Below are 57,671 nucleotides of genomic sequence, written 5' to 3'. Positions count from 1 at the left end.
CGAACCTCTTTGTTGTATGTTAAGCAATATTGAACCAGTTCTTTTATTCCTTCAGGTGTGTTTTTAAACAATTTGTATGGAACCACGTTAAACCCTTGTTCTTTTAAAAATTCCAATTGCTCAGTATCCTTTTCAAAGGTAATTCCCTCGGCTTTAACTAAATCAAAAGCAATAATACTTAAGCCACGTTCTTTAGCAATATTCGCATTTAATGTACGTACAGAACCAGAAACTAAGTTGCGAGGAGATTTATATTTACCATCTACATTAATTCGTTCAAACTCAGAGAAAGGAATAACGGATTCAGCACGAACCTCAAGATACCCTTTAAATGAGATTTTCTTAGGAAGGTTAGTAATAGTTCTTACAGTGTGTGTTACATCTTCACCAATATAACCATCGCCTCTTGTTGAAGCCTCATAGTAGATACCGTTATTGTACTTTAATACAATCGTTAATCCGTCTTCTTTATCTCCCACAATAATTTCATCATCAGATTTGTTTGCAAATTTCACAATATCTTCTTCTGTATGACCTTTATCTTGTGACAACATAGGGGTAGAGTGTTTTACTTTTTTCAAACTATCAACTACAACTGAATAAATCCGTTTGGTAGGAGAATTTTCATTAGCAAATTCAGGGTGTTTTTCTTCCAATGAAACCAATTCATAATACATTTGGTCATATTCGCTATCAGTAATAATAGGAGTACCTTCATCATATAACAAATCATGTTTCATAACTTCTTCACGTAATAGTTTAATTTTTTGTTCAATCATTAGTTTTGCTCCTCTTTTAATATCATTGGTTTTACTTTCCATCGTTTAATCCATTCTTTATCTGCTAAATCTTTAGCTAATTTTCTGCGTTCAGTTAAAGATAACTCTTCATTTTGATAATAACCTTCTTCATATTCATAAAAACGATTTGCTTCAGCAGTACAAGCACTTTTTGCAATTTGAATAGCTTTTCCCTCATCATAATATACCTTAGCAAATGTTTCTTGAGAAGCACCAGACCATGGTTTTCCGTCCTTTAATATGATATGCATTTCTTTATTCATGCTGTCACCACCTTTTATTGTCAATAACTCACTATAATATTTACTATAGTCTATATAAACGATAAAGTAAATAAAAAATATTTTACTTAAAAACGAAGTAGGGAGAGGCTAAATTATGTGATTTATTTTCATGTATAAATAAAGTAATGTATTTCTTCGATTTCTTAAAACATTAATAAAAAGAATGATAACTACACAGTTAGATTTATGATAAACTTGAGGTAAATATTGAATGGTATGGATTGGGGATGTAATAGATGACGACAGATACATATAAAGGTTTTTTAACAACTGAAATAGAAGGGGAGGATGTACAATTACCTCCTGTTATTTTGAGAAATGATGAGGAAATTATTCGTTTTTGCTATCGAAATAGACAAAAAATGAAAGAAGTCATTGTCCAAGATAAAGATGAATTTTGTTTATTTCATATAAAAAATAACAAAACGATTTTTCCATTAGAAGCTGTTGAAAATGAAAAACAATTAGCAAAGCAGTGGGGAGTAGAGGTTGCCGAAATAAATTGGGAGCAGTTATCTCGCATGTAAAGTTATGAACACAACATAGAAAAAGTCGCAGAGAAATTGATTTTCTTTGCGACTTTTTTATTAAATGAGATATAAACTTTCTAAACGCTCTTTTAGAGTGGTGTTACGCTCTCTTGACTTGTACGTTTTAATTGCGTGTTTAATTGCTCTTTCTTCACCAATTACCACATTAAATTCTTGAGCTCGTGTGAATCCAGTATAGAACAAGCTATTATCAAGCATTCTGTAGTGAAGCATAGAAATTGGCATGATACAAGCTCTCCATTGTGAACCCTGAGACTTGTGAATAGAGAATGCGTATGCATGGTCTAAATCTTCTTTTTCCTTGTTATCATAGAAGATATAACCATCATCGTATTTTACAATTATACGAATGATTTCCTTCGTTTTTGCAGGCACAGCACCCTTTATAGTCTCCTTATTATCAACTGGTTCTTTGATTTTTCGGATTGCTTCAATTACACCAGTTTCACCGTTTGCAATGCCACCTTTAGCATCTTTATTCGGTGTATATTGGGTAAGAAGAACGTTACTGTCTTCAGTTGAAACGTAACTTTTTTTGTACCAAACTTTTAAGTCGTTATTACGCATGTTAATGACTTTATCGCCTTCTTTAAAGTACAGAGAAAAACGTTCATTATCTACAGTGAATTCTTTATTTAAAGAAGTAACAGTAGATTCAGTTTCGTTAAAAGCTTCTTGCATTAACAGGTTAATCATATATGTTCCTAAAATACCTGTTTTTTGAGGTGATAGAACTTGGATATCATCCAGTGTATAATCAGGGAACGTAAGGACACGTTTAACAGATTCGAGAATGTTCTTCAAAATAACCTTAGGTGAATCACGAAATACAGCATAGGAATCCTTTGTATCCTCACAAGTTTCAATCATTTCACCATCAATGATTTTTTTAGCATTTTTTGCAATACCTGATTGTTTTCCTTGACGCTTCACTACATCTAATGTAACAACTGGAAGAACTCCACTTTCAATGATATCTTTTAGAACACTACCTGGACCAATACTTGGCAACTGTTTAATATCGCCCATCCATATAACTGTAGCACCACGTTTAATTGCTTGTAGTAAATCTTTAGATAATTCCACATCTAAAAACGAGCTTTCATCTAAAACGATAATGTTCCCTGGTAAAGGATTGGATGCATTGAAGGTAAATCCTTCTCCTCCACGGAATTCTAATCCTCTATGTACAGTAAGACATATTTCATTTGTTGATTTCTTAGCAACTTTAGCGGCCTTTCCAGTTGGAGCCAATAATTGAAGGTAGGGAGTAATGCCATTTGATTTACATACAATATTGAAGATTTTCAATATGATTTTTAAAACGAATGTTTTCCCACAACCTGCGGAACCATTTAGTACATAAAAACCGCCACGTCTTTTCGTGAATGTTAAAATGGCTTCTTCTTGTTTCTCTTCTAATTCAATACCTTCAGCAGATAGGTACTTGTCTAATTCAGCCTTAATATCTATTTGATTCTTCCATTCTTGCGTATCTGAAAGACGATAAAGCTCTTCTGCCACACGGACTTCAGCACTATGGATGTATTCTAAATACACACGGTCTTGTTCTATGACAATTCTCTCAAAAGTAAGCAGATTCTCAATTTCTTCCTCAATCAGTTCATATGGAATATCAAATAAAGGATATAAACACTTTTCTTTTTCATTTTTATAACGAGCTGATTTCCAACGTTCATAATAAGCGTTTAGTTCATCCCTTGGAATCATAACTTGGATTGTACCAAAGTAATAAGAGATTTTTTCATCTATTGTTTCTTTTAATAAACGTTCGCTTTCTTTATAAGGAAGTGTAACTCTCAATATCTCTCTTGTTTTTTCAATTAAATCATCTTTATGTAAGAAGCAGTGACCTTCTTTTGTTGCCTCATCAAGTCCATGAATAATCCCTTCTTGAATACGTTCATCACTTAGCATGTCAAAGTGAATATCTTTAGCGATTTTGTCACATTTTTTAAATCCGTATCCTGGAATTTTTCTTGCTAAAAGATAAGGATTTTCTGAAATTAAACGAATGATATCATCTTTATATTCGCTGTATAAGCTTTTTGATTGCTCAAACGACAAACCAATATCTAATAAATAAGACAATGTATACTGTGAATTTGTTAGACTTTCAAGTTGTTTTTTCCAAGCTTCCACACTTTTTTTACCAATCCCTTTAATTCGACTAACAACTTCTTCAGGGTTTTCTATCAACATATCAATAGATTTATCACCGAAAACGCTATAAATATCCTCTGCTCTATTTTTCAGACCTTTTAAAGTTCGTAAGTAACGAACGATGCCTCTTTTCCCAATTGGCTTTATAGGTGAAACCCGATTCATTTTTACTTGTTTTTCACCTTTATAAAATGCAATAACTCCATTTACCTGATAGTGAATATTCGGATTAAGTGGCATGATGAATTTTCCGTTCATTTTAAATGACTGACCTTCTTCACTTTGACAAGCATAAACACGATAACCCGATTCTGAATTTTCGTAAATTGTATCAAGTGGAAGGGTGACAATGGTAATTTCATCATCGACTTCGAAATCATCTAAAGCTGACTTTGGTTCACTAAGATAATTTTCTAAATTAAATACAGACAAGTGTTTCACCTCTCCTTTTCTAACTAATTCGTACATATTTCTTTATATTTGTATACATACATTTTAACTTATTTTATTAACTATAGTCAATAAAATAAAATGAACTCATAAAAAAATAGAGGGAGTTTTCCCTCTATGCATTTTCTTTCTTATTTCTTTTTGCCTGATTCTCTGTGAGTTTTTTCAATAGAATTTCATGTTCTTTTTCTTCAATAAAAGTAACGATAAAACATTCATCACACAACTCGCTAATATTTTTGACTTCAGAACGATAACGAGTGCCTTGAACGGTAGCTAATCGGTAGTAGTATTTGTTTTTCTGGTCTATATACATCTGGAAGAAGTGGTCATGATTTTTCTGATAGAAGTGACAAACATAAATGAGTAGTTCTTCTAAATGAGAGATGTATTTTTCTTCTTCTGTATTTTTGAATTCGTAAAAATCATATTTTGTTCTTCTCGCCATAATCTCAAATGGCATAGAGTCTTTTATATAAAAAGAAGTGTATTTCAATTTAGATATAGATTTAACAAGAGAAGCAAGGGATAAAAATCCGATTTGTTCATATTCTGCGAATGCTCCATAGTGTTCAGTTTTCTGTAACTCTAAGAATCTATCAAAGTTATGTTGATAACAATCACTTACAAATATTAACCAATTCTCCAACGATTCAATATAGTCAGAAGGAGAGATAGTAAGTTTTTCTGCACCGTAAAACAAACTTTCAAATTCGGATTCAGATACAACAATAATGGAATCAAGAATAATAGATTTTTTTGTATTTGGTTCAATTGCACCTACTGTAAAATATACACCCGTATCGTCTCGTTTTTCTAAATCGTCACACTTCATCCAATCATGATACATAAATGTTTCTATCGCCTTTTTGTTTGTTACTTTTGTACTTTTAAAGAAATGATATATTGCTGAGATTTGCACTTGAAATCTGTTTTTCATGCGTTAAAACTCCTTTTTTAACGAAAATAACTTCATGAAATATTCTTTAGATAGAACCATAGCTGAAACAGGGATGATTCGATTATCTTTATCGACTGATTGTACTAAATAAGTAGTCGTGTCGTTAGGATAGGGAATAGGCATTGCTGTAAGATACCAAGTGTTTTGTTTTCTATTTAACATAAATGACTCTGCTAATTCTAATAGCTCTTTTTCCTCTAAAGTATCTACAAATGTTTTAGCTAAATACAATGGTGTATGGAGAGCTTGCACTCTATCAAATTCTAATTCTGTCATTTTTGAGACTCCTTTTTATCAACGCCTTCTAAAGCACCTGTAGAAAATAGGTTGAACCACATTTTAATATTCATTCTTCTTGTTAATGCTTTTTCTACAGACACTTTATCTCTAACTAAAGCTAAAGCTTCTCCATAAAAATAGGAGCAATTATTAATTTGGTTATATCTTTTACAAGCATCTAATTTATTTTCTGCTTTAATAATTTGAAAATCATTATATGAGATATCGGGGTCTCCCATCTCTCCACCTGTACGTAATGCAACTAAATAATTATTCATTTTTTAATCTCCGTTTCGTTAAATTGAAAATATTTAATATATTTTTAGCTTGTAGTTAAAACATCGAATGTCTTCATTAATTGTTCTTTAGTGAAAATAATAGATTCTAAACCACTCACACCTTCATCTGTACCATTAGAAATTAATGGTGATACTAAAAAATGAATTTCATCATTGGAATACAGAAGGGGCATGGAAGTAGCAACCCAATTGCGGTTAGAACTTAAGAATAATTTATTCTCTGAAAAACTTAATCCCTCTGCGACTTCTAACTCTTTTTTCACCTGTTCGCTTACCTTTAATTTTGTTTCCCACAGCCTAAATTCACGAAACTCTTGCTCAGTCATTTTTCCACGTCCTCAATTATTTGTTTTATAAATAAATCATAACATTTTATTCACTATAGTCAATAAAATATATTATAATTCAAATGAAATGTTGTGAAAGGGTGAATCTGAATGACATATAAAGAAGCTTGAAACGAACAAAAGGAATGGCTTATAAATAGCATGAATTATTTAAAGGGAAGCATAGCAAACACAAATGGTAAAGAGAAAAAAGACTGCAAGCGAAATTAGATGGATTGATGTAGCTTATCAGCTCATGGTTGAATCAGATAAGATGTATCAATTTGAGAGCGAATGAGGGAGAAAGGGGATATTCAACTACAGAAGTAAAATAGTCCTTAGAAAGATAAAAATGAAGAATATAAGAAACGCAATATAAAAACGCAGGGACATAAATCTCTGCGTTTTTCTGTATTATGAGTTTGAGCTGAAAAGAAGTATTGTGTTGAACTATGAATTCTTAATTGCATGACATAAGTAATCGCAAACATCTTCTCGAACTTCTCCTACGACTATAGGTTTTGGAGGATTGTTCTTAATAGCTTCTTTAATCATTCTTTGCATCTCTTTAATGGAAACCTTCATTGTAAATACACGCTTCTTTTTCTTCTTAACGTGCTTATTGAATTGATTTATTATATAGTCGAACAAATCATTTATATCTTCGTCCATATAACACCAATCTCGTTGATTCTTAGGGTCTTCTTTTTCCCAGTAGGCATTAACCCATTCTGATATATTCTCCTTTTCAAGAACTTGATAAAAGCCATTGGTTAATGGAACAAGCAAGAATATATGTGTATGCCCTCCGCACATCAAATAATTATCAACAAAGAAGTATAGATTTGAAATCATTTCTTCTTTTTTAGATGTATAGGTAGCAGAATATGTTTCTTCGGGGTCTAATTTTATATGTTGAGAGAAAGTTGATAATTCGTCTTCTATTAAAACACTACCTTTATGATGAATATCTGCTTGAGAAAATGAAATGATAGGACTTCTTTTACTCATTCTTTTTAGGTGTTTTTTATATCTGCTTTTCATAAAACTTCTCCTTCTGTAAGTTAATATTTATTTTTGTTTTATAATAGCATTTGCTATCAATAGATGAGATAATTCCAAATCAAAGGCATCGCTTTTCATCCAATTTAAGTTGTTGTAATAGCTTAATAAATCGTGCAACTCATATTTTTCACAAGTTGTTTTTACAGCTTCCCACCAACCAATCGTGCATTCAAGATGAATATAGGTGTTCTCATAGGTAAGTAGAGAATCAGTGTTATTTATTTTAAAAGTAGTGTCTATATTTTTCTTGAAATCTTTCAAAAAATCTACGGTAATTTGTTTTTGATATTTTTTAAGAATTACATTTTTAGATTTCTTTTTTACATCCTTTGTAGGGTGCATATCATCACCTCCTCAATTTCAAAAGGTAAGTAGTAACTTTTCACTTCAAAATAAAAAACAGGCAAATACCTGTTTCAAAATGCTCCATGAAGGATTCGAACCTTCGACCACCCGTTTAGGAAACGGATACTCTATCCTGCTGAGTTAATGGAGCGTATATAAGATTGATATTTTATAAACCTATAATTCAGTCTGTGTTTTACACAGTCCCTTATTCCAAATCGGAATCAATTAGGGTCCCTGTAACAGGGCTGAAAGAAACTTAAATATCACAAAAGGAGGAAGTTGTACTTACCAAACATTGCTTCTCTTATATTTTCCTTCTGAAGTTTTTCATTTGCTTTTATCATGTAATTGGGTAAGTCCAATCAATTCACATGACTACTGTAAAAAGGGAATACGCCCCGTACAGGACTCGAACCTGTAGCCTACGCATTAGAAGTGCGTTGCTCTATCCTATTGAGCTAACGGGGCAAAATGTAAAATAAGGAGCAGAAGGGATTCGAACCCTCGCATGATGTAAACATCACCTATCTGATTAGCAATCAGACCTCTTTACCAGTTTGAGTACCGCTCCGTAATAGAAACTCCCTCGACAGGAATCGAACCTGCAACCTATTGGTTAACAGCCAACCGCTCTACCATTGAGCTACGAGGGAATAATTTAAATCATGTCAACAACTGCTAATACAAATAGTAGAGCAACTAAAACAAAGGGGTCATTCATTAGATAAGCTAATGTAGAAATTGAAATAACGCCTACACAAGCAGTCAGAGCCTTCGCCCAATAACGCCCATTATTGTTTTTCTTTAAATCCATAAGTAACCACCGACTTTATAAAAATGAATTGGAGCGGATTAACGGAATCGAACCGTTCCTTCTATCGGCATATATGTACACTCGTCCAATAGCTGTTCTGCCTTATACTATTCCGCATAGGAAAGCTTTATCTATATAGATAAAGCGAATTACTCAGCATGAGCATATTTGAAGTATACATTTAATACTTCGGAATGCTTATGTAACTCTAATTTACGAAGGTCTTGTGGATGTCGATTAATGCCTTTTTCTTTTAAGGCTTTAATGCATTGACCCTTTGTAGTTGGATACGTTGCTCCCATGGTAAACACCACCTTATTGTTAATTAAAATCGTAAATGTAATACTTTTAAATCTGTAAATCAACAGCCCCAAACTGTCGAAACAGTAAAACCAGTTAATAACACTATCCAAAAGTGATATTCCATGAATAAACAAAAGCGATTATTTCTACAAAATATAGTGGAAATCGCTCAAAACCTCAAAGTGGTTTGAGTTGGAATCGAACCAACCTCCTCAGTGCTTCAAACTGATGCTAATCCATCTCAGCTATCAAACCATATAAAATGCTGAAGGGAGGAATCGAGCCTCCTACAAATTTGCATGTCTTTTATAACAATGGCAAAGATGTAATCCAATCAACAGCAATTGTTGTGACTGTTGGTGGGGTGGTCATCCCACATCTCTTAGCAATTAAGCTCTTTTTTAAGACTCGAACTGTTCAAAACATATTCAAGCGTGTAGCTACCTGTTCTACCTCAACAGTCTTAGATTCCTTATAAACTCCCAACTTAGAAATCTTTCGTTATAAGAAGAAGTTCCACCTACTGAAGAGAGCTTCTTCAAGTCTGCTATTATAACTACAAGTTTTTCCTACTGATAGCGGTAGGTTAGCAACGTGGTATCAGTAGTATTGAAGAAAGTTCAAGTTTTGAAACTAATTAAATAGATGATTTTTCAGGTTCTCGCCATAATTCGAAAGACTTTAATAATGAACATGTATTTTCCATAACAAAATCGAAATCTTCTTCGGTTAAAATATTTTTTAATTCTTCAATAGAATTGGCTAATATTACAACTTTTACGTTTGATGAACGACCAAAAGCTAAAAAGTTCTTGGTAACTGATAAAACCAATTCTTTATTCAGTTCTTTTACAGGAACAATGAAAACTGATTCATCTTCTTTAAATCCAAACGTGTTACTTGCAACAACATGAGGTGTCATAAAAACAACTCCTTCATCATTATTAATTACAAAAGTAAAATTCACTTATTAAAAACGGTAAGTAGAAGTCTTGAACTTCTCCAAAAGGATAAATAGACACGCAAGCGTTGGGCTTATTTATAATTCCTTCTTGCACTCCATACGTGCACAAACCGATAATAAAATTGGCAACGCATAGGGGATTCGAACCCCTGAATGCTCGATAGAAAGTCGAGTGTGTTAGCCAGTTTCACCAATGCGTCATAATAAGGAGAGGTATAGGAGAATTGAGCTCTCTATTTTCAACTGTTTCATGTTCTGCGCTGAACCATACAGAATTACGCTGTTTTACCCTTAAACTAATACCCCGTATTGCTAAAAGGTTCATTTGGTTTTTTAATCGAACACCTTTTGAAGATAAAACTCTCACTGGAATATTTGGATTAGGGCATTATCCGTGCCTTCCGATAGAAAGAAACTCTTTAAGTTCTAATGCCAACTGTAGGAGTCGAACCTACGACCTATTGATTACAAGTCAATCGCTCTACCTACTGAGCTAAGTTGGCGAATGGAGTGCCATCGAAGATTCGAACTCCGACCTCACGACTGTTTTATGCTCTAATGAGTCATATACAGAATTACGTGGCTCTACCAATTAAGCTAAAGGCACATATGGTGGCAGAAGAGGGATTTGAACCCCCGAACTCCGAAGAGAACGGATTTACAGTCCGTTGCGTTTAACCACTTTGCTATCCTGCCATAAATGTTACATTAATTTATAATGTTTTATAAATATTAAGAAGAGGTTAGGGACACAATCCACGAATAGTATGGTTGCAACCTAAAGTGCTACTATTCTTTACCTCTTCTTAATGAATACCGACTAATGGATTCGAACCATTGACCTACGCCTTATCAAGACGGTGCTCTACCACTGAGCTAAATCGGTGAAATAAAAATCATAGGAGGGTCGGCATATCCCTCATCTCTGGTAACTTAGTTATTACTAAGCGTGTAGAGAACCTTGTCTACCTCTATGAGATTCTGTGACGGATTAGAAAGGAATCTCTAATCTGGATAGATAATAGTATTTATCAACCGCCCTATTCGGCAAAATGTGTCACACTACATTCATAGGTTAATGCTAAAGAACGGTGACGGATTCGAACCGTCCATTACGGTTTTGCAGACCGCACTCCCGCACCACCAAGATTACCGTCCATGATAGGGAGCAAGAATGATTTTATCATTCAAAACTCCAAAAATGTGCAATTTGCACTGGCTCAAAAGGCCTAAAAAAAATGCCTGGTCTCTAAACCTCTAAACTTAACCTGGAGGGTAGAATTGCATGTGAGAACAATTCAAGTTTTTAAAACGGTAAGGACTCACTCACATTAAAATTGTCCTTAAAAGGAATCTCTATAGGTCACATTTACGGTAGTGAAACACCGATTTTTAGAGCTTACAAACTAATTTTGTAAGAATATATCCTTGTGAACAAAAGGCGCCCATATATAAATACGTAACCCTTTGCTAACTGGTCTGCAATATTTGCTGATTTGGATACTTCTTATAAAGCGACCAACGGGATTCGAACCCGTGACAACAGATTGGAAGTCTGTTATGTTACCACTACACTATGACCGCATGTGGTTACTGAGGTGAGTATCGAACTCACTCCCGTCAAAGTTAATAACTTTTAAGGTCCCATATGCTCAGTAATATTAAGTTTAAAAAGCCGAATGTAGGAATCGAACCTACGTCCAATAGTCATGTTAATGAGTACTCCTAATCGCTTTACCACTAAGCTAAATCGGCATGATAAGAAGGTGGTAGGGAATTGACCCTACGGTATCTGCTTTACACGCAGTCTCCAATTTCCAGTTCACCTTATAAGCTTCCATTTATTTAACGTGTTAGGATTCACCGCATTTCGCTAAGATGTTTTCACCTTAGACCGTCTGCTTGACTAAATAGATAACCTACTAAATCATGAAAATAATTGAGAGTCATCTTATGCCATTTGTTATGGCTCTAAAACTAAGCGAGAATAACGGGATTTGAACCCGTGCTACCTGGTAGACAGCCAGGCGTGTTTACCACTACACTATATTCCCATATAAGCTCCCTATTTGACGTGTTAGGGTTCACGGGTACATACCAGTTCATTTTTTCTAAGATGTTTCACCTTAGACCGCCTGATTACTCAGCGTAGACTTTATCCTAAAAAGGAAACACGCCCAAGTGGAACATCGCATACAGGATTCGAACCTGCGAATGCTCGGTAGAAAGCCGAGTGTGTTAGCCAATTTCACCAATGCGACATGGTTACAAGGGTTATTTTCGTTTTTTTAGGTCGGACACCCAAGCAACATAAAACTTTCTATAATTAGTGACACTTACAAGTTATTACACTTCATATGTGCTTAATTAGAAAGAAACGTATTAAGTCCTAAACGAGGATAACGGGATTTGAACCCGTGCTACTTGGTAGACAGCCAAGCGTGTTAAACCGCTACACTATATCCCCATGAATGGTAGGGTATAGGGGACTTGAACCCCTGAATCTCCGATAGAAAGTCGGATGTGTTAACCATCTTCACCAATACCCCATAAGCAGTGAGGGAGCTACCCTCACACCCTAATATCGCACAAAAGATAGCGAGTCCTTTGCCGTATTGTGGCGAGACTTAGGAATCTAACCCAAGTTCGATTCAGGAACCGAAAAAACAATTCTCGCATGTTATAAAGCGGAAGGAGAGGGACTTGAACCCCCACAACGCTCCTCACGTCCACGCCTGTTTTCAAGACAGGTCTCTTACCAATTAGAGTATCCTTCCGTAATGGTCCGAGCAGTAGGATTTGAACCTACGAATTCTCCCTTCCAAAGGGAGTGGTGAACCAAGCCCACGTCTACTCAGATAAAGAATGGCTTCTGGAGAAGGCTTCGAACCTCCAATGTCAATACTGACGCCTGTGTCAAAGACAGGTGACTTTACCAATTTGTCCATCCAGAAATAATATGGCTGTGCATACGGGATTTGAACCCGTGACCTCTTGCGTGACAGGCAAGCGAGCACTCCAACTGCTCCAATGCACCATAGCCTAAAAATGTAGTAAGGAGAGTGAGTTGAGATTCAACCGGGCTATCAACTCAACCCCAAAGTTTTTTGCGACTCTGTTAACAAACGTATCTCTCCGTTCTTTGTTAATGGTCGAATTGTCAAAGGTGGTAATGATGGGATTTGAACCCACAATTACCATATATGGCTCACCAGGTAGGACTTGAACCTACGACCTTTCGCTTAACAGGCGACTGCTCTAACCAACTGAGCTACAGGTGAATAATAAGATGGTTCAGGGTGGACTCGAACCACCGACCTAACGCCTATGAAACGCTCTCTCTACCAACTGAGATACTGAACCACAATAGAGAAAGTGTAAGTTTCTCTATTAAAAAGGAGAGACAGAACAAGTTTAGTTTACACACTACTAATCGCAGGTAAATAGCATGTAGATTTTGTTCTGAATCTTTAACAACTTATATTAGTATATTAACATTTTTATTAACTATAGTCAATAAAAATTATTAAAAAGTTTGTTCTACTAATTATGTTTGTTATCGGGATAACCCGCCCTTGATAATTGGATGATACTTTTCGGAAGATAGGACTCGAACCTACAACCCTGCCTACCTCGTTTCCTTCATGGGTCTTTCACCAAACGGTTGGCTCCTCTACCAATTGAGATACTTCCGCATAAAAGGGTGAATGACAGGAGTTGAACCTGCAAAGGATTTCTCCCACCTAATCCACAGTTAGGCGTGTCTACCAATTCCACCACAAACACCATAAAATAATTGAGACTAAATGTACTCACACAGACTGCCCCACGCTATAGAAAAAAATATGATTCTTCTAATTTTAGGATTCGAACCCCACATCCATGGACTAAATTATTGCAAGTAGAACCAACTCTTTTAGGTACAACCTTCTCTCTCGAATCGAACGAGCACTCACGCATTAGCCTGTGTCAATACACTTATTTTTTTGGGGACGCTTGGATGGAATCGAACCACCGACTTATCTACACAATTGGGTGTAGCTTCTACCACTGAAGTTACAAGCGTCATGAATATCAGGATAGCAGGACTCGAACCTACATGAACCACATCCCAAATGTGGTGGGTGACCAAATTACCCTATATCCTGTTAATAAAAAGGGCTATATCGGAATTGAACCGATGTTTCCTGCTTGGAAGGCAGGGGTGATAACCGCTACACTAATAGCCCGTAATGTAAATAAATAGTATTCTTTTTGATAGAAATATATTCAATAATGTTTGTTCTACCTGTTTTCTTTAACCTCTTCATAACCAGATTCAATAAACATTTGTTCTATTTCTTTTTGAGAGAATAAATTCTCTGCATTTTGTATTAACTCGTTTAGCTTTATGCTCATTCTCGATACACCTCGCTACAAAAAGTAATATTATAGATTTAAAAAAGCGACTAACGGGAGTTGAACCCGTACTAACAGATTGGCAACCTGCCGTGCTACATTGAACACTATAATCGCACAATGGAAGGGCGTATGGGATTCGAACCCACGAATAATTGATAGAAAGTCAATTGGCTTAAACCGCTTGCCTAACGCCCCATGATAGTTAGTGATTATTCTAAATAGTAAGAAATAGAAAGTGAAAGAAACCTCAGGACAACCCAAACCTCATAAATGTCCATAGCTAAAAATTGTTTTGTAGACGGATGGTCAACTGATTAAAGGTTGTGCACATTAGGTCCCTTAATCAAGCTATGAGAATACACTCATATCACAATTTCGCTACTTCACTTTTCTTTAACAAATCCGTCCCCTTGTGGTCCTCGTTAAAAGATGGTTTTAGTGTTGTTTCTTCATTCTCTATGATACGGATAGTAGGAGTCGAACCTACACGCCACGCATGGCAACTGCTCCTAAGGCAATCGTGTCTACCAGTTCCACCATACCCGCATGTTTAAATCCGATATTTTAGCCGTATATCGGAAACGCAATTCTCTAAATCAATGTTTAATATGTACATTGAGAAACATTGAAGTGCGGATAGCAGGACTTGAACCTGCACGTCACAAGGACATCGGATTTTAAGTCCGATATGTCTGCCAATTCCATCATATCCACAAGATAATTTGGTTCGCCCGATAGGATTTGAACCTATGACCTCTCGATTAAAAGTCGATTGCTCTACCAACTGAGCTACGAGCGAATAATAGTTATAATATTATGTTCGGAATAAACCCACTCACCGAACTATGTCTGCTCCTCGTCATATATATCCATGCAGACTTACCTAATCGCTTGGTTGAGCTAATCACAGCTCTTTCATGTGTGTGAAATAATACTACTGCACTCTGTCGTGTGGAGGCGTAAAGCCTAAAGTAATTAAAGAGGAGGTATGTGGAATCGAACCACATCGGTCTCAAATACACCTTATAGATGCAATCAGGAATTAAACCTGAATCCGTGCTTCGTCAAGCGTAGCCCCATGCTACCTCCATAATATTGGCGAGGGCAATAGGACTCGAACCTATATTCCTGGTTTTGGAGACCAGTGTCCTACCTAATTAAACGATACCCCCATAACATTTATAAACTAATATATATAATAGATAACTTTATATTTTTTATAACAAATTTTTTAAAAAAACTTGTCGAACCTATGTTTTTTTGTTCTATAAGCTGAATTAGTCAAAACAACTTATAGAACAATTAGGAGTTAAACAATTATGTTACAGTCATCACACTGCTGAATTTAATCCCCTCCAATTAAATTCTTGTTGTAAGTTCAGGGGAATGGTATCCCTATCATTACTCCCAACTACGATACTTGTCACAACGACTAAGCATCAAGAATTCTCACAACAGTAATCCCACTTACATAGAGAATAGGACTCTCTATGTATAGCACTTACCTAAAATATAAATATTAGTTGTACAAAAGTTACTTAATGGAGCCTACAGGTTTCGAACCTGTGACCGTTCGGTTATGAGCCGAATGCTCTACCAACTGAGCTAAGGCTCCGTGATATGAATAAAGGAGGAACTTCCTCCTTTATAAACAAGAGAAATACAACTAATAATAGAAAATCGTTTTTTAAAAGGTATTAATTACCTTACACTTATAATAACATTTTTATTCACTATAGTCAATAAAAAATAAAAGAAAAAGTGTCGAACCTAAGAAACATTATATATAAAGATATTTTCTTCTAATATATAGGAAGAAAACCTATAAGGAGATGATACCTTTGTTACAAGAACTGAATGAATTATTAAATGGGAGTGTAATTCAAATAGAAGAGTGTAAAAAAATATTAAATAAAATAGAGGAAACACCTTTTTGCATTATGACAGAATTATTTAATGGAGATGAAAGTCTATTACCGTATTTATTATTACCATATGGTGAGGATGCGTTATTGTCTTTTCAAAACATGTTATATGAATATCTTATCCCTGAATTAGAAAAATTCATTGCTTTAGAAAAAGTAGAATTAAGTTATGATGCCAACATTTATCCTTCACCTATTATTATTTCAATAGATGGGATAGAAATGGGCTATATCAGTATTCAAGAACGAAAAATACATTGTATTGAAAATGAACAAGAAACCATTATTCAAATACAAATTAATGAGGCGTATTTAAAGTTAGAGCAATTAAGGGAAAGTAGAAAAGAAATAGACCTATACAAGCAGAATCCGTTAGCAATTGGTGGAGGAAATCCATTCAAATTAGCAAAAATAGCATTACAAAAAAAGAAATACATAAAGAATTTAGATAAAGATTTGTTAAATATAGATAATGAAGCTTTTGAAATAACAAAACAAATACAAACATTAGAAAACAAATTACAAGCTATTCAAGATGATTTTATTGAACATGGATACTTTCTTGAACGAATTGTACGTAAGATTAAAAACAAATTTAATTACATAGTCGAAAAAGAAGAAAACTTGTAATGTTAATAATAAACAGGGGATGAAGGTATATCTTCTGTTTTTTTGTAAATGATAATTTTTTATTAAATTTATTAGAATTAAAAAATTATGTATATAGGTTTATGTTTCGGAGGGGTTTTGTGGATGTTGAAAGTCTCTAAAACAAGTGTTAATATATTGACTATAGTAAATAAAAAGGGGTGTTTGATTTGGGAAAAGAGAATCTTGAAGAAAAACAAAATTATGGATTGATTTTTTGGGAGTATTTCAAATACATGGCGGTTGCGGTAATTATCGCTATTGTTATTACTTGTTTTGTTGCTCCTGCCAAAGTTGTAGGTCATTCCATGGATAATACATTAGCAGATGGAGATTATTTGTTTGTTAATAAAACAGCATATAAAGTAGGAGAGCCACATTACAATGACATTGTTGTGTTGAAAGCTCCAAAATTGAATGGTCGCATTTTGATTAAACGGGTAATTGGTTTGCCAGGTGATGAAATTGAAATTAAAGACAATCATGTATATCGAAATGGAAAAGAGTTAAAAGAATCATATATCAAAGAAGATATGAAAAATAATGCAGATGCAAAAATAAAAGTAGCTAAAGAAAATGTATTTGTGATGGGGGATAACCGAAATAATAGTATGGATTCTCGTAGTCCTTTTGTAGGAACAGTTTCTATAAAAGAAGATGTAATTGGAAAGGTATTTGTTAGACTGTTACCTTTTGGGGATATTAAATCGTTCTAAACAATATAAAATTATGTTTCTCGTTTTATTTGAATATGATAAGTCATTAGAATAAAAGGGGGAATGCCTATATGAATAAATATAACGTATTTGGAATGGAATTAATTAGCTATAAAACAGAGATTTTAAAAGATTATCCTGATATCGTAAAACGTTCGTTACATGATACATTTGATAAATTGTTAGAACATAATGCAATTGATGAAGATATTCATTTTTCATTAAAAGATGATGGGATGGATACTGATAGATTTAAGAGTTTCATTTTAACAAAAATAAAATGTATTAAATCAAATGAAGAATTATTAGTAGAATATGAAGTGATTAGAGAAAGATTAGAATCTCACATTCAAGAACTTATTCAGTCACAAGAATTAGAGACAGAAAGTTTTGTTGAAAAAGAAAATATCTCTATTATCAAGAAGTTTGTGATTGATACAGAATTTGCACAAGAGTATTTTGGTATAGAGGAAAAAGATTTGGAAAAATCAATGAAACCAAAAGGGTTTGTGGAGAAATTTGCAGTATTACGTTTACCAAAAATTTTAAAGGATTTTGTCCAGATAGATGGAGTTCAATCAGAATACTTTAACTATGAAGCAATTAATTCTTTCTTGGTATATCGTGAAGAAGAAACAACTAACTACTGCATTGACTTATGCCTATCAATTCCTATTGATATTGCAGAAGATGAAACAAAAACGGTAGCTATTATGGAGGACGTTTCAAATGTCGTAAGTAAAGCGGAAGAGTATTTCGGTGAAAGATTAACAATTTAAGTTAGTGACTCCCTTTGAAAGGGAGTTTTTTATTGACTAAAGTAAATAAAATAATTAGTATATTACATATATAGTAAATGCGGGGGGTTGTTAAGATGCAATATATAATTGCGGTAGGTGTTTGTTTTTTCTGCTCTCTTCCTTTTGTTTTCTCAAAAAGTAAAAAGAGTCGTATGTTTAGTATCATTCTTTTAGTGATTGGTGCTTTAAGTGCCATCGTAATAGGTACTTCTACGTGTGAATCCTATTATAGAGATTTTAAAGTAGTAGGAAACTATTATATAACGAATTATTCTTTTGATGATAAGAATAATTCTTATACGATTGAAGCATTAGATGAGAACGGAAAAGAAATCAAAAAACGTGTTATCAAAAAGGTAGATGCAAACATTATGAATAATGGTGTTCAAGATACATTAGTAGAAAAAGAAATTGATAAAACTTTTGAAATTAAACTATTCAATACGTATACGATATTTACTACTACAAAGAAAGAACCATATGTACCTGACTTAATTTTTGCGAATCAGCCTGAAATGTAAAAAAGCACCTAATAAGGTGCTTTTTTTATTTACTATATTAAATAAAATATTATAGTATAGACACATAAATAAAAGGTGGTGTTGGTATGAAAAGCTTAATACCTATGTTCACAGCCATTGCTCTTACTACAGGAGCAGTAGGTGATGTTTCAATTGCGAACGTAAACAAAACAGAGAGTTATTATAACGAAAGAAAAGTAGTAGATATAGATTTTGATAAAGAACGAATTGAAAATAAGATAAATAAAAAAACATATGATTCTTCGAATCAAAATGAGGTGTACGTACCTGGAAGTAAAAACAAAGGAATTCAATTGAATTCTGGAAAAGTTACAATTCCGTCTTCGGATTTAAAAATAGACAAAGAAGAAACAATCACAGTATCTCTTTGGATGAAATGGGATGGAAATGATAATGATTTTATACCATTTGCTTTTGGGGAATATACACTATGGTTTCACAATGGGAACTTTGGTTTTAATACAGGTGAAAATGATATTTATGGTATGGGGAAAGGCTTGAAAGCAGGACAAATGACGCATGTGTTAGCTGAATTTCACAAGAATGATGTTATGAAAAACAAGCTATTTATTAATGGAAAAAAACAAGAACTTTCACAATTGGAAGGAAGTCCTGATAATAAAAAAGCTACATTTGATGACTCGCTTCAAATAGGTGGATGGAAATATGATAACTATCACGATATGGATGAGGGTATCATACTTGATGAATTTAATGTTTTAAAAGATTCAATACAAGACGGAGAAGAGAAAGATTTATATCTTTTATCTAAAGTTCCAGAATTGAATGTGTATCAAAATGAATTATATGCGAAATCAGAATGGGCAATTGATATTTTAGATAGTGACTTGCTGTATCAAACGGATTTTGAAACGAATGATTTTATACCGAATTTTAAATGGGGATATGATGAGTTTTATGGTGATGGAGGTCAGTCTATTACAACAGAGGATAAATTCTCTGGCAAGCAATCTATTAGAACAGAAGATACGTTTAAAAATGGGAACTGGATTCAATGGCCGAATAGAAATAGAGAGCGTTCTATAAATGTATGGGAGAGGTTTAAATTTAAGAATGGAATACCATTAAGTGTTACTTACTATGCAAAGAATAATGGTGGAACGAAGTCGTTAATTATGGCAAATGGAGATGGTGGATGGGCAGAAAGTTTTTATGACCACGATTTACCACCAGTAAAGTTAACGAAATCTATGAAAAGGGGAGCTAAAGTTGCACATATTGACAATCCAGATGCTTTCAAAGTAGGAAAGCATGGATATACACTTGACCAAGATGAATTGAAAATTGGTGCGGTGATGCAAGTGGAAAGTGTAGATACAGAAAATAAGACGGTTACATTTCGTAATTCTGATGGTGTAGATAGAGATGTAGAAGAAGGAACGCCATTTCATTTTCGCCAATGGAGAGGAGCTTGGTCGTTCCCTGCTCGTAATGTAGCAAACGAGGAAGGGTGGAAAAAAGTAAGTGTTAATACCTATGTTACTGATTATAAAGATTATGATGTGAGTAAACGAGGGGGTTCCTATTACATGGCTTCCTCAACTGACAAGGTTGTGTATTTGGATAATGTAAAATTTGGATATGCAACGGAAGTAGAATTATATCGTGATGGTAAAAAGGTATATAAAGGTTTAATGTCTGATTTTGCAGATAGAGAAGCAATTGATAAAGGAAAACCAGACATGGTTAGGAAGATAACTTTTAATGGAAATAAAGATGATTTATCTATTTCCTTTGAGAAACCAAAAGATGTAGGCACTAAATATACCTACAGTATTAGGGGGTTATCAAAAAATGGGGAAACTCCAGTGTCAAAAAATAAGGAAGTAGAAATTACAGCAGGAATTAAAGGTTATAGCTATTTGATTGATAAAAATCCAACTACAATTCCTTCTAATAAGGTGAATTTAACAACAGAATCATTAAAAACATCCTTGAAAGACCAAGAACAATATTATTTGCATGTTAAATCAATAGATAATCAAGGAAATACAAGTGATACAAAACATATTCCGATTGAGATTCCTACATTAGAGGCAAAGGCAAATCATAAAGATAATTTAATTGAGTTGAAGTGGAGTGGTGGTAAAACTGAGCCTTATACTTATAAAGTGTTTAAAAAGAAAGAAGGAGAAAAACAATTTCAAAGTGTGTCAGCAACGGATTATAAGAAAAAAGTAAAAGTTTTAAACTTGTATCCATATACCGCTTCTCTTATGAAAGACATTACTTTTCAAAACTGGAAAGGAGAGAATATCACTCTTCCTCAATCAGCATTGCTTAAGCAATGGATGGAAGAACCGAATATTGAGGATGCAAAAGGATATGGAAAGGGATTAATAGATGTTGACGCAGTAGAATTAAATCAGTTTAATAAAAATCCTAATGAATACCTTAAAAGCCCAGATGGTTCTTGGCGATATGATGTAGTTTATGCAGGGGCTTGGGATACAAATAGGCAACAAGATTTAAGCATTCAAGGAGAGCAAGTCATAGAGGATTTTATTAATTCTGGAAGAGGGTTCTTAGCAGGGCATGATACAATTACGCAATATCACAACTTAAAAAACTTTGTGAAATTGAGTGATTTCCTTAGAATAAAAACGTATCCGTTTAATGGAAATGTCTATGAAGCGAGAGCTTCAGCGATTCAAATGCCTTGGATTGGTAGTCAGAACATTGAGGTTAAGAAAAAAGGGTTGTTAACAAATTTCCCTTGGGCGATAGGTGATATAGGCTCTAAGTTATCTGTTCCAATTTCGCATACGAATTCACAAGTAACTTTAGGGGATGTGTGGATGAATTATTCAGATTGGAAATCGCCATTTGTGGACAAGGAAGTTGGAGTGGGACCAGAGGTTTCAGACTCCGAAACAGGATTAGGAACAAATAATTTCTATCTGACCACATGGAGTAATACAGCGATGATTCAAACTGGTCATTCTAATGGAAAAGCAACACCAGACGAACAAAAGGTATTAGCGAATACCTTGTTCTACTTAGCTCAATTGACTTCAGATACAAAGTTAGCTGATAGAAGTGGTCAAGATGTAGACGCACCTACAAAGCCTAATATTAATAAGGCTGTGATGAATGAAAATGGTACAGTAGATGTTTCGTATAATGAGTCTGTTGATAAAGGGACTTCCTATGAGTATTATGTTGAATCAAAAGGTAGTGACACACAAAGTGTTGTAAAGTCTAACATTGCAAAAGCTGAAGTAAAAACAGGTCTAAAAGGATATTCTATTGCTATTGATGAAAGCCCATATACTATACCCGATGAAAAAACGGAAACAATAACTGCTTCTTATCAGTTAACTGTTCCGAATACCAAAGATTTCTATATCCATGTAGCAAGCGTGGATAATGCAGGTAATATCTCGGAAGTATCTCACTATCACTATCAAGATAAATCTTCTCCTGAATTAACAATTACTGCAAGTACGAAGGATTGGACGAACAAAGCGATAACATTACATGTAGTTGCTACAGATAAAGATAGTAGGGTGAAGAAAATAGGATTACCAAATGGACAATGGATAAATGGAAGTAAGGCTGAATTCATTGTAAATGAAAATGGTATCTATTACTTTAAAGCGGTGGATGAAGGTGGTAATGAAACGATTCAATATATTATCCTTTCGAACATTGATAAAAAGAATCCAACTGTACAAATCAATGCTCCAGATAACTGGGTAAATACAGATGTAAAAGTTGAGATAATAGGAAATGATGAGTAGCACCTTTCAAGGTGCTATTTTTCATTGACTTTAGTCGATGTTTTTAGTCTATAATAGGTATAATGTTTTTTAGGGAGGCGAGTATATGAAAAAAAGTATTGCAGTATTATCAACCGTAGCAATGATGATAGGAATGATAGCGTCAACTCAATATGCCCATGCTTCCAGTTATGGAAGTGTAGATTCATATAATCAAAGAAAAGTATTTGAAATGAATTTTGATAATGAAAAAACGATAGATTCAGTCAGTGGTAACGAGTATAAAACAACATCAAATAAAGAAACGTTCGTCCCAGGTAGTAAGAATAAGGGGTTACAAATAAATGGGGATGATATAAAAGTTCCGATTAAAGATTTGTCTATAGAGCAAGACGATACGATTACCCTTTCGTTTTGGTTTAAATGGGATGGAGATTTAAAAGGGAATTCAAATCGAGATGGAATCATTCCGATTGGTTTTGGTAAATATGGCCTTTGGTTAAATAATGGTGATTTTGGATTTAATACAGGAAATGATGATATATATGGTGTGAAAGATAAGATAAAAGTAAATCAATTTTCGCATGTCATTGCTGTGTTTCATAAAAACGATGTTGAAAAGAACGAATTGTATATAAATGGGGAAGAACAGGATATTAAGCAGATAAGAGGGACGGTCAATAATAAGAATGCAGTATTTAATACGAATTACTTTCAAATAAGTGGTTGGAATGGACAAGAGATTCATAAGGTCACAGGGAATTCTGTAATAGATGAAGTGAACTTATATAAAGGAAGTACAGATGAGAAGCAAGCAAAAGAAATGTTTCTACTTTCGCGGGTGCCTGATTTATCAGTAAGACAGAATAATTTACATGCACGAGTGGATTGGGCAACTGAAATTTTAGACACAGACTTATTTTATAAAACGTCTTTTGAAAATGGAGAAGAAAAACCTACGTTTCCTCCAAGGTCAAATACACCTGATGGCTCACAGAGTTTTACGAATGAAGAATCGTATGATGGAGAGACTTCTGTGAAAATTGGGTCAACAGTAAATGGTAAGGGGAATAATTGGTTTAATGAAAGTGAGGATAAGTCACAACATAAGTCTGAAACGAGCTATATGAATTTTAGTAGAAGACAAACCGCTCCAAATGGCTCTCACTTTAGTATGAGTGTAAAAGTGAAACCAAAAGGACATTCCACTATTACTTCAACTGCTATTGGGGGACCTATCAATAAAACTTTTACTTTAGCTTCTATATATGGGTATAGCAAACCGCTTACTTTATTAGAAGGTGCAAAAGCGGGTAGTAAACGTTTAAAGGTAGATAATTTAGAACAATTCCCTATAGATGTAGTGAATAATCGAATGAGAAATTATTATTATGCCGATAAAATTATTCCTGAAGCTAACCCAGATAGATTTTATGATTACGGATATATTACTCACATTGATTTAGAAACAAAAACAATGGAGTTGAGTCGCCCTATTGCAGAAGATTTCCCTAAAGGGGCTGATGTACCAGGACATACACATTTTAACCCTGCATATTTTCCTACAAAAGAACTCTTTAACTCTGACACATGGAAAACGATTAATCTAAATACAACGGTTGATAACAAGGATTATTATGATACTGCGAAAAGAGGATTTACTTATTTTATTACCTCATGGGTTTTGAATGAAATGTATATAGATGATGTTCGAATGGGGTATGCAACAGAAGTTGAATTATATCGAGATGGAAATAAGGTATATAGAGGGTATAATTCTGAATTTGAAGATAAGGGAGCAACGGATAAAGAAAAACCAGACATGGTTAGGAAGATAACTTTTAACGGGGATAAAGATGATTTATCTATCAATTTCGAGAAACCTAAAGATTTAGGTACAAAATATGTTTATAACATAAAAGGGTTATCCAAAACAGGTGAAACACCACTTTCTAAAGAGAAAGAAGTCACAGTTACGTCAGGCGTAAAAGGATATAGTTATGTCATTGATAAAAATAAGAATACGATTCCTTCAGATAAGATTAATTTAACAACAGAAGCATTAAAAACATCTTTAAAGGAGAAAGGACAACATTATTTACATTTAAAGGCGATTGATGGTCAAGGGAATGCAAGTGAAGTAAAACATATTCCGATTGAAATTCCTGATTTAGTAACAAAAGCAAATAATGAAGAGAACTTTGTGCATCTGGAATGGACAAAAGGTAGTGTTGAACCATATACCTATAAAGTATTTAAGAAACAGGAAGGAAGTAAAGAATTCCAAACAACATCAACAAGTAGTTATAAAGATGGGATACATGTATTAGAGATTTATCCAGAAACAAGAAGTCAAGATAATACAAATAAAGATTATATTCCAATGATAGATTTTTCTAATTGGAAAGGCGAGGCATTTACACTTCCAAAATCTGCTTCGCTAAAAAAATGGATGGAAGAGCCTAACAAGGAGAATGAGAAAGGTTATGGGAAAGGGTTAATTCATGTGGATGCTGTTTCTATCACTGAATTCAATAAAGACCCGTCAATGATACATAAATATGATGAGCTTGTGTTTGGCTTGTGGAACAACAATAACTGGCAAGATATTTCAAATGATTCTGTATCGGAAGTGAATACATTTGTCGCTTCAGGAAAGGGTCTTCTTTTTGGTCATGATACCATTCATAATTTACGACCTAATTTTATTAAAATTGGTGAGGGTAATGGTATAGAGTATGTAAATGAAAATGTGTCCATTTACAATGGGAATAATGATAAAAAGCAATTCGTAACAGGTAATTCTACTGTAGAAATTAATAAAAAGGGATTATTAACAAATTATCCTTGGGCAATTGGAGATATTGGAACAAAATTAAAAATTCCTTTTGCACACACCTATAAACAAAAAACAGCAGGAGATATATGGTTACGATTTAATTATGAGAACATAGGTATGGATGACCCATTAAACTTCTATTTAACAACTCGTAATAACATAGCGATGATACAAACAGGTCATTCGAATGGAGAGGCTACATCTGATGAGCAGAAGATATTATCAAACACACTGTTCTATTTGGCTCAGTTGACTTCTGCAACAGAGTTAGATGATAGGAGTAGCCAAGATGTTACATCGCCTACACTTCCATCTATAACGTCTATGAATTTAGGTTCAGATGGAAATGTGTCTATTGACTATAAAGGTGCAGTAGATAAAGGGACGGATTATGAATATTATGTAGAAGCAACTGGTGGAAATAGTAACAGTAAATTAAAGTCTAACATTTCTAAAGCAACTATAACTTCTGGATTGAAAGGATATTCAATTGTAGTTGATGAAAAGTCAGATACAGTTCCTGATGCTGAGATTGAAACAAAAGGCACATCTTATACCGTTTCGCCTCCTAATACAAAAGACTTTTATGTTCATGTAGCAAGTGTGGATAAGGTAGGGAATGTTTCAGCGGTTTCTCACTATCATTACGAGGATAAACAGGCTCCTGTATTAATGATTGAACCAAATGTAAAAGAATGGACCAATAAGGAAATTGTATTACACGTTACAGCTACAGATAAAGATAGTAGAGTGATGAAACTACAAATGCCGAATGGTGATTGGGTACATGGCAACAAAGCAACTTACATTGTAAAAGAGAATGGTATCTATTTCTTTCAAGTAGTGGACCAAGGAGAAAGTGAAACAGTACAATCTATCGTTGTATCAAATATAGATAAAAAGAATCCAAAAGCTGATATAAGTGCTCCTGAAAATTGGATGAATAGGGATGTTGAAGTGAAAATTGTAGGAAATGATGAATAACACCTTTTTAGGTGTTATTTTTTATTGACTTTAGTTGATGTAATAAGTCTATAATAGTAAGGTGGAATGAGTAAAGGAGGCGATAAATATGAGAAAATACACATCTATCATATCAGTAATTACAATGCTAACAGCTATGGTAAGTTCACCTCAAGTTGTTCAAGCTTCCAGTTATGGGGATATTGAATATTACAATCAAAGAAAAATACTTGAAATGAATTTTGATAAAGAAAAGATAGAAAATACAGTGACTGGAAAAGTTTATAAAACAAATGAAGGAAAAGAGAACTTTGAACCAGGTAGTAGGAATAAGGGATTAAAACCAAATGGTGACAAAGTAGAAATTCCTTTATCAGATTTAGATATAAAAAAACAGGATGAATTAACATTCTCATTTTGGATGAAATGGGATGGGAAGAAAGATATGTTTATGCCTATTGGTTTTGAAGAATATTCATTATATTTCATAGAAGGCTCTTTTGGTTTTAATACAAACAATGATGACGTATTTGGTGTTCAAGACAAGATAAAACCAAATGAATTAACCCATGTTGTGGCAGTATTTAATAGAAATGATATAAATAAAAACAAACTCTATTTAAATGGAGTAAAGCAAAATTTATCTCAAGTAAGAGGGAAACAATTCTCTGAAAAAGTTGGTTGGAACAACAAGTTAGTAATTAGCGGATATAGCTACGATAATCAGTATGGATTAGATGGAGAAAGTATTTTAGATGAGATTAACATATTTAACGGTGGAACAGATGACGAGGAAATAAAAGATTTATATTTAATGTCCAGAATTCCAGAATTAAGTGTTTCTCAAAATGGTTTACATGCAAGGGCAGATTGGGCTACTGAAATTTTAGATAGTGATGTACTATGGACAGTTGGATATGAAGAAAATGAAAAACCTAAACCAGAATTAGTCTATGATGGAAATAATGGTTTAGGTGATGGTGGACAAAAGATTGTTCATGAAAAAGAAAATGTTTATGCGGGTACAGGAGCATATATGACTCCGAATACATTCCCTGATAAAGGGAATTCAGTATGGTGGCCATACGATATGACTTCAAGTTGGAATCATACTTGGTTATACAACCCTTTAGCTTTGCCGAATGGAAAACCTGTTTCTGCTTCTGTGAAAGTAAAAACAGATGATGAAGGAACAGTTTCTCTGTTTACCTCTTGGGCATATAGGAATTCTTTCACTCATAGAAATATTTATTTTGCTGAAGATGTACCACCAGGAACAAAAACATTTAAAGTGAATACAACTGTAGGACTTGGATTAGCTTCATATATTACGTCAGATACTGACCCATATGACCATAAAGAGAATCTATCTGTTAGAGAAATTGATAGGGATACAAACACTGTTACGTTAAATGCACCTATCAAAGGTAGCTTTAAAAAAGGAGAACAGTGGCGGTCAAGAAATACGGGTGAAGCTATTAGATTTGCGACAAAAACAGTAAAACATAGTGATGGTTGGCAAATTATTAATATGAATAGCAAAGTAACTGAATATCCTGATATAGATTGGTTGAAAAACCCAAGACAATTGAGACAACAAGTAGAATCTAAAAATGGAAATACTTACGTGGATGATATCAAGGTAGGTTATGCTACAAAAGTTCAGTTGCAAAGAGATGGTTCGAAGATATATGAAGGATATGGTTCCGAGTTTGAGGATATGAATGCGATTGATAAAGAAAAACCGAATAAAGTTATGAAGGCAACCGTAGTGAAAGAAGACAAAAACTTAAATGTAAAATTCGATAAGCCTAAAGATAAAGGTACGAACTACAAATACAAGATAAAAGGTATATCTGAAAATGGAGAAACACCTTTTTCAACAGAAAAATCAGTAGAAGTAATATCGGGGATAAAAGGCTATAGTTATGTATTAGATAAAAATCCAAAAACCGAACCAGGAAATACAATAAACACAACGGATGAGAATATTTCATTTAGAAATATCAAAGACGAAAAACAATTTCTACATATAAAGGCTATAGATAATCAAGGGAATGTAAGTGAAACAGCTCATATTCCGATTGAAATCCCAATATTAGAAGCGAAAGCGAATCATAAAGAGAATATGGTTCAATTAACTTGGGAAGGTGGAAAATCGGAGCCATATACGTATAAAGTATTTAAGAAAAAAGATGGAGAAAAAGAATTTCAAAGTGTTTCTGCTACTGATTATAAAAAGAAAGTAAAAGTATTAAACATCTACCCTACTAAATGGAAAGATACAACCCTTTCTACAATTGATTTTATAGATAGAGATGGCAAACGAAACGTAATGCCTGTATCAGCCAGTTTAAAGAAATGGATGGAAGAATCTAACTCCGAAAATAGCAAAGGTTATGGGATGGGCGTTATTGAGGTAGATGCAGTAACGCAAGAAGAATTCAATTCATCACCCAATTCTTACATATATGATGAAAAAGGAAAAGACAAATATGATGTAATGATGATAGGTACATATGATGCTAACGGATGGAGTCCTTTAGGAAAAGAAAGTATACAAGCAATAAAGGATTTTGAGCGGAGAGGAAAAGGGGTGCTCGCAGGTCATGATGTAATGACAAAAATTTCATCCTCAGTTGATTTCTTTGATGCCGTAAAAGATGATTTTAATGTGTCAGACCCTACAAAATTCAGGGGGATTGGTAGTGAAAAAATAGCAATCACTAAAAAAGGATTGCTACTGGAGTATCCATGGAAAATAGGTAATGTAGGAACAGAATTAAAAATTCCGATGGCCCATACAATGAGTATTCATTTTAACGGTGATACATGGATGAAATTCGTGGGAAACAGTTGGGGTAATCCTGTTACGGGAAGTGCAGTTGATGATTCCTTAAATAGTAATACAAATGCTTATTTACACACATGGAATAACACAGCTATTATTCAAACTGGTCATTCTAATGGGCAAGCAACACCTGATGAACAAAAGGTGTTAGCGAATACGCTGTTCTATTTAGCTCAATTGACTTCCGATACGCATTTAGATGATAGAAGTGGTCAAGATGTGGATGCTCCTTCGAAACCTGATATTAACAAAGTGACGCTGAATTTAGATGATACGGCAACAATCAATTTTAAAGAATCTGTTGATAAGGGAACTTCTTATGAATATTATGTAGAAGCTAAAGGTAGTGATACGAAAAGCCAATTAACATCTAACGTTGTAAAAACGGAAGTAAAAACAGGGTTAAGAGGATATTCCATTGTTATTGATGAAAAACCAAATACCATACCCGATGGAAAAGTAGAAACGACAAGCACTTCTTATCAGCTCAATGTTCCAAACAAAAAAGAGTTTTATATTCACGTAGCGAGTGTTGATAATGCAGGTAATATTTCAGAAGTAGCTCATTATCACTATGAGGATAAATTCTCACCTGAGATAAGCATAACACCAAGTACGAAAGAGTGGACCAATAAAGAAGTGACCTTACAAGTGGTTGCCACTGATAAAGATAGTCGTGTAATCAAAATTTGTTTACCAAACGGAGATTGGATTAATAATGATAAGGCAACCTTCATTGTAAAAGAAAATGGGATTTATTACTTTAAAGCAGTAGATGAAGGTGGAAATGAAACTGTACAGTCCATCATTGTTTCTAACATTGATAAAGAAAATCCATCGGTAGATATAGAAGCTCCATCTACTTGGCAGAATAAAGATATTCAGGTACAGATAAGAGGAAAAGATTAAGAAGAGGGGTACTATCCCCTCTTTTTGTTTTGACTATAGTTGGTGAAAATTTATATAATAAGTAAATAAATAGAAACGGGGGTGATGATGTTGTTTAAAAAAAACATAGCACTTTTATCAATAGGGGCATTATTATCTTGTTTAGCTCCTGTGCATATACATGCTGAAGAAAATCCAAGTCCTAAAAAGAATTTCTTAATAGAACAGTCTGCATCAGGTAGGAAATTATATGGGAGTTCATATTGGACGAGTTCAAATATAAGAGAATGGCTAAATAGTGATGCTAAGAATGTTCAATTTACAAATCAGCCACCAACATCAGCGAAAATAAAAAATTTCTCTTACGATAAAGAATCGGGGTTTCTACATAGTTTTTCAGAAGAAGAATATGACGCAATTGCTATTACAAAGCATAGAGTCAATGTTACAGGTTTTGATAAAAAGTCAGGAGTTCATGATGGAGGGGGCTTAAAACTTCCGTTACTTAGGTATTACAATCCTTCTATTACGTTTAGTCAAAGTGGTTTAGTTATGAATCATGACAAGTATTATTATAAATATGAAAATGATAAGGTTTTCTTGTTAAACGTATATGAAGTTTATAATTACTTACAGAAAAGAGGTACACCTTTACGAAAAAACATCTCAAATGAGGCGAAACAAAAAAGAAATTACTATGAGGAATCTATAGAATGGTATACATCAAGTGGGGGAGAAGATGTAGGAAGTGAAGCCCTCTTAACGATTGATGGAATAACAGAGGCAAGTGTTAGAAGAAGAAACGCTAATAATTCAAAGGGCATTGTACCTGCAATTCACTTAAAGCCAGAATACAAGTTAAATAATGGGACGATGGCAAAAGATTTAAAAATAGGTGATGTATTAAATTTCGGTATATACAATAATGTACCTATTAAATGGAAAGTTATCAATAAAACCGAAGATGGATATCCATTGCTTTTATCTGAAGAAATATTAGATATCAAACCATTTGATACGCAAGGTGACGAATCGTATGCTTATTCTGATACTGTAAACTTTAATAAAGAAGACGTAAGTGTTATAGATGAAACGTACACGCCTAACGAAAATCAAAAAGATGTTCAACCACCAATCATCGAATTATTAAACAAAGAATTAATCAATCAGACCCAAAAGGGCGAATTCACATTAGATTTTAAAGTGACTGATAATGAATCAGGGTTGGATTATATCCAATTACCAAATGGAAATAAAGTAAAATCTTCAACATTTAAATATACTGTTTCGGAGAACACGGAATATCTATTTATCGCAAAAGATAAAGCAGGAAATCACAGATATTATACAGTCCCTGTAGGGAACATCAATACACCTTCAAAGGTTCTGGTGAAGTCTTCAGGAAACGAAAATGGATGGACAAATAAAGATGTAAAAGTAGACATTAGTGCTTCTAACCAAGTTGGTTTACATACAAGCTATACACAAGACTATAGAAGTAAGTACCATCCGATTTGGGAAACTTATACAACCTACAAAGGGAAAAGAATAAAAGTATCGGGTTCTGTAGAACTACTAAGTGCTACAGAATCCGTTGATAAGATAAATGCTCAGATAGGATATGCATATGCTTCAAATAAAGAGTATGATTCAGAATATAGTTTGGTAAAAACATGGGTAATTCCTAAAGTAATTCCGCTAAAGACACTGAAGGAACAAGGAAAACAAACATTTGAATTTATCTCTACTGTACCAAATGATTATCACTCAAATTTCGAGCCATATACAGGTATGAATATTGATGTGTATAAAAAGGATTATAAAATAAAATGGACAGATTTAAAGTTTGAGTTATTGGATGATGATGACTTTAAAATAAATAAGATAGAGTTACCCAACGGAAAGGATATACTGGATTCTGTTTACACGGATACCTTATCTAAAGAAGGTGTTTATACGTATAAAGTACATGATAATCGTGGGATGGTAACAGAGAAGTCTATAGAGGTAAAGATTGATAAAACATCTCCTACCATAGACTTTGAGCAATCTCAAACGGAATGGACCAATGCAGATATAAACATAAAAGTAAAAACTTCTGATGCTCAAAGTGGTATAGATTATACCATTCTCCCTAATGAGAGCAAGGTAGAGAAAGATATCTTTGATTTTAAAGTATATGAAAATGGAACCTATACATTTGAAGTACATGACAAAGCAGGAAATGTAACGAAAAAAGTTTTAGAGATTAAGAATATAGATAAAGAAGCTCCTACTTTTTCGACTCAGGAGAATTATATTTATGAGAACGGTAAATATGACAAGACTCGTAGAGTAATAACGATTATAGGAAAAGATAATGATAGTGGTATGGATTCTATTCAATTGCCAAGTGGTGAATGGTTGAAAGGAGATAATGTGACATTTACTGTATCTGAAAATGGAAGATATCCATTTAAATTAAAGGATAAAGCAGGGAATATAAATAGCACATCAATAAACATTACAGAGATAGAGAAAGCATCTGTCTCTGGCATTCAAAAGATAGAATATAAGTTAGACGGTGCAGAAACTAAAGGGTGGACTAATTACAGTGAGCCGTTTTTCGTAAGAAAAGAAGGCCTTACAACGATTACGTCCAGAACATATGACAAGGCAGGTAATGTTTCAAAAGAATCAACAAGAATGGTTAAATTGGATAAAACAAAGCCAGTTAACAACCAAATTTTAATAGAGTTGAAATAATAGAGCTGATTTTAAGGCTCTTTTTCTTATGTGTAATTTCATATACCGTATCTGGATTGCATGTCAACATATAAAGATTCATAGAGGTTTGGAATGAGAATCGGAATGATTTCGAATTTTGATTTCTATAATAGAATAATTGAATTTATTATAGAAATCAAAAATACGAGAGGAGGACTAAAAATGAATACATTTAAAAAAATAGTAAGTTCGTTTTTAGGAATTTCCCTTTTAACTATTCAATGTCAGCCTATTTATGCAGATGGTGTGAAAGAAAATGAACTTATTCAGCCATCCATGCAATCAAGAAAAACATATGGAAGCAATTACTGGACAACCTCTAATATTAGAGAGTGGTTAAATACTGATAAATCTTATATAAAGTATACAAATCAAGCGCCATCTTCAGATAAATTAGGAAACTTTGCTTATGATAAAGAACCAGGTTTCTTGTCAAATTTTAATGTGGAAGAACAAGATGCAATTGCAGTTACTAAACACCGTGTATATGTTTCTACTACAGATGCACAAGCGGGAATGAAAGATGGAGGGAATACATCTCAATCAGATGTAGCCTATCCTAATCAATCAATGACATTTAGTTTAAATGGCTTGTTGAATAATAATAAGAATTTCTTTTATAAAATGGAAAATGATAAAGTGTTCTTTTTAAATGCTTATGAGGCTTATAGCTATTTACAAAAAAGAGGTTGGTCGTTACCTAAGGAATTAACGCCTGAAGCACAAAAGAAACATAGTTATTATAACAACTATGAACATTGGATGTTAAGTGGTGGAAGAGCAAACATTGGATACGACCTGACATTTTTAATTACACCTGATTCATCGAGGTCACTTGTATTTGGTTACACAAATAGATTAGGAGGCGTAGTACCTGCTATACATATCAAACCAGATTATAAGTTTCCGAATGGGAAGATAGCTAAAGATATTCAGATTGGAGAGAAATTATTATTTGGAAACTATAATGGGGCTCCTATTGAATGGGAGGTTGTCAATAAAACCGAAGAAGGATTTCCGCTTTTATTATCTGAAAAAATCATAGACTTAAAACATTATGATGCTCCTGGGGATGAGGCTTATAAATATTCAGAGGTTGTTGATTTCCAAAAAGAAGATGTGAATATCGTAGAAGAACCTTATCGAAATATTAATAACAGCAAGGATATAACCCCACCAGATTTTAAAATACTAAATGAAGATAAATTGAATAAAAGAAGCAATGATGAGTTTACACTTGAATTGGAAGCAAGTGATGAATCTGATATAGAATATGTCATTTTGCCAAATGGAAACAAGGTGTATAACAAACGAGTTTCTTACACGATGTCGGAGAATAAAGAATACTTATTTATTGCAAAAGATAAGGTAGGTAATTTTAGATACTTCGTTATTCCAGTTGGAAACATCAATATACCACCAAAAGTAATTATTAATCCTTCTGCAAATGGATGGACAAATAAAGATGTAACGGTAGATATTTCAGCATCAAATGATGTAGGGAGTGCTTTTGCAGAAAAAATTCAAAATAATCGTGATAGAACAGAAGCGATGTGGCCGAATTATACAACATATAAGGGGAAAAGAATTCGTATATCAGGAGATGTTGAATTTATTGAAGCGAAAAAACCTGTAGGAGATTATTTTACAGGAATGGGATTCATTTTTACTTCGGTCAATAAATCAGGTTCAGAATATAACTTGCAAAAAAATTATCATTTACCAATACGTTATTCTCTAAAAGAATTGCAAGAGAAAAAGAAAGCTCATTTTGACCAGGTTTTCACAGTTCCTGATTACTATTATAAGGATTTAATTCCATGGTCACAAATCAATGTAGATGCACAGGATACGAATTATAAAGTCGAATGGACAAATGTGAGATATGAATTGTTAGACAAAGATGATTTTGCTATTGAAAAAATCATACTTCCAAGCGGAAATTCAATTGGTGAAAAAAGTTATAAAGATACACTAACAAAAGAAGGGAGTTATACGTACCAAGTGTTAGACAACCGAGGCATGATAACAAAAAAAGATGTGGAAGTAAAGATTGATAAAACACTACCTACAATTCAAGTTGATGGGATAAGTGACAAGTGGACAAATCAAGACGTTAAGTTGAATGTAACGGTTTCTGACTCTCAAAGTGGCGTAGCAAAAACAATCTTACCAAATGGAAGTGAAACGACAAGTACCTCGTTTGAATTTGTTGCAAAGACGAATGGTGATTATCAATTTCAAACATATGATAAAGCGGGTAATGTGGCTATAAAAAAAGTAGCCATTCGAAACATAGACAAACTACAACCTTATCATCACATTCAATCAGCATTCTTATTAGATGAAAAACATAATGTTGATAAATCTGGTAGAGAGATTCGAGTAATCGCTAAAGATGATGAAAGTGGTGTAGATTCGATTCAATTACCAAGTGGTGAATGGGTGCAAGGAGATACAGTGAAAATTAATGTATATGAAAATGGAGAATATCCATTTAAATTAAAAGATAATGCGGGAAACATAAAGGAAATAACCTCTAAAATTTCGGATTTAGAAAAGGTATCTATCTCTGGAATTCAAAAGATAGAATATAAGTTAGATGGTGCAGAAAATAAGGGTTGGACCAATTATATGGAGCCGTTTTTCATAAAAAAAGAAGGTCTTACAACGATTACATCAAGAGCTTATGACAAAGCAGGAAATATTTCAAGTGAAAAATCAAAAGTGGTAAAACTTGATAAAACAAAACCAATAAACAATGGAATTTTAATTACGTTAGAATAAAAAGAGACTCGACTAAACAGTCAGGTCTCTTATTTTTTATTGTAAGAATTAAAAATTGTATAAGAACGATATAATAATAAAAAGATTTAGGGAGGAGGATACATTATGAGAAAATATAAAGCTATGATTATAAGTGCCTTAGTTACTTTAGGTATAAGTAGTTATCCTATTTCTGCACATGCTATTGATACTTTTGAAAATAAGCTTGTAGGGAGTGAAAACTCATATTTAAGAAGGGATGTATGGGGAAGTTCATATTGGGGGTCTTCTAATATTAGAGAATGGTTAAATAGTACAGATAATGTAGTAAAATATACCAATCTACCTCCAAGTTCTCAAAAATTAGGTAATACTGCATACGATATGGAACCAGGCTTTTTAACTACATTTACAAAGAGTGAACAAGAAGGTATAGCTGTTACGAATCACAGGGTACATGTGAACTTCCATGATGCGAATACTGGTGGGAAACATGGTGGTGGATTACAAAGACCTCCTGCACATGTTGATAACCAATCCCTATTGTTTCAACTTCCGAATATAGAGAGAGAAAAGATGGATTATTTTTATCGGAACGAAAAAGATAAAGTGTTTTTATTAAACATATGGGAAGTGTATGACTATATTCAAAAAAGAGGACTCCCCTTAACAAAATCCATTAGTAAATCTGCAAAAAATAAAAATAGTTACTTTAACGATACAATTCCTTGGCTTACATCGACTGGTTATGCTGAACAAGCTTCAGATAATGTATCAACAGTAGGATGGGAAGATTCAGCTACAAGAATCTCCCGTGCTCAAGAAGCAAAAGGTGTAGTCCCTGCTATTCATTTAAAACCTGAATATAGATTGTCCAATAACATGTTGGCAAAAGACATGAAAATTGGAGACGACGTTAAATTCGGAACATATTTAGGAGAAGAATTAGTATGGATGGTTGTCAATAAGTCCGAGGATAATTATCCATTATTAATCACTAAAGAAGTCATTGATATAAAGCCTTATGATACACCAGGGGATGATTCTTATTTATACTCTAATTATGTAAGGTTTGAAAAGGGAGACGTCGATATTACAAATGAACCGTTTCAAATGAGAGAGGAAGAATCCGATATAACACCACCTGTTTTTGAAGTGTTAAATAGAGAGGAATTAAATAAAAGACAAAACAAACAATTTGTTTTAAAGGTAAAGGTACAAGATAGTGAAAGTGGTTTAGATTATGTGCAATTACCTAATGGAAACAGAATTAAAACAGGGGAATTTGAATACACTTTTGCAGAGAATAAAGAATACAACTTTGTGTCGAAGGATAAGGCTGGTAATTACAGATACTCAGTTGTTCCAATTGGGAATGTTAACATTCCTTCAAAAGTGGAGATAAAAGCATCTACGGAAGGTTGGACGAATAAAGATGTATCTGTAGGCATTTCCTCTACGAATGATGTGGGGTATGAAGGGACATATAAGCAAGATACCAGAGATTCTTGGCTTCCTATGTGGCAAAACTTCACAACCTATAAAGATAAGAGGGTGAGAATTACTGGAAATGTGGAGTTTATAAATGCAAAAAGAGAACCTGTGAATGAAACTATAGGTGTAGGGTTTTCTTATATTTACATGGGTAATGTTGGAAGTGAATACACATTAAGAAGAACATGGACAAGAGCAAATAATTTTAAGTTGATTGACTTGAAAGGAAAAGGGAAGGTTCATTTTGAAGAAATATTCACAATTCCTGGTAATTATTATAAAGACTTACAACCATGGACACAAATTGATGTTCCTCACATTGACCATGATTTCACAGTGGAATATAGTGACTTAAAATACGAATTATTGGATAATGATGATTTTCAAGTAGATAAAATTACGCTACCAAATGGTCGTGAAGTGCACCAGAACGCCTATAGGGACACGTTAAGTGAAGAGGGAACTTATGTCTATAAAGTATTAGATAATCGTGGGAAAGAGACAGAGAAGACCGTAAAAGTGTTAATAGATAAGGATAATCCTGTATTAAATATTGAAGGAATACCTAACACTTTCACAAATAAGGAAATAGAATTAAAATTAAAAGCCAGTGATAGTAAAAGTGGTGTTTCCCGAATTGAATTGCCGAATAGTAGTCAAACAAATCAAGAAGAGATTTCGTACAAAATAAAAACGAATGGAAGCTATACATTCAAAGTGTATGATAAAGCAGGGAATGTTACGGTCAAAACCATACAGATAAATCAAATAGATATAACTCCACCAGAGGTTTCGACAAACGTTTCTATTTCTCAGAATAAAAAAGAAGGATTTATTGATGTGAAGGCTACGGATAGTCAGAGTGGTGTAAGTGAAATAGTATTGCCTAATGGGACAAAGCAGAGAGAATTCTCAGTTCAATTCAAAGTAGACCAAAATGGTGTGTATCCGTTTGTCGTATTCGACAATGCAGGAAATAGAAAAGAAGCAAATATAAAGGTGAATGGATTAGAAATGCCTGTTTCTTCAGGTATTCAAAAGATTGAATATACATTGGAGGGGGTGATTAATCAAGGGTGGACTATTTATAAAGAGCCATTCATGATTATGAATGAAGGAATTACGACTGTTAAATCAAGAGTATATGATAAGGCAGGAAACATTTCGGAAACAAATACGAGAGTTGTTAAAATTGATAAAACAAAACCGAATCAGAATCAAATAAAAATTGAGTTGACTGAATAGAGGGTCAGCTCTTTTTGTTTGTTTTTTTATTGAATATAGTCTATGAAAAATATATAATATAGGAATGAAATGGAGGTGCATATACATGATGAGTAAAAGAAAAATAGGCATAATGTTATTACTTTCTATCACTACAAGTGTATTTGTTGGCTGTTCTAATGAGAATACGCTTATGAAAAAAGATACATGGACTGTCAAAGAGTTAAAAACGCAAAAAGAGATAAAATATGAATTATTAGATGAAAGTGTATTGAATGAAGGTGACATGAAATCTTGGTATGAAAAATCATCAAAAGAAAAAGGTGTCCATTCTAAAACGGATAAAGAATATACTTATATTGTAATAGCAGACGGAAAGAAATTCACAACTGGATATGGTATTGAGTTGTTTGATGTAAGAAAGGCAAATAAAGATATTGTCGTTGGCTATAACGTAGTGGAACCTGAAAAGAACACGAGTATAGAAGAAAAAGAAAGCTATCCTCATATGATTCTTCGTATAAAAGCTGAAGATGAAAAAATTGTAGGAAAGAAAATAAAAGAAAAATAAAAAAAGAGACAGATTCTGTCTCTTTACCTGTATATAAAGGAAGATTAAAAATTATAATCGTCCCATCTCTCTCAAGTATTGTTCTCTGTTCTTTTTAAGTTCAGGCATATCTTGAACAGTTTCTACACCTGCAACAACAACTCGATATAGAGAGTACGCAACTAAAAATAAAAAATAACCATCCAGTAATTCTTGTAACATACTATCATCTCCTTTTTTTTGTAGAGTTATCACAAACCCTTCCTGATTTCTATATTTACTTATCTTTAATTATATTATAATTTATTAGCATTAATTCGTCAATTATTTTTTCCTAAATAGTTATAAAAGCTACACTACTTGCATAGAGTGTAGCTTTTTTGTTATCTAATTTCATTGAACTTGATTCTATCTTTAATGAAGCCATCAACAATACCAATGTGTGCTTTCCCGTTTTTATCAGGGAAACTATCCTCTAATACAACCTCTCCTTTGTCAGTTTGTAACGTTGCTTTTAAATGAGAAGATACATACACTTTTGCGTTTCTTGGTGCATTTTCTGGAATTAATGTATTCAGGCTAAATCCTTTTTCAGGAAGAGGTAGCTCATTCACATATTGATTAGAAGATGTGTAATGGTAACCACTATCCCCAACAATATCAATTGCATATTTACCCTCAATACGTGATGATTTGATTCTTTCATCTCGATATAAATCATAGTAAATTGCAAACTCGATATTGCCTCCTGCCATCATTTTCTGTGGTTCAAAAGCCCATTTGATTGGTTTAAATGTAGTTTGTGAAGGATTTACAACGTTCAACAATTCGAATCCAGTAATATTTAAAGTTGCTAACATAACTTGATTACTTTCGATTCTTGCCACATTTCCTGCATTATCTACTAATACTAATGTAACTTGGCCATTAGATTTTTCACTTAGTTCCCAAGGAATAGTAATCTTGTCTTTTGGAACAGTAGGTAGTACATATTCTTTATCTCCATCTATAATTTTCACCTTATTTATTCCAGATAATTTATCCCCTAATGTAATTGATAAATCTACCTTTTTAGAAGGAACAATTTGAGCGCCATTATTGATAGCAATAGAGCCATAAGGAACTGTTTTATCTAAAACAATCGTTTGTTTGACCACTTTACTGACATTTCCAAGTGCATCTGCTACTTTCACATATACATCTTTTTTACCATCGCCTAAAGGTAAGGTGAATGGCAGTTTTTCACTAAATGGTTTTTCAATCCAATTGGTACCATCTACACTAATATACATCTTAGAAGGATAAGAATAGTTATCCTTTGCTGTAATAGAGAGCGTCACATTCTCCGTGTTTGTATAAGTGCTTCCGTTATTAATTTGAAAGGAAGTCTCTGGTCCAGACTTGTCTAAAAAGATTCTATCAAAAACATCATCTGAAATGTTTCCTGCTAAGTCTTTGTATTGTACAGAAACAGTTCGTATCCCTTCCTCATCTAAAAGATTCCAATCTTTATCTTGTTTAAAAGGCTCAAACACAGACCAATTTCCATTGTCATTTTTAAAACGCATTTCATGATTTCCAGAAAGTAAATCCTGTGTTTTTAACTTCAATTTTACTTGTGTTTTATTTGTAACTAATAGTTCTTTTCTTAAATCTGCTATGTTTACGCTGTTTTCCATTTTTTCTGGACTTTTAGCCACGTCAGAGAATCCATAATTCCCATTTCGCGAGGTAATGTAATCTATCTTTTGTTGGTGAATAATGTTTCCATCTGGAAGACGAATTGCATTTAATCCTGTTGTATTTACCTGAATGAGAGCATGTTCTTCATTTTGTTTCATGTATTGCACATCTAATTCCGACTTTGGTGTATCTTCTGCATGTACTGGCATACAAAAAAGAAAGGGAATTAGCAAGCTAAGTGAGGCAGTTAGTGAATATTTTGTTTTCTTCATGGATATCAACTCCTTTCGAATTATAAGATAAATCAAAATTGAATAAAGTAAAAGATGAAAAATATCTTATTTCGTTTTATCCTCGTCATTCATTTTATGTGATAACTATAGTCAATATAATAATGACGAAGGTCGAACAGCATAGAGCCGAAATAGTGGTTACCTATGTTGATATTTAATATATGCTAAATGCAGAGAAAAACATAGGAGGTGTGGCAGATTGGATAGTCAAAAAAACAAAAAAATGTTATATGCGGTAGGGGGTTTAACAACACTCGCTATTTTAATGTTTGGATATCAGAACTTCTATCTCGCAAATCAACAAGAAAAAGTTGGAACAACTATTTATGTCGCAAAAGAGGATATTCAAGCAAAAACAGAAGTAAATGAAAGTATGTTTACACCTGTTCATATTGCCAAGGGTGGTCTTTTAAAAGGCTATGTGACAGATATTAGTCAAATTAAAGGAGCTCAATTAAAGGGTGGTTTGTTAAAGGGTGAACCTATTGCAACACAACGTTTAGAATCGAAAAAAGAAAACACAAATGAAATGCTAAAAATAAAAATTCAATCAGAATTTATGCCAGACATAAAGAATTCAGATAACGTAAAAGTCTTTGTGTTACTAACGAATAAGCATTCAGAACAATCAGAAGTGCAGACATTATTTGCAAATAAAAAAATAGAAGTTTCTGCACAAGCACCTGAAGCAACGCAAGCATCTAAATCAGAGTATTACCTTCAATTAACAGAAGATGAAGTGAAGCAGTATTACGATGCTCAATCAAAAGGGAAAATTATTATCTCAAAAATGATGAGCTTAGATACGTCAGAGATTAGTTCTGAGGGGAGATATAACCCAAACAGTGAGGTAGCAAAAGGAGCTTCAAATGAAGAAAAGAAAAACAATATGTCTGTAATTAGTTATGAAGTACAAGAAGGTGACACATTAGATGGTTTAACAATTAAGTTCAAAACGGACAAAGAAACAATCAGTAAATTAAATGGTAACAAAGAAACATTCAAGTCAGGAGAAAATATCACTGTTCCTGCAAAATAAGAGGGGAGTTGGAGAGAAGTGAACAAAGAGAATACAAGCAAAATGATAGTATGTTACCCAATTTTATATGGAAATGGAATGAAATATACAGCTACAAGCATTGCTCATTATTATAAACAAAAATACCCTGATAAAAAAGTAGCATTAGTGGATTTCGATGTAAAGGTTCCTTATTTATGTGCTAATTTTTCGATGGAAGATAAGATTCATGGAATTGATAATTTAATTGAAAAAATTGATGGGGATTTCTTAAATGAAGAGCTATTTAAAGAGAATATGATTTCCTTGAAAAATAAAGTGGATTTATTAAAAGGTACGAAATTACTGAAGAATTACAATTTAATTGAGAAAAAGCATGTTGAAAAAATGATTGATTTGTTACGTGCTATGTATGACTTTATCGTTGTAACAGTTTCACCAGATATTGATAATGCAGGAACAACCAACTCTTTATTCCATGGAGATGAAATCCTATTAATTGGAAGAAATAATTTTAATAATTTAGAAGCTCTTCCAACTGCTGTTCGAACAGTTACACATTTTAAACAGAATCATGTATCTGTAAAGTTACTATTTAACATGTTTAATGAACATTCAAATATTGATTTTAGTAGGTGTGTAGGAGAGAACAATTTAAGCGTGATTGGTACTATCTTCTACAACGAATCAAATGTTGATAATCAAAACCTGTTTAAATTTGGAGCGACAAGCAAACTGTTTTCGAATAAAAAACAGCATGAGTATACCCCAATTATTGAAGCGATAGAGTAAAAGAGGTGAATGTACATGAATAACGTAAAAATACCAATGGTAATTCGTGATAATGAAGAAGCATTTAAAATTATAGAACTAAAACATAGTGTGGGAAAAACATTTCGATTTTTAGAAGTACAAGATATGTGTAATGCTCTGATTGTACGATTTGATGTGTATGAAACAGGTTTATTATCACTGGATAGACGATACGGTAACGTAAAATTTGTCTATAAGGATGAAATGGATGGGTTTACGGATGAAGAAATTGTAGATTTATATGTATCTGATGTACAAGATGAAACCCTTCCAGAAGAAGAGGTCATATATCGAAGATTAAAAGATAAGATTCAACTTGAAATGGAGAGCCCAGGGGGTACCACGAAAGAAATAGAAAAACATACAGAGCTATTAAAGAAATCAACGATTGATGAAAATGCAAGAAAATATATCATGAGTAAGATTAGAAAAACATTGATTACTTCAGATGAAGTGGATAAGTCAGATGTAGAAAAAATCTCGTATCGACTGTTTGCTGATTTGTATGGGATGGGTGTTCTGCAAGAATTAGATGATGACCCTGATATGGGTGAGATTATGGTGAACGCTTGTACGTTTCCGCATTTTAAATCTCGTATTTACTACATTAAAAAAGGAGTCAAATACGAATATGATAGAGAGTTTGAAACGTTAAATGAATTGATAAATGTGTTTAATAGAGTAATTGAATTCAATAAAAAGGAATTAAATGCTGTTGAAAATGCGATTGTCGAAGCAACCAGACCAAATCAAGACAGGGTAAACATCATTATTCCTGATGCCTGTCAAAACTATATCTTAAACATCCGTAAATTTACGAACTTTGTTCCTAACTTGAATATGATGAAGAAAAGTGGAACAGTTGATGATTTTATAGATAGATTAATGGATGTTTTAGTTCGTGGGAAAGCAAATATCGGGATTGGTGGACCAATGGGAACAGGTAAAACAACATTTATCAACTATGCATTAACGTACACTGAAAAAATCGAAAGAAAAGTTGTTATTGCGTCTGTAGCAGAAACGGATGTAGAACGTGTGTTGAAAGGTCACGATGTTGTTATTTTCAACGTAGATGAAGAAAAAGATTTTACATTCGAAAAGCTTCTACGTACATCATTACGTACTACAGCAGACAGAGTAATCATCCCTGAAAGTCGTGGTGGGGAGTTCAAGCAATTGTACGAAGCCAACTTAAAGACAAGGGGAAATATGTTTACAGCTCATGCATTAGATGATTATTCATTTTTAGATATGTGTGTGGATATGTATATGTCCTCTCCTGATGTAGGCAACGAAAGTACCGTTCAAATTCGAAATAAATTATGTAAAGCGATAGATATTATTATCATGATGAGAAAAGTTGGTCGTGATATTCGTATTAAATCTATTTCAGAAATCGTAACAAATGATAAAAATGAATTTGCGAAAATGAACTGTCTGTACGAATGGGACTTTGACCCAGAAGACCCATTAGTAGGAAAGTATAAAAGAACAGAAAATCGTATGTCAGATGCTTTGAAAAGCAGATTAAATGAATGGGGCATTCCAATGTCAGAAATGAAAGACTTGTAAGCCGTTTTTTACGGCTTGCAATATTTAGAAGGGAGGTATTTCACTTGTTCCAATTACCAGATTTAAATATGAGTGGTTTAAAAAATCAATTATCTAATATCTTTACAATGGATAAAGTCTTACCAGTTATTATAAATGGGATTTTGATTATATCCGTTGTTATCTGTGCGATGGTTATTTTAAATTTAATAAATGAAAAACGCATGAGAGATAAATTACATGGAAAAACAAAAAAGAAAAAAGCTGAAGATGTCTTTTTAAATCGAGTTAGTTTATTTAAGCAATTTTATCAAAACTTAGAATTCTTTTTAATAGAAAAAGGAAAAGAAGGGTTATTAGACATCTATTATTATGCATTTTTAGGTGTGAATGCTTGCATTCTGATTGGATTTATTGTTGTGAAGCAGTATTTTCTTGCTATTGTGATTCCTTTATTTCTACTTTATATAGCAAACAAAATCATAAAAATGTTAGCGGTAGATTTAATGGAGCAAATTGAAGAACAATTACCATCTGCAATTGACCATATTATTCGAGTTTCTTCAAAATATGGAGATATGAAAAGTATCATCTATGAAACAGCTCGTTCATGTGATAATCCTTTACGAGAAATATTAGAAAACATCTCTCGTAAAATGATTTCAGGAGATGCAGAAACGGTACTTTTACAATTTGGTGAAGAGTACGACAACGTATGGATTAATAGCTTGGTCTTTACGCTTATCAGCTATATGGAAGATGCGAGTAAGACTACAACAATTGAAAATCTTCGTCATTTAAGAAATATCTTAGAAAAAGAAAATAGATTGAAAAAATCTCGTGTAACAGATGCGAAATATTCTGTGGCAATTAACTATTTTATTGCCGTATTAGCTTCAGGAGCGGGACTACTAAATATTGTTTTAAACCCCAAAGGAAGAGAATTCTTCTTTAGTTCTTTCTTAGGTCTAATTTGTTTCTTATTAGGCTATGGAGCTGTATTGGGAACGATTATGTTAAATATTAAAATGACAAGGGTGAAAAAAGTAAATGATGAGTAGAAGGGATACACTGTATATCTTTTTACTCATTTGAAAGGAGTTGTTGGTTTCATGCATAATCTTTATATTCTTCCGTTACTGATTGCATTTGCTTTGATTGGACTACATTTTCTAACATCTCAAAAGAGGGTAATGGAAAAGCCGTTTATGAATGACTGGTCCAACACATTGCATATCTTATCATTTGCAGTACCTTTTAAATGGTTTATCCAAACAGATTCAAATGATAAAAAAGTAAAAGATATTAACCGTTTAATTATGGAAGCGAATGTCTCAAAAAAAATGAACTATCGAGTGTTCACAACGCTACAAATAGCTATTTTAATGATGTCTTTAGTAGTGTTTTTCATATTAGTTATGCTCATGGATAATATCACGTTTTTAGTAAGCCTTTTATTCAACATTGATTTAACAGAAACAATGAAAAGTCCTGATGGTGTAATTAAGTTTAAATTTATTGTGGGAGCAATCTTACTACTATTATGTTTAGTTCCTAAGTTTTGGTTAAAGCGAAAAGCAAAAAAGAATAAATTTTCGTTTTTAAAAGACTTACCAATTCTGCAATTATTTATTATCTTAATGCTTCGCTCAAAAAGACCCATTAATGAGGTGCTATATTCATTAGCAAAAACAAAAACGAGATATAAGAGTATTTTTGAGGTAGGATATCGCATTTATGTTCGTGATAAAAAAGAAGGATTTAGATATTTAGAAGAATCGTTCGCAGGAACAAAATTCATGGATACAATTCGTATCTTATCTGAGTTCAATGAGTATTCACGAGAAGATGGGATTCAATCATTGGAGAATAATATGCAAGAGATTATCGAACACACGAATAATCTGAAGAGAAGCAAGGATTTATCCAATCTTGTGTACTCTCAAGCATCTTTATTCATTCCGTTTTTAGCGGTTATTTTATTAGGTCTTATTCCAATCGCAATGTATGGAAGTTCGTTACTGGATTCTCCTGCGGGACCATAAGAAAAACTTATTTGATAAAGAGAATGAAAAATTTCATTCTTTTTTTATTGATAATGAAAATGTATAATCTTTATATAAGGTTTTATTGAAATGTATTTTTAAAGAGAATACAGCAATCGAATAGCATTAAGTGGGGGTGATTTACAGAATGAAAAGAATTATGTTGGGTATTTTAGGTGCTTTTCTGTGCAGTTTAGGGTTTATAATAGGATATATTATTATGTATGAAGTTCCAAGTGGAAGAAGTGAATGGTTATCGTTGGGGATGAAAAGTGTAGTGTTTGCAATTTTATTATTCGTATATGATTACATAAAGATGGTAATAAAAAGAAAAGGAACTATAATCAATTAATATGTGAGTAAGAATATAGGGTAAATATTATATAAGGAGTGTGAAATATGGAATTCAAAGAAATAATTAAGTATGTGGAAGAGAACAAAAAGGAACATTTTGAGAACATTTTAAAAGAAACAGAGCAAAAAGCTCATGAAAAAACTAAGAGTGAAGACGAGAAAAATTAGGTTGCAATAAAATATATCATAGGAAAAAGCTTGTACTTACTGAGTACAAGCTTTTTTGTCATATAAAATAATGAATTCAAGACTGTTAATTGTGTTAGATTCAATAGATAAAAACGAAAGAATATTTCGTCTTATCGTTGTATAGAATGAAAAGATAAAAATGTAGAGATTAGGGAGGTGGCATAAGGATTGAAATATAAAATATTAAACGATTATGACATCAGATGCTATAAGCCAATTGGAAAGCATTCTTGTTTAATCCGAGTGTTAGAACCAGAATATAAAAAGGTGGGGATACCTTACCGTTTGAAAAACGAAAGTGATTTTTCTTCTGTCACAGAACTCTATTTTCATGACATTAGAGAAAATCTACCACAAAAAGAACGATTTATCTTATTCAATGAAGATATGGCCAATAATGTTATTGAATTAATATCTCAAAATCAATTTGATGAAGTTGTTGTGCATTGTAATGCAGGTCAAAGCCGTAGTGCGGGGATTATGTTGGGTATTGCTATGATTTTAAAGAATAAAAGGTTAGAAGAAGAGATACTTTTAGACTCATATTATATGCCAAATCCTATAGTTGTTAATAGCTTTAGAAAGGCATTAGACATGTAGTGAAACACCACAACTGAATATTTAAGTAAATAAGAGCATATAAGATAATATGATTCAAGAAAACAAAGATTCGTCAAGGTCAAACAAGTATTAAATGGTTTGAGCGAATAACATAGATGAATCTATCTATAATAATAAAAAGTGAATTGGAGGGATGTTGAATGAAAAATGTACTAAAAAAAATTAAAAACTCTAAGGGGTATGTATCAATTGAAACGATTATCGTGGCAGGTTTAATCATTGGATTAGGTGTAGCGACAGTAATCTTATTCCAAAACAAAGGAAATACAGTTACAGATAAAGCAATGACAAATATTGATACTGCAACAAGTCAATATAAAGTAGTAGACCCAAGTGCAAAACAATAAGGTAAAAACTACTTCAAAAATAACGTATAGAAGAAAGACCCTTCCGTAAGGTCGTCTTGTAATAAGGGTAACAGCTTATGCGAGATTAGAGGAGCTGAAAATAAAAAATAAACTAAAAAGAAAAATGGGGGAATGCAAAAATGAAAAAAATGTTAAACAAAGTAAAGAATTCTAAAGGATATGTATCAATTGAAACGATTATCGTAGCAGGTTTAATTATTGGCTTAGGTGTAGCAACCGTAATCTTATTCCAAAACAAAGGAAATACAGTTACAGATAAAGCGATGACGAATATTGATACTGCAACAAATCAGTATAAAGTAGTAGACCCAAGCACTGGTAAATAATTTAACATTATATTTTAAAAACTATAGATATTATATCTATAGTTTTTTTGTTATAAAAAATTATTTATAAAGATTAGTAGAGTATAAATATAAAATAAAATATTATAAAAAATTATATTATATAACATAAACTTTTTAATCAAATAAGGGAGGTTCGTACATGATGAATATTTTAAGACGAATAAGAGGATTCGTTTCCATTGAAGCAGTTGTAAGTATGTCTGCAATTTTAATCGTTGTATTTTTAGGGATAGGATTTATTAGTTATATGTATCCAAAACTAACATTGGAAAAAGAAGTACATCTTCTTGCACAGAAAGCAAAGGTGCAGGGGGGACTAACAAATCAGCAATCAGAACCGATTAATAGTGATTTAGAAATATTCTATAAGAAAATGCAAGAAAAGGGATATAAACGGGAGGATGTAAAGGTAATAGCTAAAACATATACAGGTGGATTAAATTGTATTGGTGTTACGCCTATTAATGGAGAAGGCTTGAATTACATAAAAAAAGATAGCAAAGACCCTATTGAAATTACTGTTACATTACCTGCGAATAAACAAGGGCTGTTAGGAGCATTTGCATTTTTTAATTATAAAGATAAATCAAGTAATGTTTACATTTTTAAAGAAACTGTAATGTCAGAGAGGTGGTAACAATTGAAGAAGATATGTAATCTCATTAAGAATAAAAAAGGTGTGACTTCCGTATATGTCATCCTTATTATTTCCGTATTATTACCATTAATTATGTTTCTATCTATAGATGTACCACATTACTTAGATTCAAGTAGAAAAATTAAAAATACTTTGGATAATGCAAGTTCATCTGCTATTACACTTTTAAATGACCAAAAAATATCAGAAGGTGTATTAGAAGTAGATAAGCAGGTTGCAGATGCTATGATAAAGAGAATTATAAAAAATGACTTATCTTTAGATGACAATTATATGCCTTTAAAAGGGAGCATTGTTTCTAAAAAGCCAAATATAAAAACATATGTTGTTAACAATCCAAAGGGAATTGAGACAGTTCAAACACCAATTGATAACGTAAAAATAAATAAAACAAGTGTAATTATTTATGCTGAAATACCTGTAAAAGGATTGTTCTTCACGTTTAATGAAGTGACAATGAGAAAGGTAGCAGTCAGTCAAGCTCAGTTCTAAGTTTTGTTGACTATAGTTTTTATAAAAAATATAATTGTAATGAATAAGGTACCGTATGATGCGGTGCTTTTTTATTTATGGAGGTGTAAAATAGAAATGATTTTTATAGTGATTGGATTATTGGGGATGTTAGTTGGAGCTTGCATGTTATGGAGTGTAAGTAAAGTATATGAAAAATATAGTTTTAATAAAAAAGAATATGTAATGAGTGCAATTTTAAATGGTCTCTTTTATGTGCTTATCTATATGAAGTTTGGATTCATTTCTTATGCATGGCTGTTAATGATTTTATCTATTATTCTTACAGCATTATTCGTGATAGATTTCAAGTATCAAGATTTGCCTGATGGATTAAATGTAGTGGTATTCCTGTTAAGTATTGTTTATCTTGTAGTATGGAGGATAGATACCCCTATTCCTTATGTAATAACAGCTATATCTCTGTTTGTAGGGTTTTTACTCTTGGCGCTATTAACAGGTGCTTTAGGTGGAGGAGATATTAAGTTTATGGGAGCTATTGGATTGTTCTTTCATTATAATCAAATCCCTCAACTATTGATGTATGCATTCTTTACAGCATCTATATTCGCTATAGGGTTAATGATTTTTAAGAAAAGTAAAAAAGATGATATGTTTGCATTTGGACCATTCCTTATTATTGGTGTACTTGCAACGTTACTTGTATAAGTAGTCTATATGACTGCTTTTTTATTTTAATTGTTTTTTTTATAAATGGAATTTTAAAATGTTTTGTATATAGGTTTATGTTTCGGAGGGGTTTTTGTTACTTTTTCTTTCTTTTGTTTTATAGTGTTTGTTATTCTTAATATAAGAGTATCTTGGCGATTACACTTTTAAAAGTGGTCTTTTTGACTACTTTTTATTTTTTTATAAAGGAGTCTTAAAAATCTTTTGATATATAAGTATTAAGAAAGGATATGTTTTGTATTGAGTGTTTTTAAACTTTTCTGTTTAGTCTGTTATACTTATTAATAATAGGCATTTAATGGATTTTTATGTTTGATAAGCAAGTTGACGGTAATTTTACATAATCAAAGACATATGAGGAGATGATGTATAAATGAATGGGTCATTTAAGGTGGTAGATATTTTAACAAAAAGAGTAATAAAAGTGTATTCCTATGCCACTATAACAGATAAAGAGAAAAAGAAATTAAGAGAGAACAATAACATTCTTATGTTTTGTTGTTGTGGGAAAGAGGATATAGAACAAAAAATCAGTTCAGATTTAAAAATATATAATGCCGTAAATAGGGCAGTTCATGATATAGACTGTTATAAACATCATGATTATCAACCAATTGATTATAAAAGTGGTTGGGGAGAAGAGATGCAAGATGGTAAAATAGTTTACACTGCAAATCTTGGTGGTTTAATTCCAGAGAATAAAAAGGAAACAATTCTTGTAGATGATAGGATTGGTACTACATCTAATATGGGAAATAATGCTTCAACACAAAAAGTTGAAGGTAAAGTAACAATAAGAGGGTTTTGTACAAGATTAAATCTGATGACTTGGAAGAAATACAGATATTTTCAAGCAAAAGAAAAAGTGAGTATAGAAGAGTTTGGGAAAAAGATATTTACAATGAGTAGTAAAATACAGATATCAAGTAAAAAGCAATTTTTAGGTGATTTATGGTTTAAGAAATCAAAAGTAAAAACATTGCATCCTAAAAAGGATAGCTTGTTCATCTATATGAATTATATAGATTATGAAGAGAAAGAATATGGAGTTAAGATTCAATGTGTAGACAATTTTGGCCAAAAACATTTTTTCTTTGTAGAAAAGGATGTTCTTGACGACAAATTAAAAAATGAACGAGTTATAAACGGAACTATGATTATTAGTGGATTCGTGTATCGTAAAAAACTAAACTCGGAGGTATTATACTTGGGGGAATTTAGTTTATTTAAAGTAAATAAGTATGGTTTGTTTTCAGAAAGTAGCCATGAAATAGAGGTATATGAAGAAATGACTAATAAAGGTATTCCATTTTACAAGCCATTTGAGGGGTTATTGGAGTTTAATGATTACAAAGCGGATTTTATTATTGATTCTACTAAAAAAATTGTAGGAGAAGTGTTTGGGGTAAATACAGAGGAGTATCTAATAGATAGAGAGAAAAAAATACAGCTTATGAATAATTTAAAAGATACATATGATTTTTGGTATTGGGATGCATATGCAGGGAAATCAATGCCACGGATTCCAGATGAATGGAGTAAATAGTAGTATTCTATAAATACATGCATATATTTATGATTGCTGAAGTTGAATTTGAAATATAAAAAGTTGCCATTAAAAGGGCAACTTACATGATTTTTCCGTCAAGAAGGCAACTTACATAAATAGTAAAAATTATTTATGTTATGCAATAAGTGTTTATATTATAAGAGGAAGTTGAAAATAAAGAATTGAATGATATGATTGTTTTATAAAATGAAAATAACCGCCCTACCAGTGAGCGGTTATTTTTCTAAGGCATCCGCAACTACCTTAGAAATCCTTTCTCTTCCTTAGAGAAACTGAAGTGACCCTATGGACTCTTTTCATTTTTATTATAACATGTTTGTTATAATAGAAATACAGATAGATTCATTTTAAAGTGTTTTTTGAAAGTAGGTAATATTTATGAGTCCAGTATATGCTTCTTTTTTTGTATCTATTTATGTGGGAGTAGGTATGTTGTTTATGCATTACCTTTTAAAGAAAGCGTATCATGCACAGGAAATAGAGAATGATGTGAATGAAGAAGAAAATATGTACTTAGGATTGGCTAAGATGTTTGAGAACATACAATCAATAGCAGGACATAGATTTGCAAGTATGGTATATGCAATAGGTGGCTTAATAGGGTTTCCTTTATTCATTATTTTTGTAGTTGTTGAAATGTTAATTGGTCTGCTTTCTATTTTCGAAAAAATATTTTTATCAGATATTGATAATGACAAAGAAGAAGATGAAATACACGATAAAAAGATGTAAATCAGATTAGAAGTGAATGACAAGCTCATTCGCTTCTTTTTTATTTGTAAAATAAAATTTACTAAAATATTGAAGCGGGAACAAATATGTAGTAGAATGACAATATTAATTTACTATAGTTAATGAAAAATTAACGTTTAAGATGGGAACTATAACTTTGAAATCCATGAAAACAGAAGCAATTTTACAAGAAGACGGATTCAGTAGATAATGCATTTCAACTTGCAAAACAAAGATATGAAGATGCTGAGAGGAACAGAGCTGAAAAACTACATGCATACCGTTTAGCAGATGATGAAGTGAAAATGGCATTTAGGCAGTTGGAATTACTCTGTCCTCATGAAAATATGAAAGGTATCTTCTTCAAGGAATGTGCAGACTGTAGTTATAGTAAATTTCTTTTTTAATGAATGATAGGAGAAGTGGAGTGGATAAATATGTATTTATCAGGAATGAGAAAGAAGATAACAGACCTATTAAAAATGGCAAAGGATAAATATGAGGGGGAACTTGTGCTTCTACCTTTAGGATGTGTAGAAAAAGAAATGCCTATGGATAGATATTTAATTGCCCAGGTGTTTGAAGTAAACATTGTAGAGAATTATGTAGAAATTGTCTATGATTTTGACGGATGTACAGAGTTATCTGAAGTCATAACTGTAGAACAGTTTGATAAGCATGTAGAATTATTGGAATTAAATAATTCACTTCGAGAAATAGCTTTACGTTTACTGTTCGGAATAAAGATAGACATAAATGCATGTACGAATGATTACATTGTGGAATTCAGAGAGTCAAGATTAATAGATGAAACGCCACTGAATTATCTAATAAATAAAGGATACTACGTTCGAAAATCTATGTTAGAAAAAGATACTTATCATATTTCAAAAACGAAAAGAAAGGGGATATAAGCAATGAATAAAAGAATGAAACTTAAAACAGCGAAACGAGTAAACACGCAACGTCATGAAAAATTGTTGTCTATAATTCAAGAAATATTCACGGTAGATACGAAACTGTTTTTAAACGGATATTTTGTTTTTGATATGGGGCTCCGTTCGGTATGCCATTTCACTTTAAAAGAAACTCCTAATTGGATATATGCGATTTGGTTACTTCAGAATGATTCTTATGTTGTGTTTGGTGAACATAAGAAGTTAATTGATAAGTTTAAGCCAAGCAGAACCTATGTAAGCTTTGATAATGATGTGGGTGATTTTTTGAATCAAGTTAAAAATATTGAAGAGAATCCTAAATTGTATTTTGTAGATTCTTTGACATATGGAGATGTATTGAAGAATTTTAAAAATGATAAAGAAGGTCAGGAAAAGTTTGTACATGAAAAATATGAAGAATTCATAAAAGAGGAAGAAATTCATAAAGGTAACGTTGAGACTGATAAAAAGTATGCGTTTGATTTCTTTAAAAAACTGCCAAATAAGTTCAAAGAAATCGTTGCAATTGGTGTTGTTGATAGAAACGAAAAGGGAATAAGTTGTTATCCAAGATATGATATTGGGATTGTTGTAAATCCTAACATGACTGATGAAGAATTTGATGCATTTTATGATGAAGTAGACAAGTTTATTACGGATTCTGTTTATTCGAAAGAAAGAAAAACACATGAACATCAATTTGATTTATATGGATGCTACGATGAAATAAAAGACATTAAAGAAGCAGATTATATGTTTTATAAAAAATAAGCATGGGGGACTGAACATGATTACCGAATTAGATAATGGAAGTACATTGATTGTATTAGGAGAAGGAACTGTTTATACAACGAATGTTTATACGGGCGAAGAAAATATACCTGTTGGTATTGCGTTTCTTAATGATAAAGAAGCAAAAGAGCTTACGCCTGAATCGGTTGTAATTCAAATTACAAGTAAAGAAGCTGTAATGTCTTATGTAATGTCCTTATTGCGATTACTTGAAACGTGGGATAAAGACAAAGCATCAAACATAGCAGTCATGATGGAGACTTTGGCTCCATATATGCCTACAGAGAGAGTTTTAAAGGAAGTAAGTGAGTAGAAAGTTCATCTCTAAGGTTTTATATAAACAGTAAGGAGAAGAAAGATATGAAGGAAGTATTAGAGATATTAAAGAAGAAAGAGGCAGAGATAAAAAAGTCAATTGATTCCTGCAAAACTGTTGACGATAAAAGTTTTTTCGAAGGGGAAATAAAAGGTATCCAAGAATCAATTAAGGTCATTGAAGAATCATTAGAAAAAGAAATGAAATTCGAGGATACAAAGGTAGAAGAAGGACCATATGGTGGAACACCTACCATAATGAGTACATTACCTGTGGGAACGAAATTTCATGTCTGTAATGGTCATTGGAATGGAGAAATTGTTGAGAAGAATGAGATAAAATATATTCTTATATCTGAGGATAACTTGATGAATCTTTCTGAATATCCAGATTATAAGGCGGATATTAACATAAAAAGCATTTATACGAATAGAGAGGAACTTGATAAAGAGATTAAAGAAAAAAGAAAAGAATTAAGCGAACTGCGTATAAAGGTATCCCCAATGAATAGACAAATATATTTATTGGAATGTGTAATAGATGAGTTGCACGAGGAGAAAATGAAGTTTATTAATTTATGATTTTGAATTTTAAACAGAAATGGAGGGTTCTAAATGCAAGTAGTAATTCATTTGAAGCATGGATGATTTTCGGTAATTGATTATGAGGATGATGAAACAACGATGGAAGTTTTTAATGCATTTAAGAAAGTTAATTTTAATAGAAAAGGGAATTACGTTTCTGCTAATGTGGTTATTCCTTATAATGAAATCAAATTTGTAGAGCTTAAAGGAATTTAAAAATTCGTTATTTGGTAGAGAAGGAGAATGCAAAATGAAAAACAGAGAGTTGCATATTTTAATTGCGGAGCAGGTAATGGGATGGAAAGTAGAGACTGCACCTGATGGAAGTGAATTTTTTGATACAGGTATTTTCTGTGAGGGAAGAGATATAGACGATGTTGGAATCCTTGAAAAAGATAATCTAAATGTATTTAAACCAACTAAGAAGCTACAGGATGCCTGGTTAGTAATTGAGAAAATGCGAAAGGATTATCATTTCAACTTCTCGTTAACTACACCAGAAGAAGGTTCTTTAAAAACAAAATGCTATTTTAAATTAGGTGACATTGAAGTGAGTGCTGTCTGTGAAACTGTACAAATGGCTATCTGTGAGTCTGCATTGTTGGCGATTAATGCCTTAACAAAATCAGTATTGAACGGAAAAGAGGAATGAAAGATGGAAGAACAAAAAAAGTTAGTAGTTTTAAATGAAGATGATAGGGAAATTGCTTTAAAAGGATTAAAAGATTTATGTTTCTCGGCACATCAAATGCACGAATTGTTATCTCAAGATAAGCTAACGGAAGAAGCGAAGGCTCTGTTTATCTCTTTATCAGAAAGATACGTTTCAGATGTAGCGAAAGCAACAAACTATGAATCTAATTTAGCGAAGGAAAGAGAGAGACGAAGTGCAGACCTTAGAAATGCAAATTTACGTATTAGAGAATTAAAACAACAGATGGCTGAAATGAAGCCAATTGATGGCTTGAAGGAGCAACTTCATTCATTAACCAATACAATTAAAGACTGGTGGAGAGAACTTGGATTTAATTATATTTCTGAAATGACTTTCACTGATTATGGTGGATTGAATGTGAAGTTTGCTTTTAGTTTGAATCGGTGTAGCAGAATATTTAGCAGAAAGCCAGTGTCAGATAAAAAAGAGGCCGTAGATAAAATTCAACAACTATGTGATAAAGGATTCGTTCTTATAAAGGAAGGTAACGAATTACAATTAGCAGATAATGATGAGAATAAGAAATTACTAATAAACCTTTTAGAAGAAAGGTTCCCAAGTATACAAATAGAACGGATAGAGGCTTCTTTCGAAAGAGATAATCAAGTATCTTATATAGAATCAGTTAAAGCATATATTGGAGAGTTACATGAAATTTAACAGAAAATGAATATATTAAATAAGTGAAATAGAGGAATACAAATGGAATCTAATTTTATTACATTTAGTCTATTGCTAAAAGAACTTGAATTTGGAATTGATTTAGGGTGTGTGATAGATGCACCAGATGGTAAAGACGTGATTGTCAGAGAAATATCAAGTGTCAAATATACAACTGATAATCAAGTTGAAATACGAATCGTAGGTGAATACCTTTGGAATAGACAGTATACTATGAATTTATTAAGCCCATTGAAAAGATAAGGAAGATAATGATTTCTATTATGAGTTGGATGATTCAGTTTTAGAAGGAATGCCATTGACTATTTGGCAATCGTAAAGTTATCTTCATAACTTAGTAGGAGAAGGAGGGAAGAGGATGGAGAAAGAAACGATGAGATTTTATGCGGGAGATGTTTTCTATAAAGTGGAGAAAAAGAAAGATAAATATTTTCAAATCTATAAATGCAAGGATGGAATAAAAGAGCCCCTTACTCATAGAGAGAGTTTTAAAAGTGCTTGTAAAGTAGCTAAATTATTAGCGGATACATATTCTGAAGGCATGAATCAGGTAAGGATTATGGAATCACAGTATATGGCTGGGGTATTACGGGAGGGTCTTACAAAGTAGTTGACTAAATATTTTTGAATAGGAGAGATTGTGAGATGTGTAAATTCAATAAGGCGTGGATTGGTACTTGTAAGGAAGAAAATGAAAAAGGACAAACATACTGTAAGGAACATAAAGAGATAACTTGTTCAGTTTGTGGAGAACAAGCTACACATGATTGCGCGGAGACAAATCAATTTGTGTGTGGAACAAATCTTTGTGATAAAGAAGAATGTAAACTGCAACATTTTTATCAGGCACATGCTTATGCGTTCTTTACTATTAGTAGATTAGAAGAGAGACTAAATCTATTACCATTCAAAATTGTAGTTTCTAAAGTGGACTACGGGTCAGGGGAATTTCAACAATGGATGAATGAAACCTATAAAGATAGACTGGAAGTATTACTTATGACATATGGGAAAGACAATCAAATTTCGTTCCATAGAGCAAGCTTTGTTCAGTATGTAGAGAAAAAAGAAGATATTCCAACTTTCTTTAAACATTCTTTCTATGAAAACGAAGTAAATCAAAAGGTGTCTACTATTCTTCTGAAGCTATTCTTTTGGGACAGAAACATGAATCCTTTGATATAAATCAATTAGAAAAAATTATTTAATTAAAAAATTAATCCAGAAAGGGAGTATCTAAATGGAGACTAAAACCGTAAATGCATCGGAAAGAGAACAACTTAGCTTTCAAGTAGGATTTATTATGGCGGCCATTGATTATAATATGGTGAATTGTGACGTAGTAGAAGGATTTGAAACGATTTGTAAGGAAATTGTATTAGATAAGGGGTTTATTCAAAAGGGAATGCAACACTATGCAACAGAAAGCAATTTGATTATTGGTCATGAAGACATG

51 protein-coding genes and 34 tRNA genes (2 of these 85 running past the window's edge) are annotated in these 57,671 nt (G+C 32.7%); 37 read left to right on the top strand and 48 right to left on the bottom strand.

Annotation, left to right across the window (positions count from 1 at the left end; all coding sequences use genetic code 11):
• On the bottom strand, window positions 1–779 hold the 5' end (the start) of the coding sequence (gene ligA, locus MHB52_RS32670; protein ID WP_061662351.1) for an NAD-dependent DNA ligase LigA. Its footprint begins 1,231 nt before the window's first position; 779 of the gene's 2,010 nt are visible here — the first part of the coding sequence; it begins with the start codon at window positions 777–779; its stop codon lies beyond the left edge, outside the window.
• Window positions 779–1,063 (bottom strand): hypothetical protein, encoded by a 285-nt coding sequence (locus MHB52_RS32665; RefSeq protein WP_061662352.1) that lies wholly within the window; start codon window positions 1,061–1,063, stop codon window positions 779–781. Before MHB52_RS32665 ends, ligA begins: the two co-directional genes overlap by 1 nt.
• Before the next feature lie 257 nt (window positions 1,064–1,320).
• On the opposite strand from MHB52_RS32665, the gene MHB52_RS32660 reads away from it, so the two are divergent.
• Window positions 1,321–1,611, top strand: a complete 291-nt coding sequence (locus MHB52_RS32660) for a hypothetical protein (RefSeq protein WP_061662353.1) — start codon at window positions 1,321–1,323, stop codon at window positions 1,609–1,611.
• Between the two features lie 60 nt (window positions 1,612–1,671).
• Here MHB52_RS32660 and recD2 read toward each other — a convergent pair whose 3' ends face one another.
• The 44 genes from recD2 to MHB52_RS32440 form a co-directional block, all read right to left on the bottom strand.
• Window positions 1,672–4,260, bottom strand: coding sequence for an SF1B family DNA helicase RecD2 (gene recD2, locus MHB52_RS32655; RefSeq protein ID WP_253703074.1), 2,589 nt, complete (start codon window positions 4,258–4,260; stop codon window positions 1,672–1,674).
• Between the two features lie 124 nt (window positions 4,261–4,384).
• Complete coding sequence (locus tag MHB52_RS32650) at window positions 4,385–5,209, bottom strand: hypothetical protein (protein WP_061662355.1); 825 nt, start codon at window positions 5,207–5,209, stop codon at window positions 4,385–4,387.
• Between the two features lie 3 nt (window positions 5,210–5,212).
• A complete protein-coding gene (locus tag MHB52_RS32645) occupies window positions 5,213–5,506 on the bottom strand; it encodes a hypothetical protein (protein WP_061662356.1) in 294 nt (97 codons plus the stop codon).
• Window positions 5,503–5,787 (bottom strand): hypothetical protein, encoded by a 285-nt coding sequence (locus MHB52_RS32640; protein ID WP_061662357.1) that lies wholly within the window; start codon window positions 5,785–5,787, stop codon window positions 5,503–5,505. Before MHB52_RS32640 ends, MHB52_RS32645 begins: the two co-directional genes overlap by 4 nt.
• A 44-nt stretch (window positions 5,788–5,831) precedes the next feature.
• The gene (locus MHB52_RS32635; RefSeq protein WP_061662358.1) at window positions 5,832–6,134 is read right to left on the bottom strand and encodes a hypothetical protein; all 303 of its coding nucleotides are present in this window, start codon (window positions 6,132–6,134) and stop codon (window positions 5,832–5,834) included.
• A gap of 450 nt (window positions 6,135–6,584) precedes the next feature.
• Entirely contained in the window at window positions 6,585–7,178 is a 594-nt protein-coding gene (locus tag MHB52_RS32630) for a hypothetical protein (RefSeq protein WP_253703076.1), read from the bottom strand.
• Window positions 7,179–7,205: 27 nt separating this feature from the next.
• Entirely contained in the window at window positions 7,206–7,541 is a 336-nt protein-coding gene (locus MHB52_RS32625) for a hypothetical protein (protein WP_061662359.1), read from the bottom strand.
• Between the two features lie 80 nt (window positions 7,542–7,621).
• Window positions 7,622–7,695: transfer RNA gene (locus MHB52_RS32620), tRNA-Arg, on the bottom strand.
• A gap of 246 nt (window positions 7,696–7,941) precedes the next feature.
• Window positions 7,942–8,015 (bottom strand) — tRNA-Arg (locus MHB52_RS32615).
• Between the two features lie 13 nt (window positions 8,016–8,028).
• Window positions 8,029–8,118: transfer RNA gene (locus MHB52_RS32610), tRNA-Ser, on the bottom strand.
• Window positions 8,119–8,128: 10 nt separating this feature from the next.
• A tRNA-Asn gene (locus MHB52_RS32605) sits at window positions 8,129–8,200 on the bottom strand.
• A 5-nt stretch (window positions 8,201–8,205) separates the two neighbouring features.
• Window positions 8,206–8,361, bottom strand: a complete 156-nt coding sequence (locus tag MHB52_RS32600; protein WP_154698612.1) for a hypothetical protein — start codon at window positions 8,359–8,361, stop codon at window positions 8,206–8,208.
• A 149-nt stretch (window positions 8,362–8,510) separates the two neighbouring features.
• A complete protein-coding gene (locus MHB52_RS32595; protein WP_000501435.1) occupies window positions 8,511–8,663 on the bottom strand; it encodes a DUF2639 domain-containing protein in 153 nt (50 codons plus the stop codon).
• A 184-nt stretch (window positions 8,664–8,847) separates the two neighbouring features.
• Window positions 8,848–8,919: transfer RNA gene (locus MHB52_RS32590), tRNA-Phe, on the bottom strand.
• Window positions 8,920–9,301: 382 nt separating this feature from the next.
• Window positions 9,302–9,586 carry a hypothetical protein gene (locus tag MHB52_RS32585; RefSeq protein WP_061662360.1) on the bottom strand — a complete coding sequence of 95 codons (285 nt, stop codon included), beginning with the start codon at window positions 9,584–9,586 and terminating at the stop codon, window positions 9,302–9,304.
• Between the two features lie 165 nt (window positions 9,587–9,751).
• A tRNA-Glu gene (locus MHB52_RS32580) sits at window positions 9,752–9,828 on the bottom strand.
• 230 nt (window positions 9,829–10,058) lie between these two features.
• A tRNA-Thr gene (locus MHB52_RS32575) sits at window positions 10,059–10,131 on the bottom strand.
• 3 nt (window positions 10,132–10,134) lie between these two features.
• Window positions 10,135–10,235 (bottom strand) — tRNA-OTHER (locus MHB52_RS32570).
• 3 nt (window positions 10,236–10,238) lie between these two features.
• Window positions 10,239–10,324: transfer RNA gene (locus MHB52_RS32565), tRNA-Tyr, on the bottom strand.
• 118 nt (window positions 10,325–10,442) lie between these two features.
• Window positions 10,443–10,514 (bottom strand) — tRNA-Ile (locus MHB52_RS32560).
• 199 nt (window positions 10,515–10,713) lie between these two features.
• Window positions 10,714–10,786, bottom strand: a tRNA-Cys gene (locus MHB52_RS32555).
• 355 nt (window positions 10,787–11,141) lie between these two features.
• A tRNA-Gly gene (locus tag MHB52_RS32550) sits at window positions 11,142–11,212 on the bottom strand.
• Window positions 11,213–11,301: 89 nt separating this feature from the next.
• Window positions 11,302–11,383, bottom strand: a tRNA-OTHER gene (locus MHB52_RS32545).
• A gap of 227 nt (window positions 11,384–11,610) precedes the next feature.
• Window positions 11,611–11,682, bottom strand: a tRNA-Asp gene (locus tag MHB52_RS32540).
• 133 nt (window positions 11,683–11,815) lie between these two features.
• Window positions 11,816–11,889, bottom strand: a tRNA-Glu gene (locus MHB52_RS32535).
• A gap of 133 nt (window positions 11,890–12,022) precedes the next feature.
• A tRNA-Asp gene (locus MHB52_RS32530) sits at window positions 12,023–12,095 on the bottom strand.
• A 5-nt stretch (window positions 12,096–12,100) separates the two neighbouring features.
• Window positions 12,101–12,177: transfer RNA gene (locus MHB52_RS32525), tRNA-Glu, on the bottom strand.
• A 139-nt stretch (window positions 12,178–12,316) separates the two neighbouring features.
• Window positions 12,317–12,405: transfer RNA gene (locus MHB52_RS32520), tRNA-Ser, on the bottom strand.
• An 89-nt stretch (window positions 12,406–12,494) separates the two neighbouring features.
• Window positions 12,495–12,582: transfer RNA gene (locus MHB52_RS32515), tRNA-Gln, on the bottom strand.
• Window positions 12,583–12,588: 6 nt separating this feature from the next.
• Window positions 12,589–12,666 (bottom strand) — tRNA-Asp (locus tag MHB52_RS32510).
• A gap of 166 nt (window positions 12,667–12,832) precedes the next feature.
• Window positions 12,833–12,909 (bottom strand) — tRNA-Asn (locus tag MHB52_RS32505).
• 9 nt (window positions 12,910–12,918) lie between these two features.
• A tRNA-Met gene (locus MHB52_RS32500) sits at window positions 12,919–12,991 on the bottom strand.
• A 232-nt stretch (window positions 12,992–13,223) separates the two neighbouring features.
• Window positions 13,224–13,322, bottom strand: a tRNA-OTHER gene (locus MHB52_RS32495).
• 7 nt (window positions 13,323–13,329) lie between these two features.
• Window positions 13,330–13,415: transfer RNA gene (locus tag MHB52_RS32490), tRNA-His, on the bottom strand.
• Window positions 13,416–13,615: 200 nt separating this feature from the next.
• Window positions 13,616–13,695, bottom strand: a tRNA-Trp gene (locus MHB52_RS32485).
• 7 nt (window positions 13,696–13,702) lie between these two features.
• A tRNA-Pro gene (locus MHB52_RS32480) sits at window positions 13,703–13,776 on the bottom strand.
• Between the two features lie 9 nt (window positions 13,777–13,785).
• A tRNA-Gly gene (locus MHB52_RS32475) sits at window positions 13,786–13,857 on the bottom strand.
• A 214-nt stretch (window positions 13,858–14,071) separates the two neighbouring features.
• Window positions 14,072–14,143: transfer RNA gene (locus MHB52_RS32470), tRNA-Gly, on the bottom strand.
• Between the two features lie 4 nt (window positions 14,144–14,147).
• Window positions 14,148–14,224, bottom strand: a tRNA-Glu gene (locus tag MHB52_RS32465).
• A gap of 267 nt (window positions 14,225–14,491) precedes the next feature.
• Window positions 14,492–14,575: transfer RNA gene (locus MHB52_RS32460), tRNA-Leu, on the bottom strand.
• Between the two features lie 85 nt (window positions 14,576–14,660).
• Window positions 14,661–14,743: transfer RNA gene (locus MHB52_RS32455), tRNA-Leu, on the bottom strand.
• A gap of 9 nt (window positions 14,744–14,752) precedes the next feature.
• A tRNA-Lys gene (locus tag MHB52_RS32450) sits at window positions 14,753–14,828 on the bottom strand.
• A 297-nt stretch (window positions 14,829–15,125) separates the two neighbouring features.
• Window positions 15,126–15,201, bottom strand: a tRNA-Trp gene (locus MHB52_RS32445).
• A 370-nt stretch (window positions 15,202–15,571) separates the two neighbouring features.
• Window positions 15,572–15,644, bottom strand: a tRNA-Ile gene (locus MHB52_RS32440).
• Between the two features lie 217 nt (window positions 15,645–15,861).
• Here MHB52_RS32440 and MHB52_RS32435 point away from each other — a divergent pair.
• From MHB52_RS32435 to MHB52_RS32385, 11 genes are all read left to right on the top strand, one after another.
• Window positions 15,862–16,584 (top strand): hypothetical protein, encoded by a 723-nt coding sequence (locus MHB52_RS32435; RefSeq protein WP_061662362.1) that lies wholly within the window; start codon window positions 15,862–15,864, stop codon window positions 16,582–16,584.
• 179 nt (window positions 16,585–16,763) lie between these two features.
• The gene (gene lepB, locus MHB52_RS32430) at window positions 16,764–17,318 is read left to right on the top strand and encodes a signal peptidase I (protein ID WP_061662363.1); all 555 of its coding nucleotides are present in this window, start codon (window positions 16,764–16,766) and stop codon (window positions 17,316–17,318) included.
• Between the two features lie 71 nt (window positions 17,319–17,389).
• Window positions 17,390–18,097: a hypothetical protein gene (locus MHB52_RS32425; RefSeq protein ID WP_061662364.1), complete on the top strand. Its 708-nt coding sequence runs from the start codon at window positions 17,390–17,392 to the stop codon at window positions 18,095–18,097.
• Window positions 18,098–18,192: 95 nt separating this feature from the next.
• Window positions 18,193–18,639: a hypothetical protein gene (locus MHB52_RS32420; protein ID WP_253703078.1), complete on the top strand. Its 447-nt coding sequence runs from the start codon at window positions 18,193–18,195 to the stop codon at window positions 18,637–18,639.
• Window positions 18,640–18,725: 86 nt separating this feature from the next.
• Window positions 18,726–22,424 carry a hypothetical protein gene (locus MHB52_RS32415; RefSeq protein ID WP_061662365.1) on the top strand — a complete coding sequence of 1,233 codons (3,699 nt, stop codon included), beginning with the start codon at window positions 18,726–18,728 and terminating at the stop codon, window positions 22,422–22,424.
• A gap of 85 nt (window positions 22,425–22,509) precedes the next feature.
• The gene (locus MHB52_RS32410; RefSeq protein ID WP_061662366.1) at window positions 22,510–26,226 is read left to right on the top strand and encodes a hypothetical protein; all 3,717 of its coding nucleotides are present in this window, start codon (window positions 22,510–22,512) and stop codon (window positions 26,224–26,226) included.
• Window positions 26,227–26,314: 88 nt separating this feature from the next.
• On the top strand, window positions 26,315–29,965 hold the full coding sequence (locus MHB52_RS32405) for a LamG domain-containing protein (RefSeq protein WP_061662367.1): 3,651 nt from the start codon (window positions 26,315–26,317) through the stop codon (window positions 29,963–29,965).
• Window positions 29,966–30,052: 87 nt separating this feature from the next.
• Window positions 30,053–32,689, top strand: a complete 2,637-nt coding sequence (locus MHB52_RS32400; protein ID WP_080451494.1) for an OmpL47-type beta-barrel domain-containing protein — start codon at window positions 30,053–30,055, stop codon at window positions 32,687–32,689.
• Window positions 32,690–32,872: 183 nt separating this feature from the next.
• Window positions 32,873–35,497, top strand: coding sequence for an OmpL47-type beta-barrel domain-containing protein (locus MHB52_RS32395; protein ID WP_061662369.1), 2,625 nt, complete (start codon window positions 32,873–32,875; stop codon window positions 35,495–35,497).
• A 105-nt stretch (window positions 35,498–35,602) separates the two neighbouring features.
• Window positions 35,603–38,215 carry an OmpL47-type beta-barrel domain-containing protein gene (locus MHB52_RS32390; RefSeq protein WP_061662370.1) on the top strand — a complete coding sequence of 871 codons (2,613 nt, stop codon included), beginning with the start codon at window positions 35,603–35,605 and terminating at the stop codon, window positions 38,213–38,215.
• Between the two features lie 85 nt (window positions 38,216–38,300).
• Window positions 38,301–38,765: a protease complex subunit PrcB family protein gene (locus MHB52_RS32385; RefSeq protein ID WP_061662371.1), complete on the top strand. Its 465-nt coding sequence runs from the start codon at window positions 38,301–38,303 to the stop codon at window positions 38,763–38,765.
• Between the two features lie 51 nt (window positions 38,766–38,816).
• On the opposite strand, the gene MHB52_RS32380 is transcribed toward MHB52_RS32385, so the two are convergent.
• Both MHB52_RS32380 and MHB52_RS32375 read right to left on the bottom strand, forming a co-directional pair.
• Entirely contained in the window at window positions 38,817–38,966 is a 150-nt protein-coding gene (locus MHB52_RS32380; protein WP_172796976.1) for a hypothetical protein, read from the bottom strand.
• 161 nt (window positions 38,967–39,127) lie between these two features.
• Window positions 39,128–40,699, bottom strand: coding sequence for a hypothetical protein (locus MHB52_RS32375; RefSeq protein WP_061662372.1), 1,572 nt, complete (start codon window positions 40,697–40,699; stop codon window positions 39,128–39,130).
• Between the two features lie 220 nt (window positions 40,700–40,919).
• Here MHB52_RS32375 and MHB52_RS32370 point away from each other — a divergent pair, with 220 nt between their 5' ends.
• The 25 genes from MHB52_RS32370 to MHB52_RS32250 all read left to right on the top strand — a co-directional run.
• Window positions 40,920–41,759, top strand: a complete 840-nt coding sequence (locus MHB52_RS32370; protein WP_253703080.1) for an SAF domain-containing protein — start codon at window positions 40,920–40,922, stop codon at window positions 41,757–41,759.
• A gap of 18 nt (window positions 41,760–41,777) precedes the next feature.
• Window positions 41,778–42,530 carry an AAA family ATPase gene (locus tag MHB52_RS32365; protein ID WP_253703082.1) on the top strand — a complete coding sequence of 251 codons (753 nt, stop codon included), beginning with the start codon at window positions 41,778–41,780 and terminating at the stop codon, window positions 42,528–42,530.
• Window positions 42,531–42,545: 15 nt separating this feature from the next.
• On the top strand, window positions 42,546–44,126 hold the full coding sequence (locus MHB52_RS32360) for an ATPase, T2SS/T4P/T4SS family (RefSeq protein ID WP_061662373.1): 1,581 nt from the start codon (window positions 42,546–42,548) through the stop codon (window positions 44,124–44,126).
• Window positions 44,127–44,170: 44 nt separating this feature from the next.
• Entirely contained in the window at window positions 44,171–45,166 is a 996-nt protein-coding gene (locus MHB52_RS32355) for a type II secretion system F family protein (protein WP_253703084.1), read from the top strand.
• A 51-nt stretch (window positions 45,167–45,217) separates the two neighbouring features.
• Window positions 45,218–46,150, top strand: coding sequence for a hypothetical protein (locus MHB52_RS32350; protein ID WP_061662374.1), 933 nt, complete (start codon window positions 45,218–45,220; stop codon window positions 46,148–46,150).
• A gap of 148 nt (window positions 46,151–46,298) precedes the next feature.
• Entirely contained in the window at window positions 46,299–46,502 is a 204-nt protein-coding gene (locus MHB52_RS32345) for a hypothetical protein (protein WP_061662375.1), read from the top strand.
• 47 nt (window positions 46,503–46,549) lie between these two features.
• Window positions 46,550–46,672, top strand: a complete 123-nt coding sequence (locus MHB52_RS32340; RefSeq protein WP_277996091.1) for a hypothetical protein — start codon at window positions 46,550–46,552, stop codon at window positions 46,670–46,672.
• 189 nt (window positions 46,673–46,861) lie between these two features.
• The gene (locus MHB52_RS32335; RefSeq protein ID WP_061662376.1) at window positions 46,862–47,293 is read left to right on the top strand and encodes a dual specificity protein phosphatase family protein; all 432 of its coding nucleotides are present in this window, start codon (window positions 46,862–46,864) and stop codon (window positions 47,291–47,293) included.
• 161 nt (window positions 47,294–47,454) lie between these two features.
• A complete protein-coding gene (locus MHB52_RS32330) occupies window positions 47,455–47,661 on the top strand; it encodes a hypothetical protein (protein ID WP_061662377.1) in 207 nt (68 codons plus the stop codon).
• Between the two features lie 140 nt (window positions 47,662–47,801).
• The gene (locus MHB52_RS32325) at window positions 47,802–48,008 is read left to right on the top strand and encodes a hypothetical protein (RefSeq protein WP_061662378.1); all 207 of its coding nucleotides are present in this window, start codon (window positions 47,802–47,804) and stop codon (window positions 48,006–48,008) included.
• 160 nt (window positions 48,009–48,168) lie between these two features.
• Complete coding sequence (locus MHB52_RS32320) at window positions 48,169–48,666, top strand: hypothetical protein (protein ID WP_242298944.1); 498 nt, start codon at window positions 48,169–48,171, stop codon at window positions 48,664–48,666.
• A gap of 3 nt (window positions 48,667–48,669) precedes the next feature.
• Complete coding sequence (locus tag MHB52_RS32315) at window positions 48,670–49,179, top strand: cobalt ABC transporter permease (RefSeq protein WP_242298943.1); 510 nt, start codon at window positions 48,670–48,672, stop codon at window positions 49,177–49,179.
• Between the two features lie 96 nt (window positions 49,180–49,275).
• Window positions 49,276–49,866 carry a prepilin peptidase gene (locus MHB52_RS32310; protein WP_242298942.1) on the top strand — a complete coding sequence of 197 codons (591 nt, stop codon included), beginning with the start codon at window positions 49,276–49,278 and terminating at the stop codon, window positions 49,864–49,866.
• A gap of 394 nt (window positions 49,867–50,260) precedes the next feature.
• The gene (locus tag MHB52_RS32305; RefSeq protein ID WP_061662379.1) at window positions 50,261–51,433 is read left to right on the top strand and encodes a hypothetical protein; all 1,173 of its coding nucleotides are present in this window, start codon (window positions 50,261–50,263) and stop codon (window positions 51,431–51,433) included.
• A 402-nt stretch (window positions 51,434–51,835) separates the two neighbouring features.
• Complete coding sequence (locus MHB52_RS32300) at window positions 51,836–52,189, top strand: hypothetical protein (RefSeq protein ID WP_061662380.1); 354 nt, start codon at window positions 51,836–51,838, stop codon at window positions 52,187–52,189.
• A gap of 437 nt (window positions 52,190–52,626) precedes the next feature.
• Window positions 52,627–53,103 (top strand): hypothetical protein, encoded by a 477-nt coding sequence (locus MHB52_RS32295; RefSeq protein WP_340768777.1) that lies wholly within the window; start codon window positions 52,627–52,629, stop codon window positions 53,101–53,103.
• A gap of 3 nt (window positions 53,104–53,106) precedes the next feature.
• Complete coding sequence (locus MHB52_RS32290; RefSeq protein ID WP_061662382.1) at window positions 53,107–53,898, top strand: hypothetical protein; 792 nt, start codon at window positions 53,107–53,109, stop codon at window positions 53,896–53,898.
• A 16-nt stretch (window positions 53,899–53,914) separates the two neighbouring features.
• Window positions 53,915–54,232 carry a hypothetical protein gene (locus MHB52_RS32285; protein WP_061662383.1) on the top strand — a complete coding sequence of 106 codons (318 nt, stop codon included), beginning with the start codon at window positions 53,915–53,917 and terminating at the stop codon, window positions 54,230–54,232.
• A gap of 47 nt (window positions 54,233–54,279) precedes the next feature.
• Window positions 54,280–54,816 (top strand): hypothetical protein, encoded by a 537-nt coding sequence (locus MHB52_RS32280; protein ID WP_061662384.1) that lies wholly within the window; start codon window positions 54,280–54,282, stop codon window positions 54,814–54,816.
• A 253-nt stretch (window positions 54,817–55,069) separates the two neighbouring features.
• Window positions 55,070–55,471, top strand: coding sequence for a BC1872 family protein (locus tag MHB52_RS32275; protein ID WP_061662385.1), 402 nt, complete (start codon window positions 55,070–55,072; stop codon window positions 55,469–55,471).
• A gap of 3 nt (window positions 55,472–55,474) precedes the next feature.
• Entirely contained in the window at window positions 55,475–56,194 is a 720-nt protein-coding gene (locus MHB52_RS32270) for a hypothetical protein (RefSeq protein WP_061662386.1), read from the top strand.
• Window positions 56,195–56,236: 42 nt separating this feature from the next.
• Entirely contained in the window at window positions 56,237–56,458 is a 222-nt protein-coding gene (locus MHB52_RS32265) for a hypothetical protein (protein WP_061662387.1), read from the top strand.
• Window positions 56,459–56,573: 115 nt separating this feature from the next.
• Window positions 56,574–56,825, top strand: coding sequence for a hypothetical protein (locus MHB52_RS32260; RefSeq protein WP_253703089.1), 252 nt, complete (start codon window positions 56,574–56,576; stop codon window positions 56,823–56,825).
• A 35-nt stretch (window positions 56,826–56,860) separates the two neighbouring features.
• Window positions 56,861–57,400 carry a hypothetical protein gene (locus tag MHB52_RS32255; protein WP_253703091.1) on the top strand — a complete coding sequence of 180 codons (540 nt, stop codon included), beginning with the start codon at window positions 56,861–56,863 and terminating at the stop codon, window positions 57,398–57,400.
• Window positions 57,401–57,455: 55 nt separating this feature from the next.
• Window positions 57,456–57,671, top strand: partial view of a hypothetical protein gene (locus MHB52_RS32250; RefSeq protein WP_061662388.1) — the 5' portion only. Its footprint extends 36 nt past the window's final position; the window shows 216 of its 252 coding nt (coding positions 1–216); its start codon is at window positions 57,456–57,458; its stop codon lies beyond the right edge, outside the window.

The sequence above is a fragment of the Bacillus sp. FSL K6-0073 genome, from assembly GCF_038006085.1.
GTDB classification, from domain to species: Bacteria; Bacillota; Bacilli; order Bacillales; family Bacillaceae_G; genus Bacillus_A; species Bacillus_A cereus.
Note: the sequence above shows the minus strand (reverse complement) of the source record. Positions and strands in the feature narration are given on the sequence as shown.

Coding starts and splice junctions, on each gene's coding strand:
- MHB52_RS32275 (WP_061662385.1), top strand. CDS start 55,070: ATGAAAAACAGAGAGTTGCATATTTTAATTGCGGAGCAGGTAATGGGA.
- MHB52_RS32385 (WP_061662371.1), top strand. CDS start 38,301: ATGATGAGTAAAAGAAAAATAGGCATAATGTTATTACTTTCTATCACT.
- MHB52_RS32290 (WP_061662382.1), top strand. CDS start 53,107: ATGAATAAAAGAATGAAACTTAAAACAGCGAAACGAGTAAACACGCAA.
- MHB52_RS32625 (WP_061662359.1), bottom strand. CDS start 7,541: ATGCACCCTACAAAGGATGTAAAAAAGAAATCTAAAAATGTAATTCTT.
- MHB52_RS32340 (WP_277996091.1), top strand. CDS start 46,550: ATGGAATTCAAAGAAATAATTAAGTATGTGGAAGAGAACAAAAAGGAA.
- MHB52_RS32310 (WP_242298942.1), top strand. CDS start 49,276: ATGATTTTTATAGTGATTGGATTATTGGGGATGTTAGTTGGAGCTTGC.
- MHB52_RS32595 (WP_000501435.1), bottom strand. CDS start 8,663: ATGGGAGCAACGTATCCAACTACAAAGGGTCAATGCATTAAAGCCTTA.
- MHB52_RS32630 (WP_253703076.1), bottom strand. CDS start 7,178: ATGAAAAGCAGATATAAAAAACACCTAAAAAGAATGAGTAAAAGAAGT.
- MHB52_RS32330 (WP_061662377.1), top strand. CDS start 47,455: ATGAAAAATGTACTAAAAAAAATTAAAAACTCTAAGGGGTATGTATCA.
- MHB52_RS32380 (WP_172796976.1), bottom strand. CDS start 38,966: ATGTTACAAGAATTACTGGATGGTTATTTTTTATTTTTAGTTGCGTAC.
- MHB52_RS32350 (WP_061662374.1), top strand. CDS start 45,218: ATGCATAATCTTTATATTCTTCCGTTACTGATTGCATTTGCTTTGATT.
- MHB52_RS32405 (WP_061662367.1), top strand. CDS start 26,315: ATGAGAAAATACACATCTATCATATCAGTAATTACAATGCTAACAGCT.
- MHB52_RS32635 (WP_061662358.1), bottom strand. CDS start 6,134: ATGACTGAGCAAGAGTTTCGTGAATTTAGGCTGTGGGAAACAAAATTA.
- MHB52_RS32395 (WP_061662369.1), top strand. CDS start 32,873: ATGAATACATTTAAAAAAATAGTAAGTTCGTTTTTAGGAATTTCCCTT.
- MHB52_RS32265 (WP_061662387.1), top strand. CDS start 56,237: ATGGAATCTAATTTTATTACATTTAGTCTATTGCTAAAAGAACTTGAA.
- MHB52_RS32585 (WP_061662360.1), bottom strand. CDS start 9,586: ATGACACCTCATGTTGTTGCAAGTAACACGTTTGGATTTAAAGAAGAT.
- MHB52_RS32415 (WP_061662365.1), top strand. CDS start 18,726: ATGAAAAGCTTAATACCTATGTTCACAGCCATTGCTCTTACTACAGGA.
- MHB52_RS32295 (WP_340768777.1), top strand. CDS start 52,627: ATGTATTTATCAGGAATGAGAAAGAAGATAACAGACCTATTAAAAATG.
- MHB52_RS32320 (WP_242298944.1), top strand. CDS start 48,169: ATGATGAATATTTTAAGACGAATAAGAGGATTCGTTTCCATTGAAGCA.
- MHB52_RS32425 (WP_061662364.1), top strand. CDS start 17,390: ATGAATAAATATAACGTATTTGGAATGGAATTAATTAGCTATAAAACA.
- MHB52_RS32645 (WP_061662356.1), bottom strand. CDS start 5,506: ATGACAGAATTAGAATTTGATAGAGTGCAAGCTCTCCATACACCATTG.
- MHB52_RS32435 (WP_061662362.1), top strand. CDS start 15,862: ATGATACCTTTGTTACAAGAACTGAATGAATTATTAAATGGGAGTGTA.
- MHB52_RS32305 (WP_061662379.1), top strand. CDS start 50,261: ATGAATGGGTCATTTAAGGTGGTAGATATTTTAACAAAAAGAGTAATA.
- MHB52_RS32640 (WP_061662357.1), bottom strand. CDS start 5,787: ATGAATAATTATTTAGTTGCATTACGTACAGGTGGAGAGATGGGAGAC.
- MHB52_RS32390 (WP_061662370.1), top strand. CDS start 35,603: ATGAGAAAATATAAAGCTATGATTATAAGTGCCTTAGTTACTTTAGGT.
- MHB52_RS32300 (WP_061662380.1), top strand. CDS start 51,836: ATGAGTCCAGTATATGCTTCTTTTTTTGTATCTATTTATGTGGGAGTA.
- MHB52_RS32280 (WP_061662384.1), top strand. CDS start 54,280: ATGAAGGAAGTATTAGAGATATTAAAGAAGAAAGAGGCAGAGATAAAA.
- MHB52_RS32660 (WP_061662353.1), top strand. CDS start 1,321: ATGACGACAGATACATATAAAGGTTTTTTAACAACTGAAATAGAAGGG.
- MHB52_RS32345 (WP_061662375.1), top strand. CDS start 46,299: ATGAAAAGAATTATGTTGGGTATTTTAGGTGCTTTTCTGTGCAGTTTA.
- MHB52_RS32600 (WP_154698612.1), bottom strand. CDS start 8,361: ATGGATTTAAAGAAAAACAATAATGGGCGTTATTGGGCGAAGGCTCTG.
- MHB52_RS32285 (WP_061662383.1), top strand. CDS start 53,915: ATGATTACCGAATTAGATAATGGAAGTACATTGATTGTATTAGGAGAA.
- MHB52_RS32255 (WP_253703091.1), top strand. CDS start 56,861: ATGTGTAAATTCAATAAGGCGTGGATTGGTACTTGTAAGGAAGAAAAT.
- MHB52_RS32325 (WP_061662378.1), top strand. CDS start 47,802: ATGAAAAAAATGTTAAACAAAGTAAAGAATTCTAAAGGATATGTATCA.
- MHB52_RS32360 (WP_061662373.1), top strand. CDS start 42,546: ATGAATAACGTAAAAATACCAATGGTAATTCGTGATAATGAAGAAGCA.
- MHB52_RS32665 (WP_061662352.1), bottom strand. CDS start 1,063: ATGAATAAAGAAATGCATATCATATTAAAGGACGGAAAACCATGGTCT.
- MHB52_RS32420 (WP_253703078.1), top strand. CDS start 18,193: ATGCAATATATAATTGCGGTAGGTGTTTGTTTTTTCTGCTCTCTTCCT.
- MHB52_RS32260 (WP_253703089.1), top strand. CDS start 56,574: ATGGAGAAAGAAACGATGAGATTTTATGCGGGAGATGTTTTCTATAAA.
- MHB52_RS32400 (WP_080451494.1), top strand. CDS start 30,053: ATGTTGTTTAAAAAAAACATAGCACTTTTATCAATAGGGGCATTATTA.
- MHB52_RS32270 (WP_061662386.1), top strand. CDS start 55,475: ATGGAAGAACAAAAAAAGTTAGTAGTTTTAAATGAAGATGATAGGGAA.
- MHB52_RS32650 (WP_061662355.1), bottom strand. CDS start 5,209: ATGAAAAACAGATTTCAAGTGCAAATCTCAGCAATATATCATTTCTTT.
- MHB52_RS32410 (WP_061662366.1), top strand. CDS start 22,510: ATGAAAAAAAGTATTGCAGTATTATCAACCGTAGCAATGATGATAGGA.
- MHB52_RS32375 (WP_061662372.1), bottom strand. CDS start 40,699: ATGAAGAAAACAAAATATTCACTAACTGCCTCACTTAGCTTGCTAATT.